This window comes from Treponema bryantii (assembly GCF_900111035.1).
Taxonomy (GTDB): Bacteria; Spirochaetota; Spirochaetia; order Treponematales; family Treponemataceae; genus Treponema_D; species Treponema_D bryantii_C.
On sequence record NZ_FOFU01000007.1, the window covers coordinates 115,344 to 172,488 of the forward strand.

Genomic DNA, 57,145 nt, shown 5'->3' on the forward strand with positions numbered 1-57,145 from the left:
TGTGTGGCTTGTACATGTGGAATACATACCAGGTTGGAGTCTTAATCATCTTTGTACCTTCAGTAAGAACAGGAGACTGAAGAACGTTTACAGCCTGAGCAATATTTGCAACACGAACACGGTCAGAGTGATTGTTGAAGATGTTCAAAGTAATTCCGGCAACAAGTGCGTCGCGGATTGTAGACTGCTGATAGAGGAATCCAGGGTTAGTTCCCTTTTCTACAGCGAACCATGTACCCCATTCATCAACTACAAGGGCAACACGCTTATCAGGATCATACTTAGTCATGATTTCATCGTGACGGCGTACGAGTGTTTCCATAAAGCCTGCATTGCGCATTGTGAGGTACCAGTCTTTTTCTGTAAAGTCGCAGGCTGGTTTTCTTCCGTTCCAGTCTGGTTCTACTGTGTAATAGTGAAGAGAAAGTCCGTCCATAAGAGGTGCTGCTTCGCGCATAAGAACTTCTGTCCAGTTAAAGTCTGCAGCATTAGGTCCACAGGCAATCTTGAAAATCTTATCTTTGCCGTATTGGCGAACGTATGTCTGATAGCGGCGGTAAAGGTCTGCATAATATTCAGGCTTCATGTTGCCGCCACAGCCCCAGTTTTCGTTACCTACACAGAAAAGAGGAAGTTTCCATGGCTTTTTATGGCCGTTTGCTTCACGGAGTTTACTCATTGGGGATTCTCCGCCGAAAGTCATATATTCAACCCATTCAGACATTTCCTGAACAGTACCGCTTCCAACATTTCCGTTTACATAAGGTTTACAGCCAAGGAGTTCACATAGTCCAAAGAATTCGTGTGTACCAAAGCTGTTGTCTTCTACAACTCCACCCCAGTGAGTGTTAATCATGCGCTTACGATTTTCATAAGGGCCAATTCCGTCTCTCCAGTGGTATTCATCTGCAAAGCATCCGCCCGGCCAGCGAAGGTTTGGAATCTCAAGCTCTTTAAAGGCTTCTACAACATCTTTTCTATAACCGTTAATATTTGGAATCTCTGAATCTTTTCCAACCCAGAATCCGCCATAAATACAACGACCAAGATGCTCGCTGAAATGACCGTAAATGTCGCGGCTGATCTGACTGCCGTCGAGGTCTGCATTAACAATAATTGAATCCATGATAAAATCCTTCTGATTTTTTTTGTTTGTTAGTTAAACGTTTTACTAATTGTCATTGTAACACGCAAACGTTTTCATTGCAATTCAATTCTGCATAAAATGAGGATTTTTTGTTGTATGATTCTCTAAGTTTATATGAAAAGTGTATCATTCCGAACTTGTTTCGGAATCTTTTTTTAGAGATGCTGAAACAAGTTCAGCATGACACTATTTCTTGAAGATAACCAAATCTTTCATTTTGAGAGTGTAGGTAGAATCAAGAGTCTGGCGTACACACTCTTCACTCATAATTGGAACTTCAAAATGATATACAGATTCAGAATAGCCTTCTGCTTTAATTTCAATGCTGAAATGGAAGTACTGACGTTCTCCGCTTTCTTTTGCAGGTAAAGATTTAACCCAGAAAGAATAAACGCCCTTTGTGCTTGGAACAAGATGGAACGGGTTAGACCAGGTTTTATCAACCATTTCGGCTACCTTGCCATCCATTTTCAAAGTGATTGTTGCATTAGTAACAGGTTCAAAAGTATTACCGTCGAGAACAACACCCATAAATGTAAAGAAGTTAAATGCCGGCTCTGCCTTTGCTGAACTGCCGTGAATTTCACAGTCCTGTCTGTTTTCATTATGGAACGGACGCTTTGTAGTACTTACAGTTCGCATTCCTTCAAGAGCCATGGAATCAATATCAGCAAGAAGCTGAGAACTTGCAAGATATTCAACATTGTGAGTTACACCACGGCCTGAAACAACGTATTTAGGAGGAATTCGGTTGAGTACATAACTTACAGTATCCAGACGGCAGTTTTCACAGTCGCATGTAAGCCAGGGAACGTTTTCACCCTTAACACGGTCATAGAGAGTATTAACAGCCTTTATTACTACATCTTCCATTAAGTTATGTACATTCATAATCCTTTCTCCTAGATAAAACGTTTTCGTTAATTATATATTATAAGGGAGAATAATAAATAAAACAATTTTTTTTTAAATTTGGTCTAAAGTTTTTTCAATTGAAAACTGCCGGATTTTCTAGTATATTTATGTTATGAACTTAAAATCTATTTACACAAGTCCTCGTTTTGATGATGAGGAAGAAGAAAAAAAAATGAAAATGCCAGATCCTTTTTCGGACAGATTCCTTAAGACAAGACAGATTGTCCTTACTGGCGAAGTAAATAAAGAACTTGCAGATGCAATTGCTAAACAGCTTCTGATTCTTGATGCAGAAGATTCAAAATCTCCAATTTACATGTATATTGACTCACCAGGTGGAGATGTAGACGCAGGTTTTGCTATTTATGATGTAATTCGTTTTATAAAAGCTCCAGTTTATCTCATTGGTATGGGACTCATTGCTTCTGCTGCAACACTTATTCTTGTTGCTGTTCCTGCAGAGCGCAGACTCGGACTTCCAAACAGCCGCTATCTTATTCATCAGCCGCTCGGCCAGATGCGTGGAGTTGCAACTGATATTGAGATTTATGCTAAGGATATGGAAAAAATCCGTGCTAAGTTAAATAAACTTATTGCAGATGCAACTGGAACTTCTCTTGAACAGGTTACTAAAGATACTGACCGCGATTACTGGCTCGATGCAGATGAGGCTGTAAAGTATGGCCTTATCAGTAAGATTGTTTCAAAACGCGAAGAACTTCCTTCAAAATAGTCTATGCAATTTGAACTGACCGATTCGCTCACAGACGACATAATCTCTGCTATGGAAAATCAGGATGTTGAATATGCCGTCTCTGCACCTGAAGGTCAGCTCGTTATTTCTGATTCAGATGGTAATACACCAGATGATGAAAAGTATTACAGTTTACCTGAGTGGGGACCATCAGATGGTTTTGATTTGCGTGAAGAATTTGTAAATAATCTTCATGCTCCATTGGCCCGTGAAGAGCTTCAGAGTGCTCTGCATTCAGGAAGGGGGGTATTTAAGAATTTTAGAAACGTATTAAAAAACTATCCTGAAATTGATAAACGATGGCATATATATAAGCACAGATTTATGTCGGCACGTATCAATGAATGGTATAATTCACTGCGAGAAATATGGGGATTAGAAAAATTAGATCAGTTACCAGAATCGGATGATACCTTAGTGCATGATGATTTTTCGTTCAAGGAATATGATTCAGCTGCTGATAAGAAAACAATCCTTTTGAATATTACTGCAGATTCCTGCGAGGATGAGACACTGCCACTGGAATTAAACAGAGCATTTTACGGATTATGGCGAGCCCAGTTTGAAGAGGCCGCAGAAGAAACTCAGACCGGTTTTATTTGCTCAAGTCTTTCAGATGATTTTGCAGGTTGTATAACAGCATCTCCGCTTTTACAAAATCAGGAAAAGATTGTTATGATTACAAGTCTTTTTGTTCCTGAACAGTTCCGGGGACTTGGAATAAGTACAGAACTTATTAATATGTGTATATCCAGCCTTAGAAACTGTGGAAAAGAATGGGTTATTATCCCGAATACTATTGCACCGGATATTTTACAGCCGTTATTAACACGTACAGGCTTTAGAAAAATCAACTCCGGTTACATTTTGTCTTTAATAGGAGAATAAAAAAATGGCATTTAATCGTGATTTTGAGCTTAACGAAGCACAGCTTGAAGAATTTCTTGCAAATGCAACAGAGAGAGTTAGAACTTCAGAAAATGTTGATTTGCTTTCTGATTTAAACAAATTATTTAAGAAGAATGTTCCACTTACAGTTCGTAAGTATGTAATAGCATATCTGCTTAAAGAAGCATTGAAGCACTATCATCCATTTAATAACCGCCGTGACCGTTTTGAACGCAATGAGCGTAACGAACGTAATGACCGCAACGAAAGAAATAACCGTAACCGCCAGGAAAGAAATTTCCGCCAGGAACGTGCAGAACGTGTTGAAGAGCCGGCAGAGGCTGCTCCAGCTACGGAAGAAGAACGTCCACGTCATCCACGTGTAGAGATTCCTGAAGATCAGGCTACATCAATTTTCATCAGCATTGGTAAAAACCGCCGTGTTTACCCACGCGACCTCGTAGGTATTCTTATTGCAATCGCTGGTATTGACCGCGAGCGCATCGGTGATATTAAGGTTCTTGCAAATTATTCTTTTGTACAGCTTTATACAGAAGATGCACAGACTGCAATTGATAAACTTAACGGTTATGACTACCGTGGCCGCAAGCTTGCTGTAAGCTACAGCCGCCAGAAGTCAGATGCAGAAGGTACAGAAAATGCTGAAGCAGAGACTGTATCAGTTGAAGCAGAAAATCAGACAGAGTATGCTGAGGAAGTAGCTCAGATGAGCGCAGAAGATGCTGCTGCTTACGCTGCTGCAGAAAAAGCTGCCGCAGATAAAGAGCCATTCGGCATGAACTAAAATACCGGTGGTTTAGCTTGTCGAAACCACCATCAATATGGGGACCATAGAGAACACTCTGTGGTCCCATCATTTTTTAACGTCATTTTTATAAACGCTATATCAACAAAAGTCTTTTCAACAGTTGCAATTGCAAAGCCAGCCGGCTGGCCTCCCCGAGGTCTTGCACAACTTCCCGGATTCACAATCTTAAAATTCTTGAACGTATCTTCGTGAGCAATATGAGTATGCCCGTAAAAAGCAGTGCTGCATTCTGAAACCTGCATTTCAAGACCGAGAGTTTCTAATCCAAAATCAACACCCTGGTTATGGCCGTGAGTTACGAGAATGCCGCGGCCGTTTACCTTAAGTTCAATCAGCTCTGAAAAATAAAGACTGCCTTTATCAAGCGGATAGCTGGACGGATCACAGTTTCCGCGTACGGCTGCAATCACTGGCGGCACACACTCCGCCAGTTTCTCATCGATTTTCTGTTTATAAAGCAAAGTTGCGACATCACTCACGCCGTCGCCACAAAAAATCAGCGCGTCACATTTAGCTCCATAGTCGCGCACAATACTCTCGAAAACCGGGTAACGTCCGTGCGAATCCGAAATAATGAGTAGTCGGGCGTGATCCTTCGTTTCGAGCGCAGCAATAGCATCTCGTGATCCGATTATATTCTGGGTGTGCTGTGAAATTTCTATCATACTAATTCAATACAAAATGATTTATCGACATCAGCCCGGTTTCCGGGTCCGTGTAGTGGTGGAACTGATATCCTTCGAGCATCTGCTGCATATGCTTCTGCAGAGCCTTTGAACGCTCCGGGGCACCATCCAGCAGCTGAATATATTTAATTGTTTCTACGATAATTTCCGGCGCATTCTGAAGAATCTGACCGTCAGTTTCTTCCGGAGCGATTTCTCCGGTAAGTCCTGCAGTCTGTCCCTTATCAACAACAATATCACAGGTAGATTCAATTCCAAGAACATCATCCTGTGGAAAAAGTGCAATTACAGGGTAAGGAACTTCCTGTTCCCATTTATCCTGATTACGGGCAAGTGCAATATGAGTATTTTCAGGTGCACCAAGAAGTACAACACCGCAAAGGTCCAGTTCTTCAGTCTGAAGGGCAGCAGTAAAATCAGAAGCATAGCCTTTTACACCGTGCTTAAAATCTTCCGGATAGGTAACCGGGTAAATGAGTCCGCCGTCTTCATCAAGACCAAAGTTTTCTCGAAGAAGTGAGAGCAGACTTTCTTTTATTTCGGGATTATTAAAATCATAACCAAAAAGCACCATTACTCTTTTATTGGTAACGTGCCATTTTTGAGGTGCCGACTGAATCGCAGGTGAATCAGCCTGATTTAAAGTCAAATCTACGCTGTTGGGATCATTATCTTTCTGATTTTTTTTACAGCCTGTAAAGCCTGCAGAAAAAGCAGCCAATACGCAAACTGCAACGCCAGTTTTTGTAAGAAATCTGCGGATAGCAGTATGTTTTCTTTTCATTTCCACACCCATTCTTCTATTTTACAGCATTTTATTTTTCTTGAAAAGGAGGGGCTATTTCGGTATCATAGGAATATGAATGTCATACAGCCCGTTTTAGAACTTGTTGGCAGCCTTGGATTCCTTCTTTATGGAATGAAGCTGATGAGTGACGGTATCCAGAAGAGTGCTGGAGAACGCCTGCAGCGTGCTCTCTCTGTTCTTACAGGAAACCGTTTTGCTTCCCTTTTAACCGGACTTTTCGTTACGATGATTGTTCAGTCATCGGGTGCCACAACTGTAATGGTTGTTACCTTCGTCAATGCCGGACTTATGACTCTTGCACAGTCAGTAGGTGTAATTTTTGGTGCAAATATTGGTACTACAATCACTGCATGGATTGTTGCAATCTTCGGATTTAATTTCAAAATATCAGCATTTGCCATTCCGGTTTTTGGTGCCGGATATTTTCTTTCAATTCTAAGAAAGGGCCGTTACAGAAACTGGGCCGAAGCTCTCATGGGATTCGGTATGCTCTTCCTTGGTTTGAGCGGACTTTCTGATGTATTCACTCCTGAACAGCTTGGATGGCTCTTTAAGATTCAGGGTACAGGTCCTGCTGCAATTTTAATTGGCTTTGTAGTTGGTATTCTGATTACAGCACTTCTGCATTCTTCTTCAGCTTTTTCTGCAATCGTAATCACAATGGCTTATAACGGACTTGTAAGCTGGGATATGGCTGCTGCTATGACACTTGGTAGTAACATCGGTTCTACTATTGATGCGGTACTTGCTTCTCTTGGAGCAAATGCAGATGCTCGCCGTTCAGCTATGATTCACGTTATGTTCAACGTGTTTGGTACTGTACTTGCACTTATCTTCTTCCATCCGTTCCTGGATTTAGTGATGATGCTTACACCTGGCGGACAGCATTCAAATATTGCAATTCGTATTTCAATGCTGCATACAGTTTTCAAAACTCTTTCTACTATCGTTCTTTTACCGCTGCAGAATCCGCTTATCACACTTGCAAAAAAGATTATCAAGGACGATCCGGAAAAAACTTCAAACGTTTACAAACTCGAATTTACAGGTCTTGTTTCAAAGGACAATATTACAACTCACATTATGCAGGCAGAAAAAGCTATTGCAGATATGACAGATGTTGTAACAGATATGTTTGATAAGATTCAGATTGGTGTTACAAAGCGTAATTCTGATTTTATAGAAAAGCATGCCGAGGCTAGTGAGCTTGCAGAAGATTATGCAGATCAGATGCATGAGCAGATTACTCACTACCTTATTAAGTGTGAATCACTTCAGGTTACAGAAAAGCAGTTGAATCACATTTCTAATATGATTCAGATTGTTGATGAACTTGAGAATATGAGTGACAGTTGTTACGGAACAATCATGTTGATTATCCGCAGTATCGAAAAGAAGATGAAATTCCAGAGCGAAGATATGGAACGCCTTCTTCCGTATATTGAACTTGCCCGACAGTTCCTTCAGTTTATCCGCATAAATATCAACAAACAGCTTACTGCAGAAAAACTTGAACTTGCCCGCGAACTTGAAGATGGTATCGATGCTTTCCGCAAAGACCTTAAGAAGGTTGCCCGCAAACGTCTCGAGGGTGGTGCAGATGTTAAGTCTGAGCTTCTCTACATCGACATTGTCCGTACAATTGAACACATCGGTGATAACTGTTTTAATATTTCAGAAATTCTGACTAATGGATAATTAGTTTTTCGTAAAGTTGAATATTAAATTCTTATAAGATATAATATTTTGAAATTAGTTTTGGAGGATATAAATGAATACTTCTTCAAATAAAAGAACTAACTCTAAGACAAAAACTGTAGCAGGAGTATTATCTGCAGCTGTATTAGCTTATTGCGGTTACAAAATTGTAAATAAACAATTAAGTAAATCAAAATACGATCCTGATCCAAATAAGAAATGTACAAAGTAAAAGAGAATTTAATTTTTGGTTTTCATGGTTGTGACCAAAGTTTGTGTGATTCTTTGGTGAACGGAACATCTAAAAAGTTGAATTATAGTGAGAATCAGTACGACTGGCTTGGAAAGGGAATGTATTTCTGGGAAAACGATCCTGATCGGGCATTGCAATGGGCAATAATGCTAAAAGAACATTCTCAAAATTCAAAACAACAAATTGAAAAGCCAGCAGTTTTAGGTGCTGTTATTTGTCTTGGAAATTGCCTTGATTTTACTGAACAGGAAAATCTTCAAAAACTTAAAGAACATTATGAAAATCTTAAAAATTCTGGCTTAGAATTACCTGAAAATAAAATTGGAAAAGACAGACTAAAAAGGGAATTGGATTGCTTTTTAATTAATTCTTTAGTTGCGCAGCAAAAAGAAGAAAATCCCGATAATGCTTATGATTCAGTTCGGGGTGTGTTTTTTGAGGGTAATGAATTATATCCTACTGCTGGATTTCGTGAAAAAGATCATATTCAAATCGCAATTTTAAATCCGAATTGTATTAAGGCTTTTTTTAAGGTCAGAAAAGAAGATAAAAAATATAAGATTTTATAGTAAAACTAATAGGGAACGATATGAAAATCATTTCATGGAACGTAAACGGTATTCGTGCTGTAGAAAAAAAAGGCTTCATTGACTGGCTGCTTGGTTGTGGCGCAGATGTTGTATGTATTCAGGAAACAAAGGCTAATCCCGGTCAATTGTCGCCTGAGCTCTTAGCTCCTGGCGGTGTTTATAAATCATACTTTTCAAGTGCAAAACGCCCAGGCTATTCTGGAACTGCAATCTTTACAAAAACAGAACCCGACAGCGTTGAAATTATGGGTGATGAACGCTTTGATGATGAAGGTCGTGTAACAATTGCTAAGTTCGGTAAGCTCGCTGTAATTTCTGCCTATTTCCCAAACAGTCAGGATGCCGGTGCCCGCCTGGACTATAAATTAGCCTTCTGTGATACCATGCTCAAAAAATGCGACCAGCTTGTTGCAGATGGTTTTAATATCGTACTCTGTGGTGACTACAATATCGCTCACAAACCTATAGATCTTGCAAATCCTAAAGCAAACGAAGGAAATGCCGGTTATCTGCCGGAAGAACGTGCCTGGATGGATAAGTTCACTGAGGCCGGTTATGTAGATACCTTCCGCCATTTCTGTGAAGAGCCAAAGCAGTATACCTGGTGGAGCTACCGCTTCCATGCCCGCGAAAAGAATATCGGGTGGCGTATAGATTACCAGTGTGTAAATCCATCATTTATTGAAAATGTAAAATCCTCAACAATTCTTGCAGATGTCCTTGGATCTGATCATTGTCCGATATCAGTTGAAATTGAATAAAAAAACTTGTGGACTGATTGATTGAATTTCAACTAAATAATTTTTGTTTATAATTTCATATATAACTGTATTTGAAGTTGTAAAATGATTCTTTGTTATGATATTATAAAATTAAATTATTATTTGTAATTTAAAAAATAAAAGGAGAAAAAAATGAAAAAAATTACAAAAGTTTTAGGATTGCTCGTTGTTGCAGCAATGTTGTTTGTTGGATGTTCGCCATCTACTGGAAATAACAATGGTAATGGTGGTAACAATGGTAATGATGGTATAGATTCAGTAGATGACGGTGTAAATGATTCTTCTTCAAAAACAGTTGACTTTGATACTCCATTGTTCGATGAAAACAGTTTAACAGAAGCTGTTGATGCAATTGAATTGTCAGATGGAATCTGGATTTATAGACGAATTGATACAGATTATTATTTAAACAATAAAGAAAAATCTCAGCTCGAATTTTCATATAAAAATGGACAGATTGATAATAGTAAGGATGGAATACTTAATTTTTATTTCAGTTGGTCTTTTACTCTTCCAGATGATGCAGATGAAGAATTAAAAACAAAACTTAAAAACTTAGGGTTTATAATTGAGGGAAATAATTATTCAATATCAAAACAATATAACAAAGAAGAACTTGCTAATCTTTCTTATGAAGCATGGTCAATAATGCAAGAAAACAATTCTGATAATGAGTTTATATATGACTATCACCCTGTTTATAGAGCATCTTGGAATTACAAACAGACATTAAGTGATGTAGAATATGATTCTTGGGGACATGGTTTATATAAGACTAATGAAGATAAAACCCAGTATTACTGGAATCCATCTGACAAAGAAGGCTTTGACACTTGTTTTATAGCTAAGAAATAAGATTATTCATTAAATTAAAAAAACAGCCAGAATACAACTGGCTGTTTTTTTTTATCTTTTCAAAAAAAAATCAAGAATAACAAAACATTATTTATGTTTCTATTGACAGAAACATACTTTATACTGTAATGTTACTATAAATAGAAACATTACAGAGGTAACAATGACGCATTCAGACAACGGATTTTTTAACAGTTTTGGCGGTAAATATGTAGCGGAAGTTTTAAGGCGTCCGCTGGATGAATTGGAAATTGCTTTTAAGGAAGCAATGGCAGATCCTTCTTTTATAAAAGAACTTGAAACAATTCAGAGGGATTATATTGGACGTGAGACTCCGCTTCTTTTTGCAGAGACAGCAACAAAGCTTTTAGGTGGAGCTCAGATTTATATAAAGCTTGAAGGCCTTGCAAATACAGGTGCACATAAAATCAATAATGCAATTGGACAGTGCCTGCTTGCAAAGCGTATGGGCAAAAAACGAATTATTGCAGAGACAGGAGCTGGACAGCATGGAGTTGCAACTGCAGCTGCCTGCGCAAAACTTGGTCTTGATTGTACTGTTTACATGGGCGAGGTTGATGTTCGCCGTCAGCAGCCAAATGTTGCAGCAATGGAACTTTACGGAGCAAAGGTACATGCAGTTACAAGTGGTAGTCGTACCTTAAAAGATGCTGTAAATGAAGCAATGCGTGACTGGGCCGCAAATCCTGATACAACACATTACGTTCTGGGTAGTGCCCTTGGTCCTGCTCCTTTTCCAGATATGGTCAGAGAATTTCAGAGTGTAATTGGACGGGAAGTTGAAAAGCAGGTTAAGGAACGCGGTCTTGATGTTGCTGCAATGATTGCCTGCGTAGGCGGTGGTTCTAATTCTATAGGATTCTTTTCACCATTCATTGATAAAAAAGAACCTGCTCTTATTGGGGTAGAAGCAGGTGGAATCGGAGATGGAGTTGGAGAGAATGCAGCCCGTATGACAGGAAATGCAGGCCGCGAAGGAATTATGCATGGTTATAAATCACGATTCCTTCTTGATGATGATGGACAGGCTTTACCAACCCGTTCCATTTCTGCAGGTCTTGATTATTGTGGAATTGGACCACAGCTTGCAGCTCTAGGTTGCAGTGGCCGTATAAAGTTTACTTCAGCGCGAGATGACGAAGCTCTTAATGCAGTTAAATTTTTTGCAAAAAACGAAGGTGTTCTTTTCGCAATGGAAAGTGCACATGCCGGAGCAGAAGCAATTCGTCTTGCACCGACACTTCCCAAAGATAAAGCAATCATCATAAACATGAGTGGACGTGGTGACAAGGATGTATTCATTACCTCACCAGTTTTCCGTAAAACAGAATGGCTTTCATTCCTTCATTCAGAAATAGAACGACTTGAAGCAAATGAAGATATTCATACAGCACAGATAATGGGGAAGTAAAATGAAAGACAATAAAATAAAACTTATGAGTCATCTTGTTGCAGGTTATCCTACAGATGAACTTGCATTTACCGCAGCGCGGGCACTTGTTGACGGTGGTGCATCTATTCTGGAAGTTCAGCTTCCATTTTCAGATCCAAGTGCAGATGGTCCTGCAATTCAGGGCGCATGTACAGAAGTACTTAAGCGTGGTTATAAAACAGAAGATGGATTGAACTTTATTGCAAAACTTCATAAGGAGTTTCCGGAAGTTTCAATTTATCTTATGAGCTATGGTTCTCTGGTTTATACACCTGGAGTTGAAAACTTCTGTAAGAAGGCAGCTGCTGCCGGAGTTACCGGAATGATAATTCCAGATCTTCCTTTTGATTTTGATGAAGGACTTACAGCAGCCTGTCAGAAAAATGGAATGAATAATATTCCTGTAGCAGCACCAAGCATGAGCCCTGAGCGTCTTAAGAAAATGGCAACAGCAGGTTTTCCATATATCTATGCTGCCTTAAGAACAGGTATTACTGGAACTGAAACTTCAGTAGATAAAGCAACTATTGATTTTCTGAAAGCAACTGGAGAAGGCGGAAGTAAGCTTTACGGTGGGTTTGGAATTTCAAATGGAAATCAGGCAAAGGCATTAGCAGACAGTGTTGAAGCAATTGTTGCGGGCAGTGTTTTTGTCCGAATAATCACAGAGAATAAAGATAATTCTGAAGCTCTTTATAAAGCAGTTCGTGCTAAAGCAGAAGAGCTGACAAATAAAAAAAATTAAAAATCGGAGGCCGGAAATGAAAATAAGAATGGACTTAATGTACAAATGTATTCAGAACTCAAGATACACACCGTATCTTCTTGCAAAAAAAATAGGAGCCAGTGCAATTCTTGAATCAGCAAGTTTTGCAAAAGGCCGTGAACGCTATTCAATTCTGATGACAGAAGAAGCTTTCAAAATCAAACAGAATGATGATGGAATCTTCTTTGTAATCGATGGAAAAGATATTCCTTTTGACCCGGTGGTTTTAGAGGGAGAAAAAAGTCTTGATGCTCTCGGCCGGGAAAAAGCACCTGATATTCTTGATGCTCTTTTATATGTTGCTCAGCAGAATAGAACTCCGGAAGGTCCTCTTTCTGAACTTCCGCTTCCAGCTTCCGGACTTGGTTATCTCAGTTACGAATTTGCAAAGCACTGTGACAATATAAAGTTTTTTGAACAGAAGGATGAATTAGATATTCCTGAAAGCCTTTTTGTTACCGGACATATCTATATTATCTTTGATCACTTTACAGAAGAAATGCATATCTTTGCTCTTAATTACAACGAACATCAGATTGATCTGCATGCAGCAATGGAACGTATTTTGAAGCGTATAAATGATATGGATTTTTCTTATGTTGAAGAAGACAATTTCAGTTTCGAATACAAAATGCTTACTGATCTGGAAGCTTCAAAAGAAGAATATGTAAACAAGGTAAATGCGTTGAAAAAGCATATTGTTGCCGGCGATATCATTCAGGCTGTGCCAAGCCGCAGAGTACAGATTGAATGTGATGCTCCTGCAATGGCTGTTTACGGAAAGCTCCGTAAAGTAAATCCTTCTCCATATCTGTTCTATATTGATTTTGGTTCGTTCCAGTTTACAGGTGCTTCTCCAGAAAGTCTTGTACGAGTTAGAAAAGGTAAGGCAACAATTCATCCGATTGCAGGTACAATCCGTCGCGGTAAGAATGAAGCAGAAGATGAAAAGAATAAACTCGAACTTAGAAATAATCCTAAGGAACAGGCAGAGCATCTTATGCTTGTTGATCTGGCACGAAATGATTTAGGCCGTGTCTGTGAAAAGGATAGTGTGAAGGTTCCACAGTACATGGACTGTGAAGTATTCAGTCATGTCATTCATCTTGTAAGTACAACAGAGGGAACTGTAAAAGAAGGTGTAAAGCCAATTCAGGTTTTAAGAGCATCTTTCCCTGCAGGAACAGTAAGTGGTGCTCCAAAAATCAGCGCTATGCAGATTCTCAGTGGGCTTGAAAAAACAAAGCGTCGTTTTTATGCAGGAGCCGTAGGTTATATTCAGCCTTCCGGAGATCTGGATTTCTGTATTTCAATTCGTTGTGCTTTACGCAAGGGAAATGTATGGAACCTTCAGGCCGGTGGTGGAATTGTTTATGATTCAACACCAGAAAGAGAGTTCACAGAAACCTGTGAAAAACTTGGTGCTTTAATAGATACATTAACAAAATAGAGAGGTAAGAAAAATGATTTTAGTTATTGATAATTACGACAGCTTTACATTTAATGTTGTACAGTCTCTTCAGAATGCAACATCAGAAGAAATAAAAGTAGTAAGAAATGATGAGATGACAGTAGACCAGCTTGCAGAATTGAAGCCAAGCCATCTTATAGTTTCTCCTGGCCCTGGAAATCCTACTGGAGCAGGAGTAAGCCTTGCTACTATAAAATATTTTGCAGGAAAAATTCCTATTCTTGGAATCTGTCTTGGACATCAGGCAATTGGCGAAGCCTTTGGTGCGAAAATAGTTCAGGCAAAATTTATTAAACATGGAATTGTAGAAGAAATTGATCTGGACGGACGAGGAGTTTTCAGAACAATCGGAAAGAGTGCTAAGTTTACACGCTACCATTCGTTAGTTATTGATGAAGCTACTTTGTCTTCTGATTTTGAAATTACAGCTCGTGCAAAGGATGGAGATATTATGGGTATCCGCCATAAGACACTCGAAATTGAAGGTGTTCAGTTCCATCCGGAAAGCATCGCAAGTCAGGGCTGTCAGGAATTGTTCAAGGGCTTCTTAAATTACAGACGTGATAATCTTCCAGTTGCAGAATATCTTCGCCAGCTGATTGATGAGAAAAAGCCTTTGACTCGTGAGCAGGCTGCTTTCTTTATGGAAAATCTTACTGACGGAACAATGGATGAAAAAGTTACTGCTTCAATTCTCACTGCTATGTCATCACTTGGTCTTCCAACTGCAGAAGAAATGGCAGGTTGTGCCGGAGCTCTTATGAAAAAGAAAACTCCATTCCCTGGAGCTGCACAGGGGCTTGCAGAAATCGTAGGAACTGGAGGAGACGAAAAAGGCAGTTTTAATATTTCAAGTCTCAGTGCAATTGTTGCTGCAAGCTGTGGACAGTCGGTTGCTAAGCATGGTAACAGAGCTGTTTCTTCGAAGAGCGGTGCTGCTGATTTCTTTGAAAATCTCGGAATTAAAATTATGGCAGAACCGGAAAAAACTGCAAATCTCTTAAAAGATACAGGTTTTGGATTCCTTATGGCTCCTGTGTATCATTCAGCAATGCGTTTTGCAGCACCTGTTCGTAAAGCCCTCGGAATCAAAACAATCTTCAATGTTCTTGGACCTCTTTTGAATCCGGCTGGGGCTGAGTATGAAGTGCTCGGTGTATATAGCAAAGATCTGATGGCAGATTATGCAAGAGCAGCTAAAGCATTGGGAGCAAAGCGTGTAATGGTAATTCATAGCCGCGATGGTTTTGATGAGATTTCACCTTGTGAACCAACCGATGTTTTCCAGATCAATGAAGATGGAAAAGAATATCGATATGTAATTGAACCTGCAAAGTTTGGAATCAATAATGCTGATATTGATGAGCTTGAAGGTGGCAGTGGCGCAGACAATGCTGCTCTTGCAATGGAAGTTTTGAATGGCAGTGGTCGTGGAACAATAAAGGCTGCGGTAGGCCTTAATGCAGGTGCAGTTCTTTATTTAAGCGGAAAAGCAAAAAACTTAAAAGAAGGATATGATATGGCCGTTAGCGCAATTAACAGCGGTGCAGCACTCAGAAAACTTGAGCAGATTAAAACAGAAAGTTCAAAGGCGGCTTAATGCAATATGTGTGGAAAAACAATTGAGCGGGACATATTAAAAGAAATTGTAGAACGCCGGACTGAGGATATGAAGAATAAAGGAATATCCTTTGGCTTTAAGCTTCCTGAAAAACGTAACAGGCCTGTGCATTCTTTTTTGCAAAGCAAGGGCGTTATTCTTGAAGTAAAAAGAGCATCTCCAAGCAAAGGGGATATTGCTCCTCAGTTGAATGCAGGAACTACTGCCAGGTCTTATGCAAAGGCCGGGGCTGCTGCAATTTCCTGCCTTACAGAAGAGAATTATTTTAAGGGAAGTCTCGGTGATTTAATGGAGGTTTGTAAGTCGGTTGATGAATATGAAGCTGAAACAGGACTTACAGGACCTGCTGTTCTACGCAAGGATTTTCTTATAAATGCTGAAGAGGTGGAAACTGCATATTTCGCTGGAGCTGATGCGGTACTCTTAATTGCTCGAATCCTTGATGACAAAACTATTCTTTCAATGGCAAAAAAAGCTGCTTCTTTTAATATGACTTCTCTTGTTGAAGTGCGAACCGATGCAGATATAAAAAAACTCTCTGCATTGGTAAAAAGCTTAACTGCAGAAGAACGTAAACTGATTGTTTGTGGTGTGAATAGCAGAGACCTCCGTGATTTTACAATTGATCTTTTGAAGCCTTGTGAACTTCTTTTTGAGATTCGTAAAATTATGGGAGAGGATGCCAGTGTAGTTTTTGAAAGTGGAATTCGTACTCCTCAAAGTGCTGCATTTGTAGGAAGCCTTGGTTTTGCGGGTATGCTGCTTGGTGAAGCTGCTGCAAAACAACCTGAGATTCGTGAAAAACTTGTTGAAAACTTCGTAAAATCTTCGGAGACTTTGAATTCAAAATTCTGGCTCAATTATTCACAGCGCCTGAAAAATAAGAATCATTCATTTATAAAAATCTGTGGATTAACAAATCCTGAAGACGTAATTTATGCAGATTCTCTTGGTGCTGATTTTGTTGGCTTTATTTTTGCTGCAGGTTTTGAACGTAATGTCTGCGGCGATAAGCACAACAGATTCGAAAAAATACAGCCGGTACTAAAAAATATATCAGCAATAAAAGTCGCTGTAATTACAGATCCTGTTTCGCCAGAAGCAGAGGAAGCTGCAGAGCTTGTTGAACAGGGAGTTTTAGACTGCATTCAGTTGCATGCAATTCCTTACAGCAAGGTTCCGGAACGATTACTTACGCTGCCACATTATTTTGCCGTAACAGATAAAACTCTGTCTGCAGAAAAAGATATAGAAGAATTATTCTCAATGGGAGAGCCTCGTTTTCTGATGGATTCTAAAGCGCATAATTATGGAGTTGTAAAAAAACATCTCTGGGCTGCAGGTGGAATAACTCCAGAAAATGTGAAGGATATACAGGAAATGTTTTCTCCTGAATTGGTAGATGTTTCCGGTGGAGTGGAAATTTTAACTGGAAAAAAGGATTCTGAGCTTATGAAGAAAATTATAACATCTTTACTCAATCAAGAGTTTTAATTATACTTAAAATATTAAATCTTTATAAGTTTTCAGAGGTTTTGTTATGGGAAACAACTATTTTAATTCAATTCCATGGAGAGAGGCACGTCTTCAGCTCGGTCACTGCCGCTCTATGGCTAAAGAAGAATTTGCTGACGGAGTTAACGCACTTAAAGGAAAGAAAATTGTAATCGTCGGCTGTGGTGCTCAGGGTTTGAACCAGGGTATGTGTCTTCGCGATTCTGGTCTTGATGTCAGTTATGCACTTCGTGAAAGTGCAATTACAGAAAAGCGCCAGTCTTGGAAGAATGCAACTGAAAACGGATTTAAAGTGGGAACTTATGATGAGATGATTCCAACTGCTGACCTTGTTGGAAACCTCACTCCAGATAAGCAGCATACTCCTGTAATCACAGAAGTTATGTCAAAAATGAAGAAAGGTTCTGCTCTCTGGTACAGCCACGGATTCAATATGATTGAAGAGGGAATGCAGATTCGCCCAGATATCACTGTTGTAATGTGTGCACCTAAAGGACCAGGTACAGAAGTTTGGCACGAGTTCCAGCGCGGATTTGGTGTACCAGATCTTATCGCCGTTCATCCTGTAAACGACCCTGAAGGAAAGGGCTGGGCTTATGCTAAGGCTCTCGCTGTTGGTATGGGTGGTTCAAAGGCTGGTGTTCTTGAATCTTCATTTGTTGCAGAAGTTAAATCTGACCTTATGGGTGAGCAGACAATTCTCTGTGGTATGCTCCAGGCTGGTACAATCGTTTGTTATGACAAGATGATTGAAGAAGGCATTTCACCTGAATATGCTACAAAGTTCCTTATGCACGGCTGGAACGCAATTTGTGAAGCTCTCAAATGGGGTGGAATTACAAATATGATGGACCGCCTTTCTAACCCTGCAAAGATTAAGGCTAATCAGCTTTCTAAAGATATTAAGAAACTTCTTGCTCCTCTCTATCAGAAGCACATGGACGATATCATTTCCGGTAAGTTCTCTAGCACAATGATGGAAGACTGGAAAGCAGGAGATAAAGACCTTCTCGCTTGGCGTGAAGATACAGGTAAGCTCCCATTCGAAAAGAATGCAGAAGCTGCAGACGAAATCACAGAACAGGAATACTTCGACAAGGGTATTTTGATGGTTGCTATGGTTAAGGCTGGTTGTGAGCTCGCATTCGAAACTATGGTTGATGCAGGAATTAAACCTGAATCAGCTTACTACGAGTCACTCCACGAAGTTCCTCTTATTGCAAACCTCATTGACCGCAAGCGTCTCTATGAAATGAACCGCGTAATTTCTGATACTGCTGAGTACGGATGTTACCTCTTTAGCCGCGTTGCAGCTCCAATGATGGCAAAAGACCTTATGCCAAAACTCCATACAGACGTTATTGGTAAGGGACTTGATGCAAAAGACAATGCTGTAAATAACGCAGAACTCGTTGCAGTAAACGCAGAAATCCGCGAACACCCAATCGAGGTTGTTGGCCGCAAACTCCGCGCTTACATGACAGCAATGAAGCCTCTTCTGTAGTTTTTACAGGTCGTATATTAAAACCGTGCTTAAAAGGGCACGGTTTTTCTTTTTAACCACCTTTTTCTAATCATATAAAACGTTTTTTAATAGATTTATCTGATATTTGTGTTATAGTTTTTATTAGTAAGATTATACAAGATCAAACTTAGGAGGCTAAAATGATTACTAACCTTATTAAGTTTAAAAAAGTCTTTTTATTATTTGTCGTTCTTTTACTGCCAGTTTATGGTAGCTGTGATTCTAGAGAGAAGTCTGCGGTTTCAATAAGTCAGGTTTCTAGTATTGAATTTGCAAAAAAACTTGTTGTCGGATGGAATCTTGGAAATACACTTGATGCCAGTAATACTACTTCTAATAATTCTGGTTTAGCCGAAGAGACAAGCTGGGGCATGCCTCGTACTACAAAAGCAATGATAAAGGCTGTAGCAGAGGCCGGTTTTAAAACAATTCGAATTCCGGTAAGCTGGCATAATCATCTTACAAATACAACAAATTACACAATTGATTCAGAATGGATGGCTCGCGTAAAGCAGATTGTTGACTGGGCTATAGAAGAAGATTTATATGTCATACTGAATGTTCATCATGATAATCAGGAAGCAGGAAAACTTGGAAAAGGGGCCGGTTTATTTGGATTTGCCGTTTCACCTGATAATGAGTCTATAAAAATTGCTTCAAAGAAATATCTTGAAAGTGTCTGGAGACAGATCGCGACTACATTTAATAATGGTTATGGCGACAAACTGATTTTTGAGGTTTTAAACGAACCTCGTGCAATAAGTACAAATCTTGAATGGAATATAGATGATGCTCCAACAGCAAAAAAATATAGCGCAGTAATCACAGAGTATGAAAACGTATGTATTGCCGCAATTCGTGCAACAGGTGGAAATAATTCAAAGCGCTTTATTATGGTTCCAGCTTATGCTGCCACTGGAACTCACCCGGTTATGCTATCATCTTATAAGTTTCCGACAGATACAGCATCAGATAAATTGATTCTTTCAACCCATGCATATTCGCCATATAATTTCGCAATGGCTAATTCTGATTCTATATTTGGTATTGATGATCAGTCTACCCTTGATTTTAATTTTTCATACCTGAAAACAAATTACACAGATAAAGGAATCGGGGTTGTAATGGGTGAGGCTAGTGCTTCAAATAAAAGCAATACTGCAGAACGCATAAAATGGTCTAAATACTATTTTGGAAAAGCAAAAGAAGCTGGTATTCCAATCGTTATTTGGGATAATATGGTTTCTGATGCAGATGGCAATGAAAATGTAAAAGGTGGTTTTAATGGCGAGCATCATGGCTGGCTGGATAGAAAATCTGGAAAGTGGTATTTTCCTTCAATCATAAAAGCTATGATGGATACTGTTGGCGTGAAAGGTTATAAAATTCCTGAATACATTCCTCCTACTCCAGTTACTATCGGCTGGAATGAAAAAAAAGCAATAACCATCAGCAATGAAAAAAAGACTATGAACTGGAAGAGTGAATATATACCGGCTGCTTCACTTTTTGCTGACGCTAAAGAGGGCTCTATTCTTAAGGTATCTTTTGATAATGGTGGTGCACTCTTACGTCTGACAAGTTCTGACTGGAAAACAAATTATAACACTGGTGATTTCTTAAACGGAAATGCCGGTGGAGAAAATATACATGTCTCTGGAAAAGAACTATATTACATTATTACAGCAAGTGATGCAGCTGCATGGAAAGCAAAAGGACTTATAATTTCTGGTTCTGGAACCGTTTCTTCTATAAAGTTCATGCCATAGTGGAAATCTCCGATTGGGGAAATCTCTTAAGAAAACATTCCTATACCATTTTCAGAATTATGCCTCATAATAAATGGTATAGGAACTTTATATCTGCAGATAAATGTTCAGAAAAAAAACTTCTTAGGAGAAATCCAATGAAAAAGTGTATTTTAATAACTGCTGTAGCGGCAGTATTAGGAATGCTGTGTCTCACCAGCTGTAACAATGCAGCTGGCGATGTAATCACTGACTCAGAAGCATCAAATGCTTCGAGAGCTGCTACAGTCAGTTGGAATAGTACAGGCTGGAATGGCGGAATGTATTATTCGTTCTGGACAGATGGTGGCGGAAACGTACAGATGACTCTGGGAGATGGAGGAAACTATTCTGTATGGTGGCAGAACTGTGGAAACTTCACAGCCGGAAAAGGCTGGAACCAGGGTTCTTATAGAAATATCAACTATAATGCAGGTGCATGGAATCCTTCTGGAAACGGCTACCTTGCAGCATATGGTTGGACTAAGGGAAGTAAACTTGTAGAGTACTACATCGTTGATACCTGGGGTAACTATCGCCCAACAGGTCAGTACATGGGAAATGTATATACAGACGGTGCTTGGTATGATATCTACAAGACAACCCGTTACAACCAGCCTTCTATCATTGGTAATGCAACCTTTGATCAGTACTGGAGTGTAAGACAACAGAAACGTCCTCAGGGACAGAACAATACCATTACAACTGCAAACCACTTCAATGCGTGGGCAAGATGTGGAATGCAGCTTGGTAACCAGTGGGACTACCAGATTATGGAAGTTGAAGGTTACCAGAGCAGCGGTTACGCAAATCTTACAGTTTGGTAATATAAACTAAGCTGTAAACTGGCGCAGAAGAGAATCCATCACTTCGATGTTTTCGCGTGTATTCTGTGCCAGATCTGAAACACTTTGTGATGAAGTGGTAATCTGCTGTGAACCAGCTGCCATTTCATCCATGCTTCCAAGAATAACATCAGAAACCTGAGATACAACACTCATGTTATTCTGAACATCTTCAATACCCTTACGAAGATTTACAGACTTTTCATTTACAGAAACCGACTGGCCTCTCATATCTGCAAGGGCTTCAAGAATCTGAGTTGAAGCAGCGCTCTGTTCAGTCATTGCGTTATCAATCTGATTCATAATTGAATCTGTTACATTAAGCTGATTTACAATTGCTTCAAATGAGTTCTGAGCTTCATGTGAAAGCCCAACTACATCATCAATAGAACCAGAGATTTCTTTAAGTTCGTTATAAATATTCTTTGACTGAGTTGCACTTGTTTCTGCAAGCTTACGGATTTCATCAGCAACAACACTGAATCCGCGACCAGCTTCTCCGGCATGAGCAGCCTCAATAGCAGCGTTCATGGCAAGAAGGTTAGTCTGAGATGCAACCTGTGCAATCATATTGTTTGCCTGAATAAGCATCTTTGACTGAGCAGCCATCTGATTTACACGGGCACCTACGTTTTCAAGTTTCTGGTTTCCGTCGCCTACATTTGAGCCGAGAATCTTAAAGCTTTCAGACATCAGTTTTACTGAATTAGAAACTGCTGCAATATTACTGATCATCTCTTCAATAGCAGCAGATGCCTGTGAAATACCAGCTACCTGATTATTTACCAAATCAACAAGTTCACTTACATGTGCTCTTGAGTTCTCAAGTACGTTTGAAGTTTCTGTAACAGCAGCAGACTGAGTTTCTGCCTGCATTCTTACACTATTGATATTTGCAAGAATCTCAGTTGTTGCACTTGCAGTTTCCTGAGAGTTTACTCCAAGTTCTGCACCAATCTGTTCAAGAGCAGTCTGTGCTCCATTAAGCTTTTTAACAAGCCCCTGTAAAAGATCAATAAAGGTGTTAACATCAGTTCCGAGTTCAGTGAATTCATCATTTCCTTTTACCGGTACACGAATTGTAAGGTCTGCATTTCCAGAAGAAAGTGTCTTAATAGATTTTCCAACAAATTTAACCTTTCTAAGAACTGTTCTATATAATACTATAATCAAAAGAATAACCAGAACAATAGTAATACCTGCAGTGATTAAAAGTAATGGAATGATAATCTTTTTAGCAATGTCATAAGCATCACTTACAGGTTTACCAATATAGAAGGAAGTAAGAATATTTCCTTCTGCGTCTTTAATAGGGAAGTAGTAAGCAATGTAATTATCGCCTTTAACATTTACGGTTCCAAGAACAGGAGTTCCCTTAAGAACGCTGTCAATTGCTTCTTTATTCTGAATTTCACTTCCTGTCATAAGAGTGTAAGTAGAATAAACACGTTTATAACCAGAGAAATATTCGGCTTCAACATCATAAAGAGATGCAATTTTTGCAACAAACTTATCATTTGTAATGCGCTGTTTTGTTATAGTTGCACCAACAATCTTTTCGTTTACAGTGAGAGGTGAGGCAACAACAGCATAAAGGTGTTTTCCATCAATAAATGTAGAAGCAACTTCTTCGCCTGCAACTGCACGCTTAATAAAACGGGTAAAATCAACAGATCCAAGACTTGTAGTTGTTCTTTTCTTACCGGTTGAATCAACAATGATTGCACCTTCTGCATCAAAATATTTAATTATGTTGTGACAAATATCGTTTACAAAGCGGGGGGCAAATCCTCTCTGTTCATAATCATTATAGAAAGCTTCTTTAAGGCTGGTAGTAGATCGCTGGAGATCGGCGGTTACTTCATCAATATAATCCTGAACGCCTTTGCTATCATATACAAGAGATTTTTCTATATAACCTTCAAATCCCTTGATAATCTGATTGTTAATAACAGTAAATAATGCAATGGAATAAACAAGCATTCCTACTACAATTAAACTAATCACTCGAACCGAAACGGATCCATTTCTTTTCATTTTTTTTCTCCAGAAAAAATGTCGTTCTACTCTCTCTCAGTGACTTTTAAATTGTGTACAATTAGAACCGATTGTACACAATTTAATATTTAAATGCAAGAGCATTATATATAATAAATTCTTTTTACATAATAGCTTTTTTTAAGATAAATATATTTGTACAACCAATTTAGACTTCTATACATTTAATAAAAGTTATAAATAATCGAAAACGTTTGCGTAAATAAACCAAATGGGTGTATTATATTAACTACAACGTTTTAGTGGAGGCGTGGATTTTGGTTACGCTTAAGGATATCGCCAGAGAATGTAATGTCTCATTTTCAACAGTAAGTAAAGCCCTGAAGGGGAGTCCTGAAATTAGTTTTGAGACAACAGATTTTATACAAAAGAAAGCTCGTGAAATGGGATATCATCCGAATATAGCTGCACGAAGTTTACGTACAAATCGCACTTATGATATTGGTGTAATTTTTGAAGATAAAACCGGTGCTGGTTTTCAGCATCAGTACTTTGCAACAATTATCAGTGGTATTCAGAAGGTTGCTTTCAGTAAGGGCTATGAGATGACCTTTGTAAGCGGCGACTCAACTAAGAACTATGATTATTATGCACACGCACTTGCCCGTAATTATGATGGAGTTGCAATTCTTTCCTGCGATTATACTTCTTCGGGGGTAAAGCAGCTTGTTCAGAGTGAGATTCCTACGGTTTCACTCGATTATTTCTATGATATGGATCATTCTGCGGTAATGAGTGATTACTCGGCTGGAATAGATGAACTGATGGAATACGTAATTTCTCAGGGCCATAAAAAGATTGCAATGATTCACGGTGAAAAGACCTGGGTAACAGAACAGCGTGTCGAGGCATTCAAAAATATCTGCAAAAAACATGGAATAGAAACTCCTTCTGAATACTTTGCCGAAGGTTTGTATCATGACCCGGTAACAAGCTCTGCTGCAACTGAGGTTTTGATATCTTTGCCGGAGCCACCGACCTGTATTTTTTATCCGGATGATTATGCGGCGCTCGGAGGAATACGTGAATTGAACAGCCACGGAATTGTTCCTGGAAAAGATATAAGCATTGTTGGTTATGATGGTATTAAACTCACTTCAATGATGATTCCTCCTCTCACAACCTACGAACAGAACGGTGAAATAATTGGACGAACAATGGCAGAAGCCTTGCTGGACAAAATCGAAAATCCAGAAAACTTTGTTCCAAAAAAAGAAATGGTAACAGGACGTCTGATTCATGGCGGTACTGTTGTAAAGCTTTGCTAAAATTCATTGCATAAATTTTATTCATACGATATACTTTTTACTACAACGTTTTCGCTATCTCGAAACACATACAGGAGATTATTATGAAGTTTGGACACTTTGATGATGCCAACCGCGAGTATGTTATTGAAACTCCTCGCACACCTTATCCTTGGATTAACTATCTTGGAACACAGGGATTTTTCTCGTTAATTTCCAACACAGCAGGAGGATACAGCTTCTATAAAGATGCTCGTCTCCGCCGCATCACACGCTACCGCTACAACAACGTACCTATCGATATGGGTGGCCGCTATTTCTACATTAACGACAATGGAACAATCTGGAACCCTGGATGGTCTCCAGTAAAAGCAGAACTTGATTCTTACGAATGCCGCCACGGTATGGGCTACACAATTATCACAGGTAAAAAGAATGGTCTTAAAGCACAGGTAACTTTCTTTGTACCACAGGATTATGATGGCGAAGTTCAGCAGGTAGTTCTTACAAACGAAAGTGGTTCAGACAAGACTTTCAAATTCTGGTCTTTCGCTGAATGGTGTCTTTGGGATGCTCAGGACGACTGTACAAACTTCCAGAGAAACTTCTCTACAGGCCGCGTAGAAATCAAAGATTCAACAATCTACCATAAAACAGAATACCGCGACCGCCGCAATCATTTTGCATTCTACTCAGTAAACGACAAGATTGACGGATACGATACAGACCGCGATACATTCATTGGTCTTTACAACGGATTCCATAACCCACAGCAGGTTCTCGACGGTAAGTGCGGAAACTCTCTTGCTGACGGATGGTCTCCAATTGCATCACACTACAAAGAAATCACACTTAAAGCAGGCGAATCAAAAACTCTCGTATTCGTACTCGGCTACGTAGAAATGCCTGTTGAAAAGAAATTTGAAGCAGACGGCAAGACAATCAACAAAGAAAAAGCTCTTGCTATGATCGAAAAATACAACACACCAGAAAAGTTTGCAGCAGGTATGAAAGAGCTCCGTGCTTACTGGGACAAACTCCTCGGCATCCTTAACGTAAACACACCGGAAGACAAGGTAAACCGCATGGTAAACATCTGGAACCAGTATCAGTGTATGGTTACTTTCAACCTTTCACGTTCTGCTTCATACTTCGAGTCAGGAATTGGCCGTGGTATGGGATTCCGCGATTCAAACCAGGATATTCTTGGTTTCGTACATCAGATTCCAGACCGCGCTCGCGAGCGCCTCATCGACATCGCTTCTACTCAGCTTGAAGACGGTGGATGTTATCACCAGTATCAGCCTCTTACAAAGAAGGGTAATGCAGATATCGGTGGTGATTTCTCTGATGACCCACTCTGGATGATTCTTTCTGTATCAGCTTATATTAAGGAAACTGGCGACTGGTCAATTCTCGACGCAAAAGTTCCTTACGATAACGATGAGTCTAAAGCAAAATCAATGCTCGACCACCTTACAGTAAGCTTCTACCACATTGTAAACAACCTCGGTCCACACGGACTTCCACTTGCAATGCGCGCTGACTGGAACGACTGTATCAACCTTTCATGTTTCTCAGACACACCTGGTGAAAGCTTCCAGACATATACAAACCCTAAATTCAAGGCAGAAGGCGGTTACTCAAAGGTTGCAGAATCTGTATTCGTTGCAGCACTCTTCACTTATGTTGGACCAAACTTCGTAGGAATCCTGAATCACTTGGGCAAGGCTGACGAAGCTAAAAAGGCTCAGGCAGAAATCGACAAGATGAAGAAAGTTATGATGGATTCTGCCTGGGACGGAAACTGGTTTATGCGTGCTTACGACGCAAACGGCCAGAAGATGGGGTCTAAGGAATGCGAAGAAGGTCAGATCTTCATTGAACCACAGGGCTTTGCAATCATGTCTGATATCGACAAGGATGCAACAAAGAAGACTCTCGCAGCAATTGACGAACGCTTGAACACAAAGCACGGTCTTGTTTTGAACAATCCTGCTTTCTCTAAATACTACGTACAGTACGGTGAAATCTCTACATATCCGGGCGGATACAAAGAGAACGCTGGTATCTTCACTCACAACAACGCATGGATTATCTGTGCTGCAGCATACGCTGGTGAAGGTGATCAGGCATTCAAGTACTACTCAGAAATCGCTCCTGCTTATACAGAAGAAACTTCTGATCTTCACAAGACAGAGCCTTATGTATATGGACAGATGATTGGTGGTAAGGATGCAGGTTCTGATATCGGCCAGACAGGCAAGAACTTTGGTCAGGGAAAGAACTCTTGGCTTACAGGTACTGCAGCATGGAACATGGTTGCAATCAGCCAGTACATCCTCGGTATTCAGCCAGACTTTGACGGACTTAAGGTGGATCCTTCTATTCCTGCTGACTGGGACGGATTTACAGCAACACGTCTTTTCCGCGATGCAAAATACAACATCACAATCAAAAACCCAGACCACGTTTGCAAGGGCGTAAAGAGCATGGTTGTAGATGGCGCTGCAGTTGACGGATGTGTAGTTCCATACGTTGAAGGAAAGAAAGAAGTTAATGTTGAAATCACATTAGGCTAATAGATTTCTGGAAATCGATAAACTTAACAATTAAAAAGAGCGGTGTTTTGTAAAACATCGCTCTTTTTTTATTTTTTTCAATTATTTTTATACTAAAACCTTTTAGTATAAAAATAACCTAGGTTATTTGCCCTGTTACACTTGACAAAACAAAATATAGGCATAAAAATCTTGTAGGATATTTTGAATTAAAAATATTTTGAAAGTTTTTTTTTAATAAAAGGAGAATTCTGATGAAGAAAAAAATCCGGTACACTTTTATTTTTGGTGTGTTATTGTCAGTTTTTGCAGTTTTGGGCTGTAATAATTCTGTTGGTGGAGGCAATAACGGTGGTTCTGAAAATAATGATTTAATTTCAAATTTTGCAGTTTCAGAAAAAGGAATGACTTGGGCATCTTTTACCTGGGATAGAGAAGATGATATTGAAAAATATGAATTAGATATAAAATCTAATCAGTATCTTATAAACAAAAATGATGAGTTACCTGTGAAAATAGCAAATTTAGAAGCAGGTAAAGAATACGATGCCTATCTTTATGCATACAAACAAGGAAGTAGCGTATATGATAAATACGCTACCCTGACATTTAAAACAAACTCTGTAGGACCTGTAGAAAATCTTAGTGCAGAAGTTGACGGTGAGTCTATAAAACTTTCATGGAAATATATCACAAAGACTGATATAAATAAATTTGAAATATATAGAAAGGTAGCTGGAGAAACTGAATTCGACTTCCGAGTGGCATTTGATAACTCAAGTTATTCTCCTAAAAATTCCTGGGTAGATGAAAATGTAACTAAAGATACAACATATATTTATAGAGTTGATTCAAGGAGTTTATACGATCTCTTCCCTAGTGAAGAAGTAACTATTCTTGCTGATTTTGATAATTTGAATTTGACAGCAACTTCAATTGGAATGACAGAAGCAACATTTGAATGGGATGCTGATGCACGTTTTGATAAATTCTTATTATACAAAGATTTAACTTCTAAAAAAGAAGTAATTCCAACAGACAGTTCTGTAAAACTTTCAGAATCTCTTGATAATCTGAAAATAAATGCAACAAATACTATTTATCTTGATTGTTATAAAAATGATTCTCTGGTCAAAACTATAAGAAAGAATATTACAACTAAGAATTCAGGACCTGTTGAAGGGTTAAAATCTTCAATTAGTACATCATATATTAGATTAAGTTGGAATTCGTTGTCTTCTTCAGATGTATCAAAAATCAAAGTTTTCCGAAAAAATGGTAGTTCTTTTGAGGAACTTGGTGAAAAAACTAGCTACAATACATCTTATGATGATACAGAGTACATTGCTGGTGTAGTTAATGAATACAAGGTTATAACATATCTTTCTGATGGAACAGAATCAGGATCTAAAGAAATTTCAGTTGATGCTTCTGGATATTGTTCTGTTACATTTAATTATGGAACATATGGACAAAATTACAATAATAAATCATCTGAGATAAAAAGATGTGAAAAAGGAAGTAAAGTTGAAGAACCAAGAGTGTATATTAAGAGTAATTATAACACACAAATTAAGTTTTTATATTGGTCTGTTTCAACTGAAGAATTTTCTTTTTCAGATAGCATAAATCAGGATATTGTATTAAAAGCAATCTATCAGACAAAGCCAATATCTAATCTGGAAGTAAAAGCTAATAATACAAATGTAGTTTTGAAGTGGACTGGTATTACTGATGTAAAATACACAATTAAATTAACAAAGCTTTCAACCTCTGAAATAACAACAATTTCAGATATAGAAACTTGCAGTTATATATTTAATTCTTTGGAAAATGATGTTCAATATAAAGCTGCTGTATATGCAAACAGTAGCTTTACAGATGTTCTTGTTTCTACTCCTGTTGAAACTTCAGAATTTAAATTAACTAAGCAACATTCTGAATGGCTTGTTATTTTGTATCTTGATGGTGATAATGACCTGAATGATCCTATTTACTTTGACCTTAATGAAGCTGAATGGGGACTTTCACAACTTTCATCAACAGATGATGTAAGAATCCTTGCACTTTGGGATGGATGGGATTTTGCTTCTAATAATCCAAAAGATAAGGTATCTTTCTTTAGTAATGAGTCGAATGATTCTACTGTTCATACAACAGCATCAACAAGACTTCTTGAATTAGGAAAGGATTCACGTACTTTATATGCTTCAAACGGAGGTATATATTTTACAGCGTGTGAGCTTTCACCTGATACACTGGATCTTACAGAAACTGTCGACTGGATAGAAAATGGTGAAGTTGACATGAGTAAACGGACAACTCTTGAAAGTTACTTACAGTGGGTTAATGAAAATTACGATGCTGATAAAACTATTCTCCAGTTCTCAAATCATGGTGGTGGACCTCGTTCTGCAAGCATGAAGAAAGGAAACTATGGCCGACGTTCAATGTGCTGGGATTATTCAAACAACGGAGATGGTGATTCTTTCTTAAAGACTTCTGATGTTTCTGCAGCATTATCAGCAGCAGGCTATGGAACTGATAATAAACTTACAATGATTATGGAAGACGTTTGTCTTGGCGGATCTTTGGAAGAAACATATGAATTAAAAGATTATGCAGAATATTATGTTGGTTCTCCAAATAATATTCCAGGTATGGGCTTTGATTATAAAGCCTTTGTTTCTTCTTTGAAAAAAGATGCTGATATTACAACTATAGGAAGTAAATTAGTTTATTCTTATAGTAAAGATTATACAATGTCAGATAATGAATGGAATGCTTATTTCACAAAATTAGGTACAACAGCAGATTTTGTTACAGAAAATGGTTTGGCAGAGTATGTTTCATACTTGAATCCTGATTGTTCAACACTTACTTTTGTTGATTTGTCAAAAATAGGTAAGGTGAAAGAAGAAGTTGATAAACTAGCAGAGATAATTAGAGAGGATACAACGCAGGATAAACGAATAAAGTATGATGTTGATTCTGGTAAATACTATGATACTGCGGATACTAGTGTACCGGTACCAGAAACTGCAGTATCTGTTTCTCGCAAAGAAGCCGTAAAATATCTTACAGCTTACTTTGGTGATCCAATTTATTATGAAGGTTCATTTGGTAGTTTGAAAGATCTTGGATATATGGCTAATGTACTAAATAAGGTATATCTTTCATCTGGTAATACCTGGTTGGCAGTTTATAATCAGACTAGCGCAGTAAAAGATGCTCTTAAAGAAGCAATAGTAGCATGCTGGCGTGATGGCTATAAAAAGGCGTCATATTACAAATCAAACAGTGGCTTTGTATCATCTTATTCAAGTTCACTTTATGGCTATGGTCTTACAATTAACTGTTCAGTTTGGGTTCCTCATAAAGCAAAGGATGGACAAACTTATCTTTTTGAAGATTTCGCAGACTGGTATAAAGAAGAACTTGCTTTTGGTAGAGATTGCAGTAACTGGGCAGCTCTTATTGAAGAGTGGTTTAAAATTTCAGACTAAGGGAATGTGATGAAAAAGATATCTTTAGTTTTACTGCTTTCAGTTTTATTTTCAATTAATATTTTCGCACAGGAAATATATTCTGAGAAATATGGAAAGGTTCTGGAAGCAAAAAATCATTCTTATCTTACAGAAGAATCTGTAGGTTCTGAAATTAAGGTTACAGGACTTCTCACTGCAAAGAAGAATACTTTTGCACTGGAAGAAAATCCTGAATCTCGTTCTGTAGTTACATTTGGTCTTGAGGTTAAGAAATGGAGTTTAAAACGAAAACTTCGAAAACTTGATGGACAAAAAGTTACATTAGTCGGAGTTGTGACAGATGCTTCCTCTACCTGGACCAAAGAAATGAAGGTTCTGAGAGTAGAATAAAAAACTCAGATTATAAAAGATATGGACTGCCCTTGGAGTTATGAACTTTATAAAAGGGCAGTCCTTTTTTTATTATCTTTCTATTTCTTGCAGGAAATGATTCCTTGACAAGAATTCATGGAGGATAAATAATAACCAATTATATATATTATTAAGGAGAATGTATTTAATGAAAAACAAATTTGTAATATTTGGACTTTTATTGATAACTTTGTTGCTGTTTAGTTGTAAACAATCAGCAGAGCCTGACAACAATACTTATTATACAGTAACAATTGATTTCGGAGAGTATGGAGTTCATCCATCGACTGGCGAAACAACTTATTCCGTAAAGGTAAATACTAAAAGTCCCTATTTGGATGAAATAGTTCCTGCTATAAAAGAATTATATCAAACAAAGTTGGAATTTTATTCATATTATTTTCATGATAGTAAAGATAATATGGATTATTATTTTTCTTTAGCTACTCCAATTTCTGCAGATATGAAATTATATGCTTTATATCGTGCTAAGCCTGTGCAGAATTTAAGTGTTTCAAAAGAAAATGATACTGAGATAAAACTTACATGGGATGCAGTTCCTGATTCAAAATATAAAGTTGAAATTGTTCCTTCAGTTGGAGAAAAAGAAACTGTTGAAAATATTAGTGAAACAGAATTTTCACAAACAATAGCAGATGGAGCAACAAGTTATAATTTTAGTATTACAACAATTTCAGAGTTAAATTCGGTTTTTGAATCTGCTAAAGTCTCTAAAGCAATTAATATTGCTAAAAAAGAATCAGAATGGCTTGTACTCCTATATATGGATGGCGACAACAACCTTAATGATCCGATTTATCTTGATTTAAATGAAGCTGAATCAGGTTTAGCAAAATTGGAAGAATCTGATTCTGTAACAGTTGTTGCTCTATGGGATGGTTGGGATTTCGAGACTGGAGCTACTGAAAATAGTCCAGCATATTCAGATTTTGACCAGGTACCAGCTACTTATGGAAAAATAAATACTTCTTCAACGAGACTTCTTGAGTTAGGGGCTGATAAAAATGCTTTATATGCTGAAAATGGAGGATGGTATTATATAGGAGTTCAGTTATCTTCAGATACAAAAGATTTAACAGATACTGCAGAATGGATTGAAGATGGTGAAGTTAATATGGCTTCCAGAACTACTCTTGAGGAGTTCCTAAAGTGGGTAAATAAAAATTATTCAGCTGATAAAACAATTCTTCAATTCTCAAACCATGGTGGTGGCCCACGTACTGCTACAGGTTCAAAAAAGAACTATGGTCGTCGTTCTATGTGTTGGGATGATACAAGTGGCGGAAAAGATAGTTTCTTAAAGACTTCAGATGTTTCATATGTATTGAAGAAAGTTGGTTACGGAACTGACAATAAACTTAAAATGATTTTGGAAGATGTATGTCTTGGTGGGTCTTTGGAAGAAGTTTACGAATTAAGAAATTATGCAGAATATTATATTGGCTCACCAAATAATGTTCCAGGAAGCGGATTTGATTATGATGTATTTATTTCTTCTTTGACTAAAAATGCAGATATAAAGACTGTAGGAAGTAAGTTGATAAAAGCATTCAAAGAAGATTATACACTTACTCAAAAAAGTTGGAATGAATTCTTTTCTGATAATAAAATAACTGAGGCTCAGGTTAATTCAAGCAATTATTTACCATTTAATGTTTCAATCTATAATCCGAATTGTCCAACTCTTTCTTTTATTGATTTATCAAAAGTTGATGCAATAAAAAATGCAGTTGATGATTTAGCTACTTTGATTTTATCTGATAATGAAGATGATCTTCGTATTAAATATGATTCTGCAGATAATAAATTCTATGATACGGAATATGATGAAGGTATTCCTGCTACAGCATTCTTTATACCTAGAAAAGATGCTGTAAAATATCATGCTGCTTATTATGGTGATCCAATTTATTATGATGGTACATTTGGATGTTTGAAAGATTTGGGCTTTATGCTTAGAACTTTGCATAATGTATATTTTGGTAATTGGGATGATTTGACTGATAAAATTGACGATATAAGCTATGCTTTGAAAGAGGCGATAATTGGTTGTTGGCGTGATGGTTATACAAAGCCAACATATTATAAGATTCCTGGAGAAACACAATCTTCTTTTGTTGAAAATATGTGGGGATGTGGATTAACTATTAACTGTTCTGTCTGGGTTCCTCATACAGCTAAGGATGGCAAAATATATTTATATCAGGAATTTGCCGACTGGTATGAAGACGAACTTGCTTTTGGTAAAGATAGTACCTGGACAACCCTTATTAAAGATTGGTTTGGAACTGAATACTAAGGGTTTGCAATGAAAAAAATGAAAGTTTCTTAGTGTAGAGTAAAGCTTTAAAATATAAAAACCGGGTAGAAATGAAATCTACCCGGTTTTTTATTTGACTGAAAAATCCTTAGAAAGTAATAAAAAAAATCACACCTTGAGAAATTCCGCAATTCACAATATATTTAATAGGTATGAAGTCTAGAACAGTGCCGGTTTTATTTGTGCTTGCGGCGGCTTTGATTGCAGGTGTATTCTTTGTTTCTAAAAAGATGCTGACAAAGGAAGATAAATCTTCTACGAGAGCACGCATCGTTACTCCAAAATCTTCTTCATCTGCTAATTCAGAAAATGAAGCTTCCTCTTCTTCAATAGAAACAGAAAAATATGAAACTTTCGTTCCTTTATATTCCGGAGAAACCTTAATCAGTGCACTTACAATAGATATAAATAATGATGGTTATGATGATGAAGTAATCATCGTTCGTAAGGCAAGTTCGCAGAATCTCTGGATTGTTGCGGCGCTTATAGATTCTGAATCTGGACTTTATGAACGACTTGAACCTATTGAAACACAGTTTACCCGAACCCGAACCTTCTCTTATATGGGAATGGATGTTACTGGTGAACATAAAAATGCCCTTATATATCAGGGACTTGCTGATGACGGCAATTATGTGATGAAAATCTATTTGTGTTCAAAAGAACATGGAAAAAATTATCTTAGAAATATTGGTGATTTTTCGTGTGATGGAACTGTGTTTATTCAGCAGACTGAACGTTCTGAATCATATGCACTTGCCATGTCAAAAGGTGAAAGTTTTTCTGTATGGGTTTATAAATCGGATGTTCCAAAGGACGCTGCTAATGCAGATAAAGACAAGCCTGCGGTTGGACAGAATCAGATCCAGCAGGAATATAAATGGAATCCTTCTTCACAGAAATATGAACTTGTGCGTGAAATAAATGTAACAGCCGGCCGTCTTGCTGCAACTGAGCTTTCCCGCATTCAGGATGGTACTGTAGAAACTTTTGCAGCCTTCCTTGACGGACTCTGGTATAAAACTTCAAATACAGACGGAAATATCCGTTATATGTATTTCAATTATCCTGATACAGAAATCATTCAGCTTTATAAAGATATTCAGGAAGTATACGAGTGGGAAGACAGTAAGCTTCGTCATAATGGAATCTATCTGACTGCTGTAAATGCAGATATCATGAACCTTCATAGACGTTTTGATATTGCTCTCATAAATACTGATGAAATCAAAATTACCCTGCGCGATGATATCAACCTTATTATCAGTGAAAATACACAGTGGGATGGAAATTATAAGAAGATGGCTCTTCAGGATACCTTTGGAGACTTTGCCGCTTCAACAGAAAAAGATAGTTATCTAAAAGAATTGCGGAAGGGTGATAACTGGACTACTGCTGATTCTACTGTAACCTTGAAATTTGGAGAATACAAATATTCTCTATTAAATGGTGGCCTTTCTGAAACTGGTATTTATTCTATCGAAAAAATTGGCAGTTATAACGTAATTCAGTTCCGTTCGGATACAGAAGGTTCTATTCTTGCTGAAAATTATTCTATGGAATTTGGAACAAAGGTAATTACAGAAACTGTAAAAAGAAAAACTGTCGAAAAAGTTGTTACAGATTACGATACAATAACTTTTACTCCGGTTAAGCTTACTTCTACCGACTGCTTTGCGGTAGAGGGCAGGTCGTATGTACTCAGTAGAAACACCAGTGATTGAGTACCGAAGGTTATAGGCAACTACTTTTCAAATAACATTTTTTTCAATATAATACAAGTTTATGAACGCTAATGAACTTCGCTCAAAATATATTGAGTTTTTTAAAAGTAAAAATCATGTTGAGATTTCGGGTCAGTCTTTAATTCCTGAAAATGACCCATCTGTTTTGTTTACAATGGCGGGTATGCACCCTCTCGTTCCTTATCTTCTTGGTGAAAAGCATCCATCGGGAACCCGTCTCACAGACTATCAGAAGTGTATCCGTACAGGCGATATTGAAGAAGTAGGTGATCCAAGTCATCTTACATGTTTTGAAATGCTTGGAAACTGGTCACTTGGTGATTATTTCAAGAAAGAATCTATTGCTTATTCTTATGAATTCCTTACAAGTCCACAGTGGCTTGCCCTTGATCCTAAAAAGATTTCTGTAACTGTATTTGCAGGTGATGAAAACGCTCCTCGCGATGAAGAAGCAGCTCAGATCTGGAAAGACAACGGAATGCCAGAGGATAAGATAGCATATCTTCCTGCATCTGATAACTGGTGGGCAGCAGGTCCAACAGGTCCTTGTGGTCCTGATACAGAAATTTTCTACTGGGTAGGCGAAGGACTTCCTCCTGTAGGTTCTAACAAAGGAACAGACAGCTCTAACTGGATGGAAATCTGGAACAATGTATTCATGCAGTACAACCGCATCGACGAAAAGACTCTTCTTCCACTCGAGAAGAAAAACGTTGATACAGGTATGGGACTTGAACGTACAAACTGTATTCTTCAGGGAAAGACATCAGTTTACCTCACAGAAGTTTTTCAGCCAATCATTAAGACTATTGAAGGCCTTTCAGGCTACACATATGGTACAGACGAAGAAAAAGATAAGTCAGTTCGTATTATTGCTGACCATACTCGTTCTTCTGTATTTATCCTTGGAGACCAGAGAGGAGTAACTCCGGACCGCGTAGGTGCAGGTTACGTTCTCCGCCGTCTTATCCGCCGTGCAGTTCGCCACGGAATGAAGCTCGGTATCGAAAAAGACTTTATGGCAGAAATTGCTGCTACAGTAATCGAAAACTTCAAGGGACCTTACCCGGAACTCGAAGCAAACCGCGAAAAGGTTTACAAAGAACTTACTGCAGAGGAAGCAAAGTTCCGTCTTACCCTCAAGAAGGGTGAAGCAGAATTCCAGAAGCTTCTTCCAAACCTTATGAAGAATCCTAAAAAGATTATCAGCGGTAAAGTTGCTTATAATCTTTACGAAACATATGGCTATCCTCTTGAGCTTACTCAAGAGCTTGGTGCTGAAAATGGCTTTACAGTAGACGTTGAAGGCTTTAAAGAGGCTGAACGCAAGCACCAGGAAGCTTCAAAGACAGTTGATGCAGGAGCAGCTAAGGGTGGTCTTGCTGAACAGTCTGAAGTAACAACAAAATATCATACTGCAACACACCTTTTGCAGCAGGCTCTGGTAAACGTTCTTGGCGACCAGGTTGCTCAGAAAGGTTCAAATATCAACAACGAGCGTATGCGCTTTGACTTTACTTTCGAGCGTCCAATGACTAAAGAAGAAATTCAGAAGGTTGAGGACATCGTAAACGAAAAGATCAAGGAAGACCTTCCTGTTACTATGGAAGTTATGCCTCTTGATAAGGCAAAGGCAGAAGGTGCACGCGCTCTCTTTACTAACAAGTATGGTGAAGACGTTAAGGTTTATACAATCGGCCGCGACGCTAAATCAGACTGGTTCAGTAAGGAAGTTTGTGGTGGACCACACGTTCAGCACACAGCTCAGATTGGTGACTTCAAGATTCAGAAGGAACAGTCAAGCTCAGCTGGTGTTCGCCGTATCCGTGCCGTAATCAGCGGTGGACTGCCTCTGGATAAGTAGTAACTTTCCGGTGTTTCCATTGTTATATTTTATGGACAAACAAAACTGATACTAAATATTTTAAGGATTATAAAATGAAAAAAATTATTTCAGTTCTTTCAATCTTAATGTTTGCAACTTTTGCAATGTTTGCACAGGCAGATTTACAGCCTCTTGCAGTTGTAAAACTTAATAAGAATGAATCCATTACTCTCAAGCAGCTTAAGGTAAGGTGTACAACTTATGAGAAGCAGATTAACAGAGCTCTTACCATTGAAGAAAGAAAGCAGGTGCTTGATACATTGATTGAGGAAACTTTGATTGTTCAGGCTGCAGCTAAAGCTGGTATTTCTGTGCCAGACAGCTCAGTAGATCAGTATTTTGCGCAGTCTATGAGCCAGTCTCTTGGTGCTAGCGTTTCAGAAAAAGAGCTTGAAGATATCCTTAAGAAACAGCAGGGTAAAACTCTTGATGAAGTTCTTATGGAACAGACTGGAATGAATAAGGTTGATTATAAAAAACACCTTAAGAATGTTCTTTTGATGCAGCAGTATGTTGTTCAGAAGAATCAGGCTGAACTTCAGAAGGTTGCAGCTACAGATGAAGAAATCAGAATGGCTTATGAAAGCAATAAATCTTCATTCGTATGGAATGATATGGTAAAAATGCTTCTCGTAATTGTTCCAAAGGGAGCAAATCCGGATGCTGCAAAGCAGAAGGCAACTGATTTCCTTAACAAATACAAGGCTAAGACTCTTACAGCAGAGCAGATTGCAATTCAGTCTCAGGCTGAAAACTCTGGTTTCCAGGCAGGACTCGGTCTCTTCCCTAAAACAGAAGCTGCTGCAAATGGTATTGGAATGCCTCTCCAGAGCCTTATGTTTGTTTTCCAGCAGGGAGAAGGCTATACATCTGATGTTCAGGAATCTGCAACAGGTGATGATTACAGATTTATCAGCGTAATCAAGAAATATGATGCAAAGATGCTTGCTATTGGTGACTTGGTTCAGCCGGAAACAACTGTTACAGTTTATGATTATATCCGTGCTAATCTTACTCAGCAGAAGCAGCAGATTTATATGAGCAATGCAGCTACAAATCTTGCAAAAGAACTTCACACAGCAGAAAATGTTGATATGAAGAAAACTGGTGCTGCCTTGGATAAGATGCTTGATTGGGGGAACTAAGTGTCCAGAAGAAACGGTAGAGTAATTGCTTTTCAGGCAGTTTATTCATGGGATGTAACTAAAGCTTCTTTGGACGACCTTCTTTCTTTTGAATGGTTGCAGAAGGATGTTGAGGTTGATGGAAGTATTGATCCGGCTGAACAGCCTGTTGTTGAACTTTCAGAAACCTCTAAAGAAGAACGAACATTTGCAAGTTTGATAATTGCTGGTACAATAAGTCATATAGATGAAATTGATAAGCTTATTGAAAGTCATCTTTCTGCATCATGGAGTATGGAGCGTATAAGCCGTGTTGCACTTGCAATTCTTCGTACAAGTGTTTATGAGCTTTTGTTCCAGAACGGCGCTGAGCCAAAGATTGTCATTGATGAGGCTGTAAATATTGCCAAAGACTTTGACACTGATGATTCCTATAAGTTTATTAATGCAGTGCTTGATAAAATAGGAAAAGATGAGCCGAAAAGAGCTTAAAAAAATAATTCTTACATTTATATTTTTTTCTTTGATTTTGTTCTGCTTTCCCGCTTGTCGGATGAGGGCAGAACAAAACTCGTTAACAAGCCAGTTTGATGTTATTGACGCACTTGTAATGCAGAATCAGATGCAGTCGGCTTTGAAGGAACTAAAAAAAGTTGAAAAGCGGGCTTTTGATTCGTGGACTTACATCGGCATTTACAAAAGATATATAACTCTCGGTGAATCTGAAAAGGCCGAGAAACTCCTTAAGAAGGCGCTGAAGAAAAACGGCGGTAATCTTGAACTGCAGGCTGTGTATGCGGCATTTTTGTTGAGAGAAGGCCGCCTCGGGGATGCGGGGAAGGTTGCAGAGAAACTGCGCGGAACTAAATACGCTTCCTTATATTCAGAGTATATTCTTCGGGATTCAGCAGAAAAGGCTGCAGCTTCAGGTGATAATGCATTTACATTTTATACCCGGAAAGAATTTTATCAGATATTCTTAGATGCTTATAAGACTTCAAAGAATCCTGTTTTATTACGTAACTGCGCAGCTTTCAATCTTATAAACGGTGATTACAACCTTGCAGCAAGCTTAAATCCTGCTTTCTTCCTTGATGCTGATGATGCATATTTCTGGGCTATGGTCTGCTATGATGCCGGACAGTTTTATGATTCCATTGATGCAATTGAAGAAGCCCGCCGTCTCATGACCGGATATCAGGGAACTGTTACTTTTAAAACTTCTCCAGTCCTTCTTACTGCACTGGAATCAGATTCATATATGGCTGTTTCCGAAATGGAAGCGGCAGAAGCAGCTCGACGCGGTATTGTGATGAATCTTGATGAACTTAAGGTTCGTAAGAGTGATGAGGAATTCCTTTCTAATATAATATTGAACAGTGCAAGATGGGCTCAAAATCAGGGAATGGATGACCAGAATGCTGATCTTCTTTTCTATGTAGTAAACCGTTGGCCAGACAATGTACCGGGTTTAATTTTATATGCAGATTTTGCATATCGCTCTAATCTTGAACGCGAGGAAGATACTGAAATCGCAGCTCTCAGAAAAGCCGGTATCTCAACTCTGGAAATGGAGCGTTATGATAACCGCCGTAAAATTCCAATGAGCGATGCTCTTTACAGAATTGACGAAGCTCTTCGCCGTACTAATGATCCGTATCTGAATATTGCAAAACTTGATCTTCGTTATAAAACTGACTCATCAATATCAGAAAAGGATAAAAACCGCGACCTTTGGAATATGCTCGAAAACAGTCTTAATGAAGACGGAGAGTTAAAAGGACTTCTTGTTCAGTATGCGCTTAATTTCCTTCTCAATACAAAGCAGTACGATGATGCCTGGAAGCTTTTTTATGATCATGTAACAGATATCAGTGAATATGATTCAAAGCGTGATTTCTGGGAACAGTTTATAGATAAAGCCCGTGGATATGATCTTTCTATGATGGAATTTGGTGCCTGGTTTGCTGCTTATTACAAAATGGCAGATGAAGCTCTCAGACTTCATGAATATTGTGTTTATGAGAGCGCAGGTCTGCTGGAAGATGGCTATATTTCTCAGTCTGTTTCTACATCAACCTGTTTGAATCTTGGAAGTATTTATATATCTCTTGGAAAAAAGCTTAAAGCCCTGGATTTGTATGGAAAAACTGCTGGTCGTGAAAGCAGCAATGCAAAGCGTTCTGAAATTTTGTATAGAATTGCCTGTATTTATGCTAGTGACGGAGATATAAAAAATGCCCTCCGTTCAGCAGAATACGCAGCTTCTTTGTATCCTGATAACGCAAGGGCATCCATGCTAAAAGATAAGCTTAAGTGGTAAACCTAAAAATTGCTTTCGCAATTTTTTTAACGGTTTGCTATTGAACAACGGCCGCCAGCAGCCTTACACATTACTCAATAACAGCAATGATATCACTCATGCGGAGAATGAGGTGGTCTTCACCGTCAATCTTTACCTGAGTTCCGGCATATTTGTCGTACATAATTCTGTCGCCTTTCTTTACTGTGATTTTATTTTCATCAGTTCCAGGTCCAACTTCAACTACAGTAGCAGTCTGAGTTTTTTCCTGTGCAGCTTCAGGGATAATGAGTCCGCTTGCTGTTTTAGTTTCTGCTTTGTCGTTCTTTACAAGAACACGATCTGCTAATGGTTTGATTTTCATAATATTTTGTACCTCTTATATATAAAATAATAATTTTACTGTTTCTTCGTCAATAAAATTCTTTTGGTAATCAGCTGGTAAGCAATCAGAATTGCAATCATACTGAGACCAATAATATCTGACCTTGTTTCTGGAATTACACAAAGAAGTCCGGCAATTGCAAAAAGAACACGCTCAACAACATCAAAAGTAGTTTTTAATGCAACCGGCTTGTTAGTTCCATGAAGAAGTCCTGTGAAATTAAATCCATAGCCTTCAAGTGCAACGCTGATACCGAACATACCGATTAAGGCAGTTGCAATAATGAAAAGAATACGTCCAATTGAAGCATCAATCATAAGCATCTGTGAGTTATAAACAAACATATACGGAATGATAAATGCTCCGATTGCGAGTTTAGTAGCATTAAAGGCCGTTTTCATAGGCCGTGCTTTTGCTATGGCGGCACCGGCAATGGCTGCAAGGGCAACCGGAGGAGTAACGTCTGCAATAATTCCAAAGTAGAATGCAAACATGTGTGCAGCGAGTGGCTGAACACCAAGCTGAATGATAGCTCCGGCAGTAATTGTTGAAGTAATCAGGTAGTTTGCTGTTGTAGGAGCACCCATACCAAGGATGATTGAAGCAAGCATTGTAAAAATCAAAGTGAGGAAGAGTTTTCCGCCTGCAAGTGCTACAAGACCTGCACCAAGTTTAAGACCAAGGCCTGTAAGAGTTACTACACCAATAATAATTCCAGCCATACCACAGGCAATTGCTACGCTGATGATATTTCGTGCAGCGGCACACATAACATCAATAAGGTCTTTTGAACCGAAGGTTGGTTTTCTTCCTTTTGCCAGGTCTACGATAGAAACTACAATTCCAATTACAAGACAGGCTACAATTCCCATAAGGGCTGCGTAAACTGCTGTTTTTCCAGCACAGAGGAACCAGATGATTACAACTAAAGGAAGAATCATATAACCTTTGCTGAGGAACAAAGGAAGGAAGCGTGGAAGCTTATCTTTTGGCATTCCCTTAAGACCAAGTTTTTTAGCTTCAAGATGTACTGTAATAAAGATTCCTGTGAAATAAAGGATAGCAGGAATAATTGCAGCTTTTACAATTGTGATATATGGCATACCAAGGCTTTCTGCCATGAGGAAAGCTGCAGCACCCATGATTGGAGGCATAAGCTGTCCACCTGTAGAAGCAGCTGCTTCAACTGCACCGGCAAATTCTCCTTTGTAGCCGAGGCGTTTCATCATAGGAATTGTGAAAGAACCTGATCCAACAGTATTAGAAACCGACGAACCGGAAACTGTTCCAAGAAGAGCAGATGAAAGAACTGCAACTTTAGCAGGTCCACCGCTTGCACCACCGGCAATTGCGTTACAAAGGTCGATAAAGAACTGTCCGATACCAGTTTTTTCAAGAAGTGCACCAAAGAGAATAAACAGGAAGATAAAGGTTGAACAGGCTCCGATTGGAGTTCCCATAATACCTTCTGTATTATAGAAAAGATGGCAAACTACACGCTGAAGTGAATAACCTCTGTGGTGAAGGAAGCCAGGAAGATATTTTCCGACAAAAGCATAAATTACAAAGGTTCCGGCAATAATCATAATTGGAAGTCCAACGATGCGTCGACAGCTTTCAAAAAGAATCAGAATACCTATGATACCAATGATTACGTCGAGTGTTGTGTTATTTCCGGAACGGCGTACAAGCTGCTGAAAGTTAATTACGATATACATCCAGCAGCCGGCACCTGTAAGACCAAGAATTACATCGTATAAAGGCAGGGTGTCTTTAGGAAGCTTCTTAGTAGCAGGGAAAAGCAGGAAGGCCAGAAATTGAACAAAGGCAAGGTGGCTTGCACGTAAAATCTGTGCTGTAATTGCACCAGAAAGAGTTGCATAAAGCTGGAAAGCAACGAAAATTATAGAAACAATAACAGTGATGTATTGTCGCCAGCATTTATGTTCACGATAAGCCTGCTCCCGGTCAAGATTCTGCATCAGTTTTTTCATTTCATCTTCATTTGAAGTTGGAAGAATGTTGTCAATCGCGCTGTGTTCAGCCGGGTTTTGTTTGTCCATCTGGACCTCCTTAAACTTAAATTATTTCATCTCATGCTTCAAATATGAATAAAGAGATACTTTTTTATACTCCAGAATTATACTCGTCTGAGGTTCGAAATAATCTGTAAGTATGAATTCTTTTGAGCCTATTGTAAAAGATGTATCAAATACAATTGTATGTCTTGCAGTAAGACCTACAGCCATTACAAGGCGGGGAACAATTCTGTTCAGGTTTTCAATTACATAACTGTCCTGGGTAACAGAAAAAACTGCGCCAGGGGTTTCTTCTGGTTCTGGAATTCCAGCTCCATAAGATACAAATGATGTTTTGTATAATTCAATGTTGTCATCCTCTGTGTGCTTATAAAAGTCATGAACACGACCTTTATTTACAGAGTGTGTATATGAAATAACAAAACCTTTTGAGTAGCCTTCGATGGAATAAAAAAGCTGGGGCTGACATTTTCTACTTTTTATAGAAAGTACATTGATTACCGGTGAAAAAAACACTGCGGCTACTAAACAACAAAAAATAACAATTATTAAACTTATTTTTATTACTTTTTTCATTATTTATTAATGTTTACAAACGGTGCCTAAGACACCGTTTGTATTTATTATAGAGATTTAATTTACACTCAATCCGATCTCATTATAATATTTTTTAGCACCCGGGTGGAAAGGTACTGAAACACCTGTGATTGCAGATGCAGCAGTTACTTCCTTACCTTTAGCATGTCCGCGTGCAAGTTCGTCGAGGTTTTCAAAGAGAGCCTTTGTCATCTCGTAAACTGTGTCTTCATCAAGTTTTGAACTTACTGCGAGGGTAGCTTTAATAGCGAGTGCAGGAGTATCCTCGTCTGTACCTTTGTAAGTACCACCAGGAATTGTTGTATATGTATAGAAACCATATTTGTTGCAGATTACATCAGCTGCAGCCTGATCGATAGGAATAAGAATGAGTCCTGCTGTAAATGCGAGCTCCTGAAGTGCAGAGTTTGGAACACCGGCTGTTACGAAACATCCGTCCAAAGTTCCGTTCTGAATACCTTCAGCTGATTCCTTGAATGAAAGGTTACTCTTTTTGATATCATCAAATGTAAGGCCATAGCCTTCGAGAATCTGTTTAGCGTTGAATTCAACTCCAGATCCTGCATCTCCAACAGAAATGCGCTTTCCTCTGAAATCAGATACAGATTTAATTCCACTTGCTTTAGAAACTGCAATCTGTACAACTTCAGGATACATAGTTCCAATAGTCATGATGTTTGAAAGTTTTTCACCAGCAAACATATCAGTTCCATGGTAAGCATAGTCCATAACATCGTTCTGAACTGTTCCGAACTCTGCTTCTCCCTTGTTGATAAGTCTTAGGTTTTCTGCAGAAGCACCAGTTGCCTGAGCCGTAACGTTCATATTGGCAATTTTAGTGTTCCAGATGTTTGCAATTGCACCACCGAACGGATAGTAAGTTCCGCTGGTTCCGCCTGTTGCAAGAATGTAGTCCTTCTTAGCGTTTGCATTAGATTTAGTACATCCGCTGAAAATGAGGGCAGCTGCGAGCAGTGCCAATGAAGCCTTAAATACTTTCTTCATATCTTCCTCCAATTATATTATCAATATTTTACTATATATAAGCATCGGTTTCAATGAGACTAGTGTTGCGTGGAAATGTTTTTTTTTGTAAATTATGAATGGAGTTGCGGATATGAATCCAGGTGGAAAATATAAGCCCTTTATTTCTGTCCCATTAAAAGACAGAAAATGGCCTTCAAACACAATTACTAAAGCCCCTGTCTGGTGCTCAGTAGATTTACGCGATGGAAATCAGGCTCTTATAAATCCAATGGGAATTGAGCAGAAAATCGAATTTTTTAATCTGCTTGTTAAAATTGGTTTTAAAGAGATTGAGGTAGGTTTCCCTTCTGCGTCTGATACTGAGTTTGAATTTGTCCGCCGCCTTATTGAAAAGAAACTTATTCCGGATGATGTCTGCATTCAGGTTTTATGTCAGGCTCGTGAACATCTGATTGCGCGAACCTTTGAAGCTATTGATGGTGCTAAAAATGTAATCTTCCATATCTATAATGCAACTTCTCCTTCTCAACGAAAATACAATTTTGGAAAATCAAAAGAAGAGCTTATTGATTTAGCTGTAAGCGGTGTAAAGTGTGTAAAAAAATACATATCTGCTGTTACAAAAGAAGCTGAAGCCGAAGGCCGTACTCCTACAAACTTCCGTTTTGAATATTCTCCGGAAAACTTTACTCAGACAGAAACTGATTTTGCAATGGAAATCTGTGGCGCTGTTTTAAAAGTCTGGGGTGCTACACCGGATAATAAGATGATTTTGAATCTTCCTGCTACTGTTGAATGTAATCTTCCAAATCAGTTTGCAGATCAGATTGAATATTTCTGCCGGAATTTCCCTGGTCGTGAAAACTGTATAATTTCCCTTCATAATCATAATGATCGCGGCGAGGGAATTGCTCAGTGTGAGCTTGGACTTCTCGCCGGAGCAGAGCGCGTTGAGGGCTGTCTTTTTGGAAACGGCGAGCGCACCGGAAATCTGGATATAGTAACCGTTGCACTTAATATGTATACCCAGGGCGTAGATCCTGAACTTGATTTTTCTGATCTCGATTTTATTTCTTCCGAGTTCACAAGATTAACAGGAATGACAATGCATCCGCGTTCTCCTTATGCAGGCGAACTTGTATTTACTGCATTCAGTGGTTCTCATCAGGATGCAATCAGAAAGGCAATCAATGCACGCATGGAAGGAACTTCAAGCCTGTTATGGGATGTTCCTTATCTTTCCATTGACCCTCATGATATTGGTCGTGAATACAATGGCATTATCCGCATCAACAGTCAGAGTGGAAAGGGTGGTGCAGCATATATTCTCGAAACTATGTTTGGTATTGCAGCACCAAAAGCAATGCATCCGGTTATTGGTTCGGTTATCAAAGCTCGTGCAGACGAACTTCAGCGCGAACTTAGTCCGGACGAGGTTTATGATATTTTTGCTGAAACCTGGCTTTATACAAAATCTCCTCTTAACGTTCTCGAAATTACAGAGCGCCATATAGAAGGTGAAAGAGGTTCAGATCTTCCTGAGCAGGTTGCCGGTATGGCTACTGTTGAATGGGAAGGAACACGCTATGCAATTGCTGCAAACGGAAACGGACCTCTTGATGCTTTTGTAAGTGCCATGAAGCAGACTCCGGCTCCAGCTTTTAATATCACAAGCTTCCACGAGCACTCTATTGGTCTTGGTTCAGATACCCAGGCTATGGCTTATGTTCAGATTACAAAGGATAACGGCGAACAGGTATGGGGTGTCGGAAAGAGTTCCAACGTTGGTCGTGCCGGTATTGCTGCAGTAGTCTCAGCCCTGAACTTCAAATAAAATTTGCATTTTTCTCAAACCTAATAGATAATTTAATAATATAGTAGCTTATAGAATTATTATCTAAAAAATTGTTTTTTGCTGATTTGACTTATAGGAGAGCATATATGGCAAAAGAGTTAGATAGGTTTGACCCAAATCCGAAGAAGAATATTTCATTAAAATTTAAACTTATTGCAATGATTGTCGGTGCAAGTATCATTGGTGTATTTGTTTCTGGAGCAGTTTCTCTGGCTACTTTTGACCGTGGTCTTATGTCAAAGACAGTTGAAGAACTTGAAGATACAACTGGTGGTGTGCAGTGGATTCTTGATGACTGGCTTGATACTCTCAGTTGTTATGCCGATATGCTTGCTTCGACAGACCATATTAAAGGTTATCTTGATGGTTCATATACAGATGATGCAAATGCTTATCTAAAAGAAAAAGGTGAAATTTGTAATGTCGATCTTCTGGCAATAACTGATACAAATGGAAAAATTACTGCGGGCTGGGAGATTACTGCGGGACAAACTCTTGATCTTCCTATAGTGGCAACAGCAATAAGGGGAAGAAAGACTTATTGTTATACTCAGCTTGGAACATTGAAATTTGGAATTGTAGTTGCAACGCCGGTTATAAAAAATGGAGTTACTCTGGGTAGTCTGCTGATTGCTTATGATATAGCAACAATGGGAACTGATGGTTATGTAAGTATTGTACATGATTTTCATACAGTTGAGTGTTCAATATTTTATGGTAAAAAATATATGGCAACTACACTTGGTTTTCATCTGATTGATCTTGATTTGGATAATGAGGAAATTGTGCAGCAGGTTCTTTATAATGGTGAAAAATATGTAGGAAAAAATATAATTGCTCACACAGAATATTATACAGTTTACGCTCCATTATATAATGACGATGAAACAATTGCCGGTATGGTCTTTGTTGCAAAGTCAATGAAGGTTATTGATTCTGTAAGAAACAGTACACTTTCTATGGTAATTCCTGTTGCAATACTTTTGTTCCTTGTTCTTGCAACAATCGGATACTTCTTTGTTCGCTGGATTATGAAGCGAATTAAAAACGTAACTGTATTCCTTGAAGGACTTAAGACTGGTGATGCAGACTTAACAAAACGCTGTTCACTTTATGTTCGTGATGAAATTGGTGCAATGATTATCAACTTTGATGAGTTCCTGGATAAACTTCAGGATATTGTAAAAAATCTTAAGGAATCAAAAGCAGCTCTGGGAACCAGTGGTGAAAATCTTGATGCCGGTACAGAAGATACTGCAAGTTCAATTACAGAAATTATTGCAAATATAGACAGTATTCATACTCAGATTGTAAATCAGGATAAGAGTGTTCGTGAAACAAGCGATTCTGTTCAGCATATTTCAAATGCTATTATTGATCTTGATGCACTTATTGAAGATCAGTCGTCTAGTGTAACTCAGGCTTCTGCTGCGGTAGAAGAGATGATTGGAAATATCAATTCTGTAAACAAGTCTGTTGAAAAGATGTCATCTTCATTTAAGTCTCTTGAAGATAATGCTGAAATCGGATTCTCTAAGCAGGAAGATGTAAACGAGCGTATCCGCCAGATTGAAGGTCAGTCAGAAATGCTTCAGGAAGCAAATACCGCTATTTCTGATATTGCAGAACAGACAAACCTTCTTGCTATGAATGCGGCTATTGAGGCGGCACATGCTGGTGAAGCAGGTAAGGGCTTTGCTGTCGTTGCAGATGAAATCCGAAAACTTTCAGAAACCTCTTCTGAACAGTCAAAGAAGATTGGTGAACAGCTTAATAAGATTATGAATTCTATTATTGAAGTTGTAGGCTCTTCAAATGAAGCAAGTACAGCCCTTACTGAAGTATCAAACCGCATTAAGGAAACTGATGAACTTGTAATTCAGATTCAGGCTGCAATGGAAGAACAGAATGAAGGTTCTAAGCAGATTCTTGATGCTCTTCGTCATTTGAATTCTTCAACAAGTGAAGTTCGTAATTCTTCGCAGGAAATGTCTGGAAGAAACGAACAGATTGTAAAGGATATGACTATTCTTAAGGAATCTACAGATTTGATGAACACCAGTATGGATGAAATGGCTGTGGGTGCCCGGAAGATTAATGAAACCGGAGCAACCCTCAGTGAGATTTCTATTCAGGTTAAGAACTCAATCCAGCAGATTGGTGAACAGGTAGATCTGTTTAAGGTTTAAAAGATTTCTTTGACTGCGGCCATATATTTGTTGCCGCGGTCAAATTCGTTGCTGAACATTCCGAATGATGTAGCGCCAGGGGAGAAGACAAATACATCTTCCCCGGCGTTTTCTTTATATTCTTTCAGCAGCGGTTCCAGTCCGTTAAACGGTCCGTGATATTTTATTCCTGCCTTATCCAGTTCCGGAACAAGCTTATCAGTTGCAGTTCCTGCAAGAAGATAAATATCTTTTACCTTAATTGTATCTGCGTCAGACGCGGTAAGAGTTTTGATTAGCGGAGTAAGTTCAAGTCCTTTTTCTGTACCGCCAGTCATAAGAATTACAGGTTTTCCAAATGCCTGTGTTGCAGCAGCGGCTGCTTCAGGAACTGTTGCACAGGAATCATTGTAAAACTTTACTGTTGTACCAGCTTCATTTTTCCAGCTGTGGAAATACTGAAGGCGATGGTCGATTCCTGGCCAGCGCTGTAAAATCTCTTTGATTCGTTCATCTGGAATTCCCATAAGGTGCATAACTGTTGCTGCATTCTGAGCGTTTGTTTTCATGTGAACGCCAGGAACTAAAAGGTCTCCAAGATCAATAGACCAGGTAGCTTTGCTGCCATAGCGGAGAACAGTTGCCTTTGTTTCACTTGCAAAACGGTCTCCCCAGTCATCAGAATCAAAAATAGAATAGTCACCCTTTGTCTGATCTGCATAAATAAGGCGCTTATCTGCAACATAAGATTCCATGTCGCCATACCAGTTCTGATGATCTGGAACAATCTTTGTGATGACTGCGATATGAGGACGAAGTACTCCACGACCGCGGAGGTCAGCGAGCTGCCAGCTTGAGAATTCTATAACTACTGGAGTGTCATTATTTACTTCATCAAAGAATGTGAGCGGACTAACTGTAATGTTACCGCCAAGGAAGGTTGTGTAGCCAGCCTGTGATAAACCATAATAAATTGCACTTACTGTAGAAGATTTACCTTTGCTTCCTGTAACGGCAATTATAGGGCAGTCTGTAAAACGAAGGAAAATACTGAGGTCTGTTTCAATTGCGCGTGCAGCAGCAAGATATTTGTTGCCTTCGAATTTTACGCCAGGATTTTTAATAACACAGTCTGCATCTTCAAAGTCTTCTATTTTGTGTTCACCAAGACGATATGTGAGACGGTTGTGGTCAAGACTATCGTCGGAGTTAAGCTTATCTACAGTGGCCTTGAGCTGCTCTTCGGTTTTCATGTCAGTAACAGTTACATAGGCACCTTTTTTCAAGAAGAAACGCACCGCAGCTTCGCCGCCGCCGTTGAGACCAAGGCCCATAATGGTAACCTTTTTATCTTTGATATCTTCAACTGATTTGAATGCGCACTGGCGCGGATAAACGTGTGGTGTCATTTTTTTTCTCCATAAAAAAAGCCTCCCTGTTTCCAAGGAGGCCTTCCTGCCGGGAACCGGGGTCGAACCGGCACGCTGATTGCTCAGCACAGGATTTTAAGTCCTGGGCGTCTACCAGTTCCGCCATCCCGGCAAGTGAGTTACATCATATAGTAAATATAGGATATTTTCAAGACGGTTAGATTTTATTATAATCTGCGTATGTTTAAGAATTATATCTGGATTTTTTTGATTTCTATGGTGCCGTTAATTGAGTTGCGAGGCGCCATTCCGGTTTCGCAGGCAATGCAGCTTCCTATTATTCCTTCTTATATAGTTTGTATCGTTGGAAATATGATTCCTGTTCCAATTATCTATCTTTTTGCACGTAAGTTTCTGGAATGGGGACAGGATAAAAAAGTTATCGGTGGAATATGTCGTTTCTTCCTTGTAAAGGGTACAGCCGCTGGTGAAAAAATGCAGGCAAAGGCAGGCCGGGGAATCTTTATTGCTCTTCTTCTTTTTGTAGGCATTCCTCTGCCGGGAACAGGAGCCTGGACGGGAACTCTTGCAGCAAGTCTTTTAGATATGCGCTTTCGTGATACAGTAATTGCAGTAACTCTTGGAGTATTGCTTGCCGGTCTTATCATGATGGCAGGAAGTTTGGGTTTATTTACAGCAATTTTTGCAGCGCTGGGAAAATAATATGTATTTATTAGTAATGAAACAATTGATCACTATGGCATTGATTGCTCTTAGTGGATTTATTTTTGCAAAGATTTTTAAGGTTGAAGAATCGCAGCAGAAGTTTTTGAGTAAGCTTCTTTTGTATTTTATCAATCCTTTTATGGTTGTAAAATCTTTCAACCTTGATTTTGATGCAGATAAACTTGCTCAGCTTGGTTTTGTTTTTGTAATTGCCCTGATTCTTCATGGGGTTATGATTCTGCTCGGTTATTTTTCAAGTAAAGAACAGGTAGACCGTCTTGCCGTTTGTTTTACGAATTGCGGGTTCATCGGAATTCCTTTGATTCGCGGTGTTTTTGGAGATATCGGTGTTTTCTATCTGATGGGCTATCTTGTAGTTTTCAATATTTTGATCTGGACCTACGGTTACTATATTATGAGCGGTTCAATCAATCTGAAAAAAATCATTACAAATCCAAATATAATTGCTGTTATTCTTGGTGTTGCAATTTTCTGCAGTCCATGGACTCTGCCGGAATTTATTGCCCGTCCTGTTACAATGATTGGTGATTTGAATACTGCTGTAAGTATGATTCTGATAGGTATTCTTCTTGCAAACTTCAAACCTGCAGATGGAAAAAAATATGCGCTCAAAATTGTAAAGGTAAGCCTTTTGCGTCACGTTGCCTGTGCTGTTTTGAACATTGGAATCCTTTTCATTGTTTGGAAGCTCTTTCCAAATGTGCCGGACTGCCGCATTCTGCTTTTCGTTGCTTTAATCTGTTCAATGTGTCCTGCGGCAACAACCATTCCAGGTTTTGCAGTAATCTTTAATCGTGACGAAACTTATGCAAGTTTAATCATTTCGTTTACAAGTATTCTGTGCATTTTCTTTTTACCAAGTTTTGTTGCTCTTGCAGAACTTATAATAAAATAAGTTTTGATGATATAATGAAGATATGAATGTTATCACCATTATTCCACCACTTGTACAGCTGAATGCACCGTATCCTTCTGGGGCTTATCTTACTTCTTTTTTTAAGAAGGAAGGACATGATGCACAGTGGGCTGATTTAAGCATAGAACTGTTTTATGAGATTTTCAGTCGAAGTGGTCTGGAAAAGCTTTTTTCTCTTTCTGAAAAAACTGCACTTTCAATGGCAGATAAAGCAGAAAAAAATGGTGATGATAACACTGCTTTTAATATACGCCGTTATATAAGCCAGAAAGAAAACTGGATTGAATGGATTGATTTTATAACTGCAGTTCTCAGCGGTGGCGGTGCGCGCGAGAAAGAACATCAGTTTTTGTATTCTCCATTTGCTCCCCGCGGTCAGCGAATGGAAAACTTCCTTGAACAACTTGCACAGGACGGCCGCGAACCTTCTGTAGATGATGTCCGCTTTTTGTGTTCCTATGCACTTGCAGATTTAGCAGATTATATAACCGCAGTTTTTGATAAAGAGTTTTCACTTATCAGATATGCAGAAGCCCTGACAGTTGATGAACGAACTTTTGCTGAAGTAGAGAAGGGGCTTGATTCTCCGATACTGGAACACTTTTACAAAACCGTGTTGGAAAGATGGGGTACCACTGTCATTGGCGGGCTTGACCCGGCAATCTTTTCAAAAACGCTCATCTGTATCTCTATTCCTTTTGCCGGAACTTTTATTCCTGCTTTGTATACAGCCCGCTTTCTGAAATCGCAATATGGGCAGAAGTTTTTTATCTGCATCGGCGGCGGCTTTGTAAATACAGAACTCCGTGAACTACGCGATGCCTCTCTCGGAAAATACATCGACGCAATTTCCTATGACAGAGGTTATGGCTCTTACAAAGCTTTATTTGATAATACGGTGCTTGAGTCTGTCGAAACTGCCGCAGAGTCGATGATTGCTAATCCTCTCTACAAACTCCGTATTTTTAAAAACGGCAAAGTTATTGAACCTGTCTGGCAGGATGAAAAACTTGAAAAATATGAAACAGAAATCACTGCACAGATTATTCCAGATTATTCAGATATAGATTTCTCACGATACCTTCGCATGTGTGATGATAAAAATGCAATGCATAGAATCTGGACAGACGGTTCGTGGATAAAAGCTTATCTTGCACATGGCTGTTACTGGCACCGCTGTGCTTTCTGTGATACTCAGCTTGATTATGTTTGTGCATATCGCCCGGTAGAAGTTCGAAATCTTTATGAAGGACTTTTAAAAACTGCCCGCGAAAAAAATGTTTATGGCATTCATTTTGTTGATGAAGCCATGCCTCCTGTTGCTCTGAAAAAGTTCGCTCTGGAAAATGCAAGACACGGAAATCCTCTTTACTTCTGGGGCAATATCCGTTTTGAAAAAGCATTTACAAAAGATCTTGCTGCGTTCTTAAGTTACTGTGGCCTTGGTGGTGTTTCTGCAGGGCTTGAAGTAGCAGCTGAAAGTGGACTTGAAAATATCAATAAAGGAACTGATATTTCTTCAATCGTTAGTGCGTGTGCGGCTCTTAAAGAAGCGGGTGTACTTGTTCATGCGTATATGATTTTTGGTTTCTGGTATGATACAACTCAGACAATCATTGATTCCATGGAAACTCTCCGCCAGTTTTACAGTGCAGGCTTGCTGGACAGCTGTTTCTGGCATAAGTTTGTACTTACAAAAAATTCTACAGTTTATACAGAATGGAAAGAAGGCAAGCAGAAAAAACTGCAGCCGATAGAGCTAAAATCAGATAAAAAAGGCGGACTCTTTGCCAGAAACAATATTCACTTTAAGGGTGAAAATCAATATGACAAATTTCAACTTCCTTTGGAAAACTCCCTCAACTGCTGGATGCATGGCGATGGATTAGAAAAGAAAGTTCAGAAATGGTTTGATTTTCCTGTTCCGCCGCCAACCGTTGGAAGAGACTTCATTGAAAAGAAAATTGAAGAATATGAAGAAAAGAACCGTAAGAGAGGGGCGGGCCTTAATGATAAAACAGCGCAGAACCTCTGGTGGCTTGGAGGCACACCAGTGCTTTGCGGATTATCAAATTCATCTGCTTCAGAATATCGTTGGCTCTATCTTATGGAAGAACAGTCTGTTCCATCAAAACTTATTGATATTGATATTCTTCTTGCATTGCGTCCGGAGGTGACTGAAGAGGTACGTGTGGCTGCGTTAAATACAATAACCGCGTCCCCTTCTGTTATTTCAAATCTGAAAAAACTTCTGGGCCGCGGTCTTGTTTTGTTAGATTTTTAGAGAGCCGGTAAGCGACTTATTCAATTTCGACAGTTTCGATATGTGCGCCTAATTTCTTTAACTGGCCAACTAAATCTTCGTAACCTCTTTCAATCTGATAAACGTTACTGATTCGGCTTGTTCCGTGTGCACACATTGCAGCAATTACCATTGCCATACCGGCACGAATATCTGGTGAAACAAGATGATCTCCATGAAGCATGCTAGGTCCGCAGACAACAGCACGGTGTGGATCACACAAAGTGATTTTTGCACCCATCGAAATCAGCTTATCAACAAAGAACATTCGGCTTTCGAACATCTTTTCAAAAATCAAAACAGTTCCATCAACCTGAGTTGCAGTTACAGTCATGATGGATGTAAGATCAGCTGGGAATCCCGGCCAAGGCATGTCATCAATTTTAGGAATTGCGTTTCCGAGATCGTCATTTACCTTAAGATTTTGAGTGTTTGGAACAGTGAGTTCATCACCATCAATGCTCCAGGTAATTCCGAGTTTTGCAAAACTGTATTTGAGCGGGCGCATTTCTTCTGCGCGAACACCCTTGATTGTGATTTTTCCTTTTGTAGCTGCAGCCATACCAATGTATGAACCGATTTCAATATAATCTGGTCCGATTGTAAATTCACAGCCATGGAGTTTTTTAACACCAGTTATGCGAAGAATATTACTTCCAATTCCTGTGATTTTTGCGCCCATTTCAACGAGCATCTTACAAACGTCCTGAACATGAGGTTCACTTGCACAGTTCTGAAGAATTGTTTCTCCTTCAGAGAGTGCAGCTGCCATTACTGCATTTTCTGTTGCAGTTACTGATGCTTCGTCAAGGAAGATGTCGGCACCTACAAGTTTTGTTGCAGAAAATTCAAAACGTCCGTTTACATGGATGTTTGCGCCAAGAGCCTTAAGGGCCAGGAAGTGAGTGTCTACACGGCGGCGACCGATTACATCACCACCAGGAGGTGTCATTTCACATTTTCCTTTGCTTGCAAGAAGAGGTCCTGCAAATACAATTGAACCGCGAACCTTTTTTGTAAGGTCACTAGGAAGTTCAGTTGTATTTATGTTGTCACACTGGACTTTCCAGTTGTGTTTACTTAACTTTTCTACTTTTGCACCAAGAGATTTAAGAATTTCAAACATAACGTTTGTGTCCTGAATCTCCGGGATATTGTGAAGGATAACCGGCTCATCTGTCATAAGAGTTGCCGCAATACAAGGCAAGGCTGCGTTTTTGTTGCCGCTTGCTGTAACTGTTCCCTGAATAGGATATCCACCCTCAATTACATATTCGTGCATTATTTCACCTTTTGTGTTAATAAGTTAATTAATACATCGGCAGCTTTTGCACACTGGTTTAGAGAAAGCCATTCATTTCTTGAATGAAATTCATGAGCTCCAGTAAAGATATTTGGAGTTGGAATTCCAAGTTCAGTAAGGCGAGAACCGTCAGTTCCACCACGAATTGGTTGTTTGATTGGTTTTACACCGGCATCAGCGAAGGCTTTTTCCAGACGTTCCATAATTTCCGGGCGTTCATCGAGTTTTGCCTTCATATTCAGATATTGCTGTTTGAATTCAACTTCATAACTGCCGCCGAATTTTGAAATAACCTTTTCTGCAGCAGTCTTGATGATTTCCTTTTCTTTTTCAATTTCATCTGTATAAAATGAACGGAGAATCATTTCTACACTTGAGCTTTCAATAGTTCCGTTGATCTCCAAGGGTGCGATAAAGCCTTCAAAGCCTTCTGTTGTTTCTGGTGCCATATCATGAGGAAGGGCAGCTGCAAATTCTCCGGCAAGTGTTACGGCGTTAATCATGCCATTTGCTTTTCCGTTTCCTGTATGGCAGGTTTTTCCAGTAAAGTGTACGATAGCAGTCCAGCCATTAAAACATTCTGCTTCGAGCTCGCCTTCATCTCCTGCATCAACAGTCACTGCATAATCTGCCTTAAGGATATTGAGCGGAACCTTATCCATTCCGTGTCCTGTTTCTTCATCTGGAGAGAACATTACTTCAATCGGTCCATGCTGAAGACCTTCATCTTCATAATGATTCATAAGATATTCAACAGCAGCCATAATGGCAGAAATTCCGGCCTTGTCATCAGCTCCAAGAAGTGTAGTTCCATCTGATTTTACGATTGTATCATCCTGACCTGTTGGAGATTCTGAGGCCGAGAGCATAGAGATTACAGGTTTTACATTTTCGCCGGAAACATCATCTACAGTATCCATGTGTGCCATCAAAAGGATGGTAGGATATTTTTTGCGCTCTTCTGGTTCTACGATATTTGAATCAATTTTTGCAACTACATAGCAGTTGTCAGTAAGGTAAACATTTCGTGTCCCGAGATTTCGGAGTTCTTTTACAAGAACTTTTGCGATGTCCCATTGACGTTCTGTTGATGGGAAAATACCGGCATCTGCAGCTTTTCCGTCGCTTTCAGACCAGATTTTTACATATCTGCAGAAACGGTCCAATAATTTATTTTCTTCTTCTTTATTGTTGTAAATATAATTCATAGCGTCCGCCATTATATCGATTTTCCACTGGGGATTCTAGATTTATATAATTATTGAAATCTCCACCTACAAGTTATTATTTGTGTTATTTTTCACTGACAGAAATCTCTTCCAGAACTCCGTGCATACACCTGGAAACGGGCGGAGCGGGGGAAGGTGTACGGGGAGTATGGAAAGGGAGGAAAGAAATTGTGGGACGCAGGCAAGAAAAAATGAGGGAGGACCCATCAGCGCAGGCGCTGGCGAAGCTTTAGCGCCAAGCGAATGATGGGGGGAGTCCCTCATTTTTTTTGCCGTCGCTGGGACCCGCAATTTGTTTGCTCCCTTTACACAGCCCCTGTGGTATATCCCCGCTCCGCCAGTTTTCTGGTGATATGAGCCGGAAAACTGTGAGAATACTGCAGAAAAAAAGTTACAAAAAAATAAAAAAAAGTGAAAAAAACACAAAAAAAACGGGATGAGCTATTGACAGTTTTCATGGAAAGATATATATTCATTTTCACCGTCGCAACACTGAGTTGCGACACAGAACAAACAAAAAGTTCTTTGACAGATCAGGGAAGGAAATAACTGACTAAATAATTTTTTTTATGTTTTTTATATCAACGAACAAAAACATACCCGCGAGTTTTAGTTCTTAAAACTCGATTGTAAATCAATTCAGCAAATAGATAAAAGCTGGTTTGAACTGTTTATGAAGATCATTAGCCTTCGGGCTATTGAAATAATCATGGAGAGTTTGATCCTGGCTCAGAACGAACGCTGGCGGCGCGTCTTAAGCATGCAAGTCGAGCGGTAAGATTGGTGCTTGCACTAATCCTAGAGCGGCGGACTGGTGAGTAACGCGTGGGTGACGTACCTTTGTGACGGGGACAGCTCCTAGAAATAGGAGATAATACCGGATACGCTGCATGTTGT

General features: G+C 39.0%; 43 protein-coding genes, 1 tRNA gene and 1 rRNA gene (1 of these 45 running past the window's edge). 32 read left to right on the forward strand and 13 right to left on the reverse strand.

Annotated features, from left to right (window positions below; translation table 11 throughout):
• Together BMY21_RS11780 and BMY21_RS11785 are read right to left on the reverse strand one after the other, a co-directional pair.
• Nucleotides 1-1,126 carry the 5' portion of an alpha-N-arabinofuranosidase gene (locus BMY21_RS11780; RefSeq protein WP_074644478.1) on the reverse strand. It extends 356 nt beyond the left edge of the window, so 1,126 of the gene's 1,482 nt are visible here — the first part of the coding sequence; it begins with the start codon at nt 1,124-1,126; its stop codon lies beyond the left edge, outside the window.
• Between the two features lie 207 nt (nt 1,127-1,333).
• Entirely contained in the window at nt 1,334-2,038 is a 705-nt protein-coding gene (locus BMY21_RS11785; protein ID WP_074644480.1) for a late competence development ComFB family protein, read from the reverse strand.
• Between the two features lie 136 nt (nt 2,039-2,174).
• Here BMY21_RS11785 and BMY21_RS11790 point away from each other — a divergent pair, with 136 nt between their 5' ends.
• From BMY21_RS11790 to BMY21_RS11800, 3 genes are read left to right on the forward strand one after another with little or no spacing between them, the layout of a single operon-like run.
• Entirely contained in the window at nt 2,175-2,795 is a 621-nt protein-coding gene (locus BMY21_RS11790) for an ATP-dependent Clp protease proteolytic subunit (RefSeq protein WP_074644482.1), read from the forward strand.
• Between the two features lie 3 nt (nt 2,796-2,798).
• A complete protein-coding gene (locus BMY21_RS11795) occupies nt 2,799-3,704 on the forward strand; it encodes a GNAT family N-acetyltransferase (RefSeq protein ID WP_074644484.1) in 906 nt (301 codons plus the stop codon).
• Between the two features lie 4 nt (nt 3,705-3,708).
• Entirely contained in the window at nt 3,709-4,509 is an 801-nt protein-coding gene (locus tag BMY21_RS11800) for a DbpA RNA binding domain-containing protein (protein ID WP_074644486.1), read from the forward strand.
• Between the two features lie 32 nt (nt 4,510-4,541).
• Here BMY21_RS11800 and BMY21_RS11805 read toward each other — a convergent pair whose 3' ends face one another.
• Together BMY21_RS11805 and BMY21_RS11810 are read right to left on the reverse strand one after the other, a co-directional pair.
• Nucleotides 4,542-5,198, reverse strand: coding sequence for a YfcE family phosphodiesterase (locus BMY21_RS11805; RefSeq protein WP_074644489.1), 657 nt, complete (start codon nt 5,196-5,198; stop codon nt 4,542-4,544).
• A gap of 1 nt (nt 5,199) precedes the next feature.
• Nucleotides 5,200-6,003 carry a hypothetical protein gene (locus BMY21_RS11810; protein WP_143064224.1) on the reverse strand — a complete coding sequence of 268 codons (804 nt, stop codon included), beginning with the start codon at nt 6,001-6,003 and terminating at the stop codon, nt 5,200-5,202.
• A 75-nt stretch (nt 6,004-6,078) separates the two neighbouring features.
• Here BMY21_RS11810 and BMY21_RS11815 point away from each other — a divergent pair, with 75 nt between their 5' ends.
• The 13 genes from BMY21_RS11815 to BMY21_RS11870 all read left to right on the forward strand — a co-directional run bounded on the left by BMY21_RS11815 (nt 6,079) and on the right by BMY21_RS11870 (nt 21,170).
• Nucleotides 6,079-7,725 (forward strand): Na/Pi cotransporter family protein, encoded by a 1,647-nt coding sequence (locus tag BMY21_RS11815; protein WP_074644493.1) that lies wholly within the window; start codon nt 6,079-6,081, stop codon nt 7,723-7,725.
• 73 nt (nt 7,726-7,798) lie between these two features.
• Complete coding sequence (locus BMY21_RS15865; protein ID WP_177177755.1) at nt 7,799-7,957, forward strand: TMEM14 family protein; 159 nt, start codon at nt 7,799-7,801, stop codon at nt 7,955-7,957.
• Nucleotides 7,945-8,547 (forward strand): hypothetical protein, encoded by a 603-nt coding sequence (locus BMY21_RS11820; protein ID WP_074644495.1) that lies wholly within the window; start codon nt 7,945-7,947, stop codon nt 8,545-8,547. Before BMY21_RS15865 ends, BMY21_RS11820 begins: the two co-directional genes overlap by 13 nt.
• Nucleotides 8,548-8,567: 20 nt before the next feature.
• Nucleotides 8,568-9,329 (forward strand): exodeoxyribonuclease III, encoded by a 762-nt coding sequence (locus BMY21_RS11825; protein ID WP_074644497.1) that lies wholly within the window; start codon nt 8,568-8,570, stop codon nt 9,327-9,329.
• Between the two features lie 153 nt (nt 9,330-9,482).
• Nucleotides 9,483-10,205, forward strand: a complete 723-nt coding sequence (locus BMY21_RS11830) for a hypothetical protein (RefSeq protein WP_074644500.1) — start codon at nt 9,483-9,485, stop codon at nt 10,203-10,205.
• A gap of 163 nt (nt 10,206-10,368) precedes the next feature.
• On the forward strand, nt 10,369-11,637 hold the full coding sequence (gene trpB, locus BMY21_RS11835; RefSeq protein WP_074644502.1) for a tryptophan synthase subunit beta: 1,269 nt from the start codon (nt 10,369-10,371) through the stop codon (nt 11,635-11,637).
• A gap of 1 nt (nt 11,638) precedes the next feature.
• Nucleotides 11,639-12,403: a tryptophan synthase subunit alpha gene (gene trpA, locus BMY21_RS11840; protein WP_177177756.1), complete on the forward strand. Its 765-nt coding sequence runs from the start codon at nt 11,639-11,641 to the stop codon at nt 12,401-12,403.
• Between the two features lie 16 nt (nt 12,404-12,419).
• The gene (locus BMY21_RS11845; protein WP_143064225.1) at nt 12,420-13,874 is read left to right on the forward strand and encodes a chorismate-binding protein; all 1,455 of its coding nucleotides are present in this window, start codon (nt 12,420-12,422) and stop codon (nt 13,872-13,874) included.
• 13 nt (nt 13,875-13,887) lie between these two features.
• Nucleotides 13,888-15,495 (forward strand): bifunctional anthranilate synthase component II/anthranilate phosphoribosyltransferase, encoded by a 1,608-nt coding sequence (locus BMY21_RS11850; RefSeq protein WP_074644508.1) that lies wholly within the window; start codon nt 13,888-13,890, stop codon nt 15,493-15,495.
• Between the two features lie 69 nt (nt 15,496-15,564).
• On the forward strand, nt 15,565-17,010 hold the full coding sequence (gene trpF, locus BMY21_RS11855) for a phosphoribosylanthranilate isomerase (RefSeq protein WP_256210428.1): 1,446 nt from the start codon (nt 15,565-15,567) through the stop codon (nt 17,008-17,010).
• 46 nt (nt 17,011-17,056) lie between these two features.
• Nucleotides 17,057-18,535, forward strand: coding sequence for a ketol-acid reductoisomerase (gene ilvC, locus BMY21_RS11860; RefSeq protein WP_074644510.1), 1,479 nt, complete (start codon nt 17,057-17,059; stop codon nt 18,533-18,535).
• A 161-nt stretch (nt 18,536-18,696) separates the two neighbouring features.
• Nucleotides 18,697-20,325, forward strand: coding sequence for a glycoside hydrolase family 5 protein (locus BMY21_RS11865; RefSeq protein ID WP_074644512.1), 1,629 nt, complete (start codon nt 18,697-18,699; stop codon nt 20,323-20,325).
• 137 nt (nt 20,326-20,462) lie between these two features.
• Nucleotides 20,463-21,170, forward strand: coding sequence for a glycoside hydrolase family 11 protein (locus BMY21_RS11870; protein WP_083379853.1), 708 nt, complete (start codon nt 20,463-20,465; stop codon nt 21,168-21,170).
• A 6-nt stretch (nt 21,171-21,176) separates the two neighbouring features.
• On the opposite strand, the gene BMY21_RS11875 is transcribed toward BMY21_RS11870, so the two are convergent.
• Nucleotides 21,177-23,225 (reverse strand): methyl-accepting chemotaxis protein, encoded by a 2,049-nt coding sequence (locus BMY21_RS11875; RefSeq protein ID WP_074644513.1) that lies wholly within the window; start codon nt 23,223-23,225, stop codon nt 21,177-21,179.
• Nucleotides 23,226-23,503: 278 nt separating this feature from the next.
• Between BMY21_RS11875 and BMY21_RS11880 the strand changes: the two genes are divergently transcribed.
• The 10 genes from BMY21_RS11880 (at nt 23,504) to BMY21_RS11925 (ending at nt 40,371) form a co-directional block, all read left to right on the forward strand.
• The gene (locus BMY21_RS11880) at nt 23,504-24,514 is read left to right on the forward strand and encodes a LacI family DNA-binding transcriptional regulator (RefSeq protein ID WP_074644516.1); all 1,011 of its coding nucleotides are present in this window, start codon (nt 23,504-23,506) and stop codon (nt 24,512-24,514) included.
• 83 nt (nt 24,515-24,597) lie between these two features.
• The gene (locus tag BMY21_RS11885; RefSeq protein ID WP_074644519.1) at nt 24,598-27,075 is read left to right on the forward strand and encodes a glycoside hydrolase family 94 protein; all 2,478 of its coding nucleotides are present in this window, start codon (nt 24,598-24,600) and stop codon (nt 27,073-27,075) included.
• A 233-nt stretch (nt 27,076-27,308) separates the two neighbouring features.
• Nucleotides 27,309-30,560 carry a clostripain-related cysteine peptidase gene (locus BMY21_RS11890; protein WP_074644521.1) on the forward strand — a complete coding sequence of 1,084 codons (3,252 nt, stop codon included), beginning with the start codon at nt 27,309-27,311 and terminating at the stop codon, nt 30,558-30,560.
• Nucleotides 30,561-30,569: 9 nt separating this feature from the next.
• Complete coding sequence (locus tag BMY21_RS11895; RefSeq protein WP_074644524.1) at nt 30,570-30,932, forward strand: hypothetical protein; 363 nt, start codon at nt 30,570-30,572, stop codon at nt 30,930-30,932.
• 169 nt (nt 30,933-31,101) lie between these two features.
• Nucleotides 31,102-33,273 (forward strand): clostripain-related cysteine peptidase, encoded by a 2,172-nt coding sequence (locus BMY21_RS11900; protein WP_074644526.1) that lies wholly within the window; start codon nt 31,102-31,104, stop codon nt 33,271-33,273.
• 173 nt (nt 33,274-33,446) lie between these two features.
• Nucleotides 33,447-35,018, forward strand: a complete 1,572-nt coding sequence (locus BMY21_RS11905; RefSeq protein WP_143064226.1) for a pallilysin-related adhesin — start codon at nt 33,447-33,449, stop codon at nt 35,016-35,018.
• Nucleotides 35,019-35,079: 61 nt separating this feature from the next.
• Nucleotides 35,080-36,903, forward strand: a complete 1,824-nt coding sequence (locus BMY21_RS11910; protein WP_074644530.1) for an alanine--tRNA ligase — start codon at nt 35,080-35,082, stop codon at nt 36,901-36,903.
• A gap of 74 nt (nt 36,904-36,977) precedes the next feature.
• On the forward strand, nt 36,978-38,069 hold the full coding sequence (locus tag BMY21_RS11915) for an MOSP complex formation periplasmic protein, TDE1658 family (RefSeq protein WP_074644532.1): 1,092 nt from the start codon (nt 36,978-36,980) through the stop codon (nt 38,067-38,069).
• On the forward strand, nt 38,070-38,540 hold the full coding sequence (gene nusB, locus BMY21_RS11920; protein ID WP_074644534.1) for a transcription antitermination factor NusB: 471 nt from the start codon (nt 38,070-38,072) through the stop codon (nt 38,538-38,540).
• Nucleotides 38,521-40,371 (forward strand): tetratricopeptide repeat protein, encoded by a 1,851-nt coding sequence (locus tag BMY21_RS11925; protein WP_074644536.1) that lies wholly within the window; start codon nt 38,521-38,523, stop codon nt 40,369-40,371. The genes nusB and BMY21_RS11925 overlap by 20 nt, the downstream gene beginning before the upstream one ends.
• Nucleotides 40,372-40,441: 70 nt before the next feature.
• On the opposite strand, the gene BMY21_RS11930 is transcribed toward BMY21_RS11925, so the two are convergent.
• The 4 genes from BMY21_RS11930 to BMY21_RS11945 form a co-directional block, all read right to left on the reverse strand.
• Nucleotides 40,442-40,714 carry a co-chaperone GroES gene (locus BMY21_RS11930; RefSeq protein WP_074644538.1) on the reverse strand — a complete coding sequence of 91 codons (273 nt, stop codon included), beginning with the start codon at nt 40,712-40,714 and terminating at the stop codon, nt 40,442-40,444.
• 35 nt (nt 40,715-40,749) lie between these two features.
• On the reverse strand, nt 40,750-42,798 hold the full coding sequence (locus BMY21_RS11935; RefSeq protein WP_074644540.1) for a TRAP transporter permease: 2,049 nt from the start codon (nt 42,796-42,798) through the stop codon (nt 40,750-40,752).
• A gap of 21 nt (nt 42,799-42,819) precedes the next feature.
• Nucleotides 42,820-43,290, reverse strand: a complete 471-nt coding sequence (locus tag BMY21_RS11940) for a DUF1850 domain-containing protein (protein WP_177177757.1) — start codon at nt 43,288-43,290, stop codon at nt 42,820-42,822.
• Between the two features lie 117 nt (nt 43,291-43,407).
• Nucleotides 43,408-44,376 carry a TAXI family TRAP transporter solute-binding subunit gene (locus BMY21_RS11945; RefSeq protein WP_074644543.1) on the reverse strand — a complete coding sequence of 323 codons (969 nt, stop codon included), beginning with the start codon at nt 44,374-44,376 and terminating at the stop codon, nt 43,408-43,410.
• 112 nt (nt 44,377-44,488) lie between these two features.
• Between BMY21_RS11945 and leuA the strand changes: the two genes are divergently transcribed.
• Nucleotides 44,489-46,192, forward strand: coding sequence for a 2-isopropylmalate synthase (gene leuA, locus BMY21_RS11950; RefSeq protein WP_074644545.1), 1,704 nt, complete (start codon nt 44,489-44,491; stop codon nt 46,190-46,192).
• A 107-nt stretch (nt 46,193-46,299) separates the two neighbouring features.
• Complete coding sequence (locus tag BMY21_RS11955; protein ID WP_074644546.1) at nt 46,300-48,402, forward strand: methyl-accepting chemotaxis protein; 2,103 nt, start codon at nt 46,300-46,302, stop codon at nt 48,400-48,402.
• Here BMY21_RS11955 and murD read toward each other — a convergent pair.
• Nucleotides 48,399-49,790 (reverse strand): UDP-N-acetylmuramoyl-L-alanine--D-glutamate ligase, encoded by a 1,392-nt coding sequence (gene murD / locus BMY21_RS11960; protein ID WP_074644548.1) that lies wholly within the window; start codon nt 49,788-49,790, stop codon nt 48,399-48,401. The two genes, BMY21_RS11955 and murD, sit on opposite strands and share 4 nt — an antisense overlap.
• 47 nt (nt 49,791-49,837) lie before the next feature.
• Nucleotides 49,838-49,923, reverse strand: a tRNA-Leu gene (locus tag BMY21_RS11965).
• Nucleotides 49,924-49,991: 68 nt separating this feature from the next.
• Between BMY21_RS11965 and BMY21_RS11970 the strand changes: the two genes are divergently transcribed.
• Genes BMY21_RS11970 through BMY21_RS11980 form a run of 3 tightly spaced genes read left to right on the forward strand, consistent with a single transcriptional unit; the run spans nt 49,992 to nt 53,698 of the window.
• Nucleotides 49,992-50,474 carry a COG2426 family protein gene (locus BMY21_RS11970; RefSeq protein WP_074644549.1) on the forward strand — a complete coding sequence of 161 codons (483 nt, stop codon included), beginning with the start codon at nt 49,992-49,994 and terminating at the stop codon, nt 50,472-50,474.
• Nucleotides 50,475-50,490: 16 nt separating this feature from the next.
• Complete coding sequence (locus BMY21_RS11975; RefSeq protein ID WP_177177758.1) at nt 50,491-51,393, forward strand: AEC family transporter; 903 nt, start codon at nt 50,491-50,493, stop codon at nt 51,391-51,393.
• 22 nt (nt 51,394-51,415) lie between these two features.
• Nucleotides 51,416-53,698 carry a radical SAM protein gene (locus BMY21_RS11980; protein WP_074644553.1) on the forward strand — a complete coding sequence of 761 codons (2,283 nt, stop codon included), beginning with the start codon at nt 51,416-51,418 and terminating at the stop codon, nt 53,696-53,698.
• Nucleotides 53,699-53,714: 16 nt separating this feature from the next.
• On the opposite strand, the gene murA is transcribed toward BMY21_RS11980, so the two are convergent.
• Nucleotides 53,715-54,998, reverse strand: coding sequence for a UDP-N-acetylglucosamine 1-carboxyvinyltransferase (gene murA / locus BMY21_RS11985; RefSeq protein ID WP_074644555.1), 1,284 nt, complete (start codon nt 54,996-54,998; stop codon nt 53,715-53,717).
• Nucleotides 54,998-56,227 carry a peptidase T gene (pepT, locus tag BMY21_RS11990; protein ID WP_074644556.1) on the reverse strand — a complete coding sequence of 410 codons (1,230 nt, stop codon included), beginning with the start codon at nt 56,225-56,227 and terminating at the stop codon, nt 54,998-55,000. Before pepT ends, murA begins: the two co-directional genes overlap by 1 nt.
• 727 nt (nt 56,228-56,954) lie before the next feature.
• Here pepT and BMY21_RS11995 point away from each other — a divergent pair.
• Nucleotides 56,955-57,145 (forward strand): 16S ribosomal RNA (locus tag BMY21_RS11995); the annotation flags it as partial.

What these genes read in the sequence shown, in the direction of transcription:
- BMY21_RS11800 (WP_074644486.1), top strand. Translation starts at nt 3,709, where the DNA reads ATGGCATTTAATCGTGATTTTGAGCTTAACGAAGCACAGCTTGAAGAA.
- BMY21_RS11915 (WP_074644532.1), top strand. Translation starts at nt 36,978, where the DNA reads ATGAAAAAAATTATTTCAGTTCTTTCAATCTTAATGTTTGCAACTTTT.
- BMY21_RS11885 (WP_074644519.1), top strand. Translation starts at nt 24,598, where the DNA reads ATGAAGTTTGGACACTTTGATGATGCCAACCGCGAGTATGTTATTGAA.
- BMY21_RS11815 (WP_074644493.1), top strand. Translation starts at nt 6,079, where the DNA reads ATGAATGTCATACAGCCCGTTTTAGAACTTGTTGGCAGCCTTGGATTC.
- BMY21_RS11785 (WP_074644480.1), bottom strand. Translation starts at nt 2,038, where the DNA reads ATGAATGTACATAACTTAATGGAAGATGTAGTAATAAAGGCTGTTAAT.
- murD (WP_074644548.1), bottom strand. Translation starts at nt 49,790, where the DNA reads ATGACACCACACGTTTATCCGCGCCAGTGCGCATTCAAATCAGTTGAA.
- BMY21_RS11790 (WP_074644482.1), top strand. Translation starts at nt 2,175, where the DNA reads ATGAACTTAAAATCTATTTACACAAGTCCTCGTTTTGATGATGAGGAA.
- BMY21_RS11850 (WP_074644508.1), top strand. Translation starts at nt 13,888, where the DNA reads ATGATTTTAGTTATTGATAATTACGACAGCTTTACATTTAATGTTGTA.
- BMY21_RS11935 (WP_074644540.1), bottom strand. Translation starts at nt 42,798, where the DNA reads ATGGACAAACAAAACCCGGCTGAACACAGCGCGATTGACAACATTCTT.
- murA (WP_074644555.1), bottom strand. Translation starts at nt 54,998, where the DNA reads ATGCACGAATATGTAATTGAGGGTGGATATCCTATTCAGGGAACAGTT.
- BMY21_RS11980 (WP_074644553.1), top strand. Translation starts at nt 51,416, where the DNA reads ATGAATGTTATCACCATTATTCCACCACTTGTACAGCTGAATGCACCG.
- BMY21_RS11810 (WP_143064224.1), bottom strand. Translation starts at nt 6,003, where the DNA reads ATGAAAAGAAAACATACTGCTATCCGCAGATTTCTTACAAAAACTGGC.
- BMY21_RS11830 (WP_074644500.1), top strand. Translation starts at nt 9,483, where the DNA reads ATGAAAAAAATTACAAAAGTTTTAGGATTGCTCGTTGTTGCAGCAATG.
- trpA (WP_177177756.1), top strand. Translation starts at nt 11,639, where the DNA reads ATGAAAGACAATAAAATAAAACTTATGAGTCATCTTGTTGCAGGTTAT.
- BMY21_RS11905 (WP_143064226.1), top strand. Translation starts at nt 33,447, where the DNA reads ATGAAGTCTAGAACAGTGCCGGTTTTATTTGTGCTTGCGGCGGCTTTG.
- BMY21_RS11805 (WP_074644489.1), bottom strand. Translation starts at nt 5,198, where the DNA reads ATGATAGAAATTTCACAGCACACCCAGAATATAATCGGATCACGAGAT.
- BMY21_RS15865 (WP_177177755.1), top strand. Translation starts at nt 7,799, where the DNA reads ATGAATACTTCTTCAAATAAAAGAACTAACTCTAAGACAAAAACTGTA.
- BMY21_RS11795 (WP_074644484.1), top strand. Translation starts at nt 2,799, where the DNA reads ATGCAATTTGAACTGACCGATTCGCTCACAGACGACATAATCTCTGCT.
- BMY21_RS11975 (WP_177177758.1), top strand. Translation starts at nt 50,491, where the DNA reads ATGAAACAATTGATCACTATGGCATTGATTGCTCTTAGTGGATTTATT.
- trpF (WP_256210428.1), top strand. Translation starts at nt 15,565, where the DNA reads ATGAAGAATAAAGGAATATCCTTTGGCTTTAAGCTTCCTGAAAAACGT.
- trpB (WP_074644502.1), top strand. Translation starts at nt 10,369, where the DNA reads ATGACGCATTCAGACAACGGATTTTTTAACAGTTTTGGCGGTAAATAT.
- pepT (WP_074644556.1), bottom strand. Translation starts at nt 56,227, where the DNA reads ATGAATTATATTTACAACAATAAAGAAGAAGAAAATAAATTATTGGAC.
- BMY21_RS11945 (WP_074644543.1), bottom strand. Translation starts at nt 44,376, where the DNA reads ATGAAGAAAGTATTTAAGGCTTCATTGGCACTGCTCGCAGCTGCCCTC.
- BMY21_RS11820 (WP_074644495.1), top strand. Translation starts at nt 7,945, where the DNA reads ATGTACAAAGTAAAAGAGAATTTAATTTTTGGTTTTCATGGTTGTGAC.
- BMY21_RS11890 (WP_074644521.1), top strand. Translation starts at nt 27,309, where the DNA reads ATGAAGAAAAAAATCCGGTACACTTTTATTTTTGGTGTGTTATTGTCA.
- BMY21_RS11825 (WP_074644497.1), top strand. Translation starts at nt 8,568, where the DNA reads ATGAAAATCATTTCATGGAACGTAAACGGTATTCGTGCTGTAGAAAAA.
- BMY21_RS11925 (WP_074644536.1), top strand. Translation starts at nt 38,521, where the DNA reads ATGAGCCGAAAAGAGCTTAAAAAAATAATTCTTACATTTATATTTTTT.
- BMY21_RS11895 (WP_074644524.1), top strand. Translation starts at nt 30,570, where the DNA reads ATGAAAAAGATATCTTTAGTTTTACTGCTTTCAGTTTTATTTTCAATT.
- BMY21_RS11955 (WP_074644546.1), top strand. Translation starts at nt 46,300, where the DNA reads ATGGCAAAAGAGTTAGATAGGTTTGACCCAAATCCGAAGAAGAATATT.
- BMY21_RS11870 (WP_083379853.1), top strand. Translation starts at nt 20,463, where the DNA reads ATGAAAAAGTGTATTTTAATAACTGCTGTAGCGGCAGTATTAGGAATG.
- BMY21_RS11900 (WP_074644526.1), top strand. Translation starts at nt 31,102, where the DNA reads ATGAAAAACAAATTTGTAATATTTGGACTTTTATTGATAACTTTGTTG.
- leuA (WP_074644545.1), top strand. Translation starts at nt 44,489, where the DNA reads ATGAATCCAGGTGGAAAATATAAGCCCTTTATTTCTGTCCCATTAAAA.
- BMY21_RS11910 (WP_074644530.1), top strand. Translation starts at nt 35,080, where the DNA reads ATGAACGCTAATGAACTTCGCTCAAAATATATTGAGTTTTTTAAAAGT.
- ilvC (WP_074644510.1), top strand. Translation starts at nt 17,057, where the DNA reads ATGGGAAACAACTATTTTAATTCAATTCCATGGAGAGAGGCACGTCTT.
- BMY21_RS11865 (WP_074644512.1), top strand. Translation starts at nt 18,697, where the DNA reads ATGATTACTAACCTTATTAAGTTTAAAAAAGTCTTTTTATTATTTGTC.
- BMY21_RS11970 (WP_074644549.1), top strand. Translation starts at nt 49,992, where the DNA reads ATGTTTAAGAATTATATCTGGATTTTTTTGATTTCTATGGTGCCGTTA.
- BMY21_RS11930 (WP_074644538.1), bottom strand. Translation starts at nt 40,714, where the DNA reads ATGAAAATCAAACCATTAGCAGATCGTGTTCTTGTAAAGAACGACAAA.
- BMY21_RS11845 (WP_143064225.1), top strand. Translation starts at nt 12,420, where the DNA reads ATGAAAATAAGAATGGACTTAATGTACAAATGTATTCAGAACTCAAGA.
- BMY21_RS11875 (WP_074644513.1), bottom strand. Translation starts at nt 23,225, where the DNA reads ATGAAAAGAAATGGATCCGTTTCGGTTCGAGTGATTAGTTTAATTGTA.